We start from the raw sequence: 57,671 nt of genomic DNA, 5'->3' as shown, positions 1-57,671 counted from the left end.
GGCGGCTTCATCCCGCCCGCACTGCCCAGCTATACCATCAACATCTACAATCCGATCGATCTGGCCTTCGGGTCCGTTCCCACGATCGGCCTTCCCCGCTCGGCTTCGCAGCCCCTCTTCGCGCAGCTCTCCGCGCGCAGCGTGGCGGTGGCCGACACCCTCTCGTTCTTCGGTGACGACCGATTCCTGCTGACGCTCGGCGGGCGCTACCAAGAGATCGACCAGCAGAGCTTCGCCACCCGGCCGGGGCCGACGCAGGGGCAGGTGACGGCGAGCTATCAGGAGGGACGGTTCAGCCCGGCCATCACCATGGTGATCCGGCCGTTCGAGAACCTCTCGTTCTACGGAAACTACATCGAGGCGCTCGAAGTCGGGCCGACCGCGCCAACCCTGGCGGTCAATGCCGGCGAGATCTTCGCCCCCACTGTCAACCGGCAGAAGGAGATCGGCGCCAAGTACGATTTCGGCACCTTCGCGCTCACCACCTCGCTGTTCGAGATCGAGCAGCCGAATGGCTTCACCGATCCGGCCACGAACCGCTTCGCCGTCAACGGCCTTCAGCGCAACCGCGGTATCGAGTTCAACGTGTTCGGCGAGCCGATCCCCGGCGTGCGGCTGCTCGGCGGCGTCACCTTGATCGATGCGAAACTTGTCAGCACGGCCGGAGGACAGTTCGACGGCCGGGCCGCCCCCGGCGTGCCCGACACGGCATTCAACCTCTATGGCGAGTACGATCTTCCGCCGTGGCTGGCGCCAGGCCTGACCCTGACGGGACGGGCGATCTACACCAGCAGCATGTTCTACAACCAAGCCAACACCCAGTCGGTCCCGGACTGGACCCGCTTCGATGCCGGCCTGCGCTACACGACCGAGGGCGTGAACGGGAAACCGGTCGTGATCCGGGCCGTGGTCGAGAACCTGCTCGACGACTCGTACTGGGCGTCCGCGGCCCGCGGCTTCCTCGCCGTCGGCGCGCCGCGCACCTTCATCGTCTCCGCATCCGTCGATTTCTGAGACACCGACGCATCGGTCCTTGCCCGGCCCGCCGACCACCCTGTGACAGGCGGGGCGGTCGGCGGGCTGTTTGCATTGGCCGGCACGTCTCGCCCGCGATCTGCCGTTAAAATGAGCAGGCTCCTGCGGTGAGCGGCCAGTCGCCCCCTCAACGCTTCGGCCACCCGGCAGCTATTCCCGCCAAGCTGACCGGTCTGTGTGTTTTGTGGCTTCTGGCACGGGTCCTGCAATGTGGTTTTTGACCACTTTGATGGATGCGTGGAAACGCGGGAGCCTCAGCATGGCCGGTACGATGGACCGCAGACGGTTTCTGCAGGGAGTATTACAGGGCAGCGTCGCTGCTGTGGGTTTTGCCCAGATCAATCCCGACTTCCTGATCTCCTCGGCCTTCGCGCAGGCGGGCAAGCCGCTGGTCTTCCTCTCGGCCGAGAACATCACCGGCAACTGGGACCCGACCGCCCACACCACGCTCTCGCAGAAGAACATCGAGGGCTTCGTGATGGGCTTCCTCACCCGCACGCCGATGACCCTCGATGACCCCGGCAAGGTCGTCTACGAACTCGCCACCGACATCAAACTCCTCGATCCGCACCGCCTGCAGATCAAGCTGCGCAAGGGCGTGCACTTCCACGACGGCAAGCCGTTCGGGCCCGAGGACGTCAAGGCGACCTTCGAATACGGTTCGGGCAAGGACCGGCCGGCGCAGTGGTATCCCGGCCCGACCGAGACGCTGACGATCACCACGCCCGACGACGAGACCGTGATCGTCGATACCTCGAAGGGCGGCTACCCCGCCCACCTCTTCATCTTCCTGGCCTCGTTCCTCCCCATCCTCTCGGCCAAGGACATCGCCGAGGGGCCGGGCGGCGCCCTCACCCGGCGCCTGAACGGCACCGGCCCGTTCCGCTTCGTCGAGCAGCGCGGCAACGACACCGTGCTCAAGGCCCATGACGGCTATTTCCGCGGCAAGCCCGGCATTCCCGGCATCAACTTCACCTTCACCGGCGATTCGACCACGCGGATGCTGTCGCTGATGAACGGTCAGGCCTCGATCGTCGAGCGTCTCGAACCCGAGCAGGTCGAGACGGTGAAGAACAACCCGAAGATCGCGATCAACGAGGTCGTCTCGGTCGAGAACAAGTATCTCTGGTTCCGCTGTTCCAAGCCGCCCTTCGACGACGTGCGGGTGCGCATGGCCGCCTGCCACTCGATCGACCGGGCGATGCTGCTGGAGATCCTCGGCGCGGCGGGCCACGCCTGCGCCAACTTCATCTCGCCGGTGAAGTTCGGCTACGTCGATCTGAAGAACTACCCGGCCTACGACCCGGCCAAGGCGCAGGCACTGCTGGCCGAGGCCGGTTACCCCAAGGGCAAGGGGCTGCCGCCGCTCGAATACATCACCTCGGTCGGCTTCTACCCGAAGACCAAGGAGTACGGCGAAGTCATCACCGCGATGCTCAACGAGCAGGGCTTTCCGGTGAGCCTCACGGTGCTGGAGCCGGCGGCCTGGAACGAGCGGCTCTACCACCGCCCTGGCGGCGGGCCGGGCCACATGGTCGATTGCGGCTGGTCCACCGCCTCGCCCGAGCCGGATCTGGTGCTGCGCACCCACTTCCACTCCTCCTCTCACCGCATCACCGGCATCGCGGATGCTGAGATCGACGCGAGCTTGGATCGTGAGCGGTCGGCGCCGACGCTGGAGGAGCGCAAGGCCATCCTCCAGAACGAGACCATGCCGCTGCTGGCCGCCAAGATGCCGGCGCTGTCGCTGTTCACCTCGGTGATGATCCACGCGATGCAGCGGGAGCTGAAGGGCCTCTATATCTACCCGGACGGCTCGATCGACGCCTCCAAAACCGCCTGACCGGCAAGACCGCCTGACCGGACTGCCCGCGCCCGGCGCGTGACCCGGCCCGCCTTCGCGGGCGGCCGGGCCCCGCCCTGCCGATTCCGTCACCGGACCTGTAGCCCTCGATGTTCGTTCTCAGCTTCCTCGCCCGGCGCCTCGCGCAGGGTGCGGTCATCATCTTCCTCGTCTCGCTGCTGATCTTCACCCTGCTGCGGGTGATGTCGGGCAACCCCGTGCGCCAGATGGTGGGCGGAATGGCGCCCGATTCCCTGGTGGAGCAGATCGCCACGACGATGGGCCTGCGCGATCCGATCATCGTGCAATTCGGGCGCTACGCGGCAGGGGTCGTCCAGGGCGATCTCGGCCGCAGCTTCGTGCGGCCGGCCAATGGCGCGGCGACGGGCGGCGCGAACTTCGACGACCTGACCCGCGGCGCGCGGGCCGGCGTCGGCGACCTCATCCTCGACACCCTGCCGATGACCCTGCAGCTCGCCGCCCTGGCCCTCGCCATCGCTCTGGTCTTCTCGGCCCTGCTCGGGATCGCCGCGGGCCTGCGCCCCGGCGGGTTCTTCGACCGGCTCGCCTTCGCGGTCTCCTCGGTCTTCATCTCGATCCCGAACTTCTGGCTCGGCATCGTGCTCGCCCTGCTCCTGTCGGTGAAGCTCGGCTGGCTGCCGGCGATCGGCTATGGCGGCTTCTCCTACACGGTGCTGCCGGCCCTGGTGCTCGCCGTCGAATTGTCGCCGGTGCTGATCCGGACGCTGTCGAGCGCGGTGGCGGCGCAGATGGGCGAACCTTACGTCGCCGTCGGCCATGTCCGCGGCCTGTCGCGCCCACGCATCGTCGCCGCGCATGCTCTGCGTAACGCCTCGGTGCCGCTGCTCAATCTGCTCGGTGTGCAGTTCTCCTCGCTGCTCGGGGGCGTGATCATCGTCGAGTACATCTTCGACTATCCCGGCCTCGGGCTGCTCACCATCAACGCCGTGCTCCAGCGCGACTTCCCCCTGATCCAGGGCATCGCGATCGTCACCAGCGCGATCTTCGTCCTCATCAACATCCTCGTCGATCTCGCGGCGACCACCATCGATCCGAGGCTCGAATACTGATGGATGCCGTGGATTCTTCCCTGGCGCTCGTGCCGCCGCGCGTCGACGTCACGGCGTCGCGCTCCATCGGCCGGCGCATCCTCGGGCGCGCCGCCCGCTCCGGGGGCTTTCGCGTCGGCTTCGCCGTGCTCGTCCTCCTCGTGCTCGCCGCCGCCCTCTACCCTGAACTGAGCGGCATCGACCCGGCGATGCGCGACATCCGCGCCCGCCTGCTGCCGCCGCTGTTCCTCGGCGACAAGGCGAGCTGGGCCCACCCGCTCGGCACCGACCAGATCGGCCGCGACATGCTGGTGCGCTGCCTCGTCGGCCTGCGCTATTCACTGCTGATCGGCGTCGCGTCCGTCGCCGTCACCGTGGTCATCGGCTGCGCCCTCGGCACGGTCGCGGGCTATTTCGGCGGGCGCACCGACACGGTGATCATGCGGATCACCGACGCGCAGCTCTCGATCCCGATGATCATCCTGGCCATCGCCGTGCTCGGCGCCGACCGCCCGACGATCCCCGCGATCATCCTCGTCCTCGGCCTGTCGAACTGGCCGGTCTATGCCCGCGTGATGCGCTCGGTGGTGATGGCCGAGCGCGGGCGCGAATACGTGCGCGCCGCGCAAGTCTCGGGCGCCACGCATCCGCGCATCATTCTCACCCTCCTCGTACCGCTGCTGGTGCCGCCGCTGCTCTTCACCTCGGTGCTCGACGTGGCGCGGATGATGATCTTCGAATCGACGCTCGGCTTCCTCGGGCTGGGCGTGCAGCCGCCGACGCCGACCTTCGGCTCCATCATCGCCGACGGGCGCAAATACCTGCTCAACGCGTGGTGGATCGCCACCATGCCCGGCGTGTTCCTGTGCCTCACGCTCACCGGCATCAACCTGATCGGCGCCGCCTTCGAGCGCGCCCGCAACACGATCCACGGGGGCGCCTGATGGACCCGGTGCTCTGCGTCCGCGACCTCTCCGTCGCCCTCACCCTTCCGGGCCGTGAGCGGACCATCCTCGACGGGATCGGCTTCGACGTCGCCCCCCGCGAGATCGTCGGCGTGGTCGGCGCCTCGGGCGCGGGCAAGACCGTGCTGTCGCGCGCCGTGGTCAACTGGATCACCCCTCCGCTCGCCATCCGCTCCGGCACGGTGTCCTTCCGCGGACAGGATCTCCTCGGACTGCCGCCGCGGGCGATGCGGGGATTGCGCCGCGACATCGCCTATGTCGGCGCCGACCCGATGGGCGCCCTCGACCCGACTCTGCCGGTCGGGCGCCAGATCGTCGAGAAGCTGCGCGCGGTGATGCCGGAGGTGAGCCGGAAAGAGGCGCAGGCGCGCGTGATCGCCCTGCTCGATGCCGTGCGCATCCCCTCGGCCACCGCGCGCTTCCACGATTACCCCTCGCAATTCTCCGGCGGCATGATGCAGCGGGCGCTCATCGTCGATGCCATGGTCTCGAACCCGGCCCTGCTGGTGGCCGACAACGTGACCCAGCCCCTCGACGTGACGGTGGCCGCCCAGGTGATCCGCCTGATGCGCGAACTCACCGAGCGTTTCGAGACGGCGATCCTGTTCGTCTCGTCCTCGCTCCCCGTGGCCCGCGAGGCGGCGAGCCGCACCCTGGTGATCGATGCGGGGAGGCTGGTCGAGGAGCAGCCGACCGAGGCGCTGATCGCTGCGCCACGCCACGCCTATACCCGCGATCTCGTCGCGCAGATCCCGGTGATCTGGGGCGAGCGTCCCAGTCTGCCCGCGATGCCGAAGGCCCCCGGCGCGCGGCCGCCCCAGGCGATCATCAGCCTGCGGGACGTGTCGCAGACCTACCGGGTGAAGCGGCGCGGGAGCTTTGCCGGCACCAGCGCCTTGCGGGCGGTCCGCAACGTCACCTTCGACATCGCTCAGGGCGACAGCTTCGCCGTCGTCGGCGAATCCGGTTGTGGCAAGTCCACCCTGATGCGGCTGCTGAGCCGTCTCGAGCGCCCGAGCGGCGGCAGCGTGCTGTGCGAGGGCCGCGACATCGCCGGTTTGTCGGGGGCCGAACTCCTCGGCTTCCGCCGCAAGCTGCAACTGGTGCTCCAAGACCCGTTCAACTCGCTGCCGCCGCGCACCGGCATCGGCGCCATGCTGGAGGCGCCCCTTCGCACCCATGGCTGGCGCGACCCGCGAAAGATCCGCGAACGGGTGCGCGCGGTGATGGACGATGTCGGCCTGCCCGTCGCGCTCTACGACGACCTGCCGCTCGGGCTCTCGGCCGGGCAGCGCCAACGGATCAACGTCGCCCGCGCCATGGTGCTGGAGCCTCAGATCCTGCTCATGGACGAGACGCTCTCCGCCCTCGACCAGACCGAGCAGTTCAAGTTGCTGGCCCTGTTCGAGAAACTCCAGCGCACGCACGGGCTGACCTACATCTACATCAGCCACGACCTCGCGATGGTGCGCAAAGCCTGCAATCGCATCGCGGTGATGTATCTCGGCGAGGTCGTGGAACTCGCCGACAACGAGCGCCTGTTCTTCGATCCCGGCCATCCCTACACCCGCGCCCTGCTCTCTGCGATGCCGGCCCTGGAGGCACGGCGCTATCGGCCGGAGGATTGCCTGATGGAGGGCGAGCCGCCGAGCCCGATCGACCTGCCGCAGGGCTGCGCCTTCCGCTCACGCTGCCCGCAGGCGTTCGAGGCCTGCGCGACGCATCCCCCGTTCCTCACCGTGCGCGGCGCGCACGACTTCGCCGCCTGCCACCGCGTGCCGGGCGCCGCCGCCCTGCTCGCGGGCGCCGCCTGATGCCGCCCTTCCTCGAGACATCGATGAGATCCATGCCCGATATGCCGGCCGATAGGACGGATCTGCGCCCCGTGCGGATCGACCCCGCCCGCCTCCAGGCAATGATGGAGGCGGTCTCGGCCTTCGGCGCCGGGCCGGACGGCGCGCTGACCCGCCTGACCCTGTCGCCGGAGGACGGGCAAGCGCGCGACTGGCTCGCCGCGTGGTTTTCCGCGCACGGCTTTACGCCGAAGGTCGACGCGATCGGCAACCAGTTCGGCGTTCTTGAACTCGCGGGGCCCGGCGCGCCGATGGTGATGGTCGGCTCGCATCTCGACAGCCAGCCCAATGGCGGGCGCTTCGACGGCACGCTCGGCGTGCTCGCTGCCTGCGAAGCCATCCTGTCCGTGCGCGAAGCGCTCGAAGCGGCGGGCGTGGCGCCGGCCTGCAACGTCACGGTCGCCAACTGGACCAACGAGGAGGGCGCCCGCTTCCAGCCGAGCCTGCTCGGCAGCAGCGTCTTCACCGGTGCGGCCCGTCTCGACTGGGCGCTGGCCCGCAGCGACGGCGACGGCGTCACCGTCGGCGAGGCCCTGTCGCGGATCGGCTATGCCGGGAGCGACGCCGTGCCGGTGCCGGACGCCTTCATCGAATTGCATATCGAGGGCGGGCCGATCCTCGAGCGCGAGGGCCTGCACTTTGGCGCCTTCACCCGCTACTGGGGCGCCACCAAGTACCGCCTCGCCTTCCTCGGGCGCCAAGCCCATACCGGCCCGACGCCGATGGCCGAGCGGCGCGACGCGCTTCTCGGCGCCGCCTACCTGATCGCCGACCTCAAGGCCATGACGGCCGATTACGGCCTCGACCTGCACAGCTCCGTCGGCCGGCTCGAAGTGCGGCCGAACTCGCCCAACACCGTCCCGAGCGAGGCGGTTCTGTTCATCGAGCTGCGCTCCGGCTCGCCCGCGATCCTGGAGGAGGCCGAACTCCGGCTCAAGGCGGCCATCGAGCTGGCCGCCGCCCGCGCGGAGGTGGATCACGAGGTGCGCGCCATCGACCGGCGCGCCGCCGGCCCGATGGCGCCGGGCCTCGTGCGGCTCGCCGAGCGCGCGGGCACGGCCAACGGCACGACGACCCGCCACCTCGACACGATCGGCGGCCACGACGCCGTCAGCCTCAGCGCGGTCTGCCCGTCCGTCGTCCTGGCGGTGCCCTGCCGCGGCGGCGTGATGCACCACCCGACCGAGTTCGCGAGCCCGGAGGACCAGGCCTTCGGCACGCAGGTGCTCGCCGACATGCTGATGATCCTGGCGGTCGAGGGTATGGCCGCGATCGAGACCGCGGGAGAGGGGCGATGAAGGCGCTGGGGGTTCCCGAGGACGCGCCCGAGCGGCTGGCCGAGGCCGCCCTGGCGCAGGCCTTTTCCGCGCTGCCGGCGTTGCACGGAAAGGAGCCGCATTACGCCGTGGCGGTGCCGGGCCTCGCCTCGCCCTCCTATCACGGGGTCGAATCCACGACCTTCTACGTCGCGCAAGCCCAGGGCGTCGCGCCGAGCCTGTTCCTCAAGGTCTCCGAGCCCTGCGCCGCCGCGCTGCTCGATCCCATCGCCGCCTTCCGCGCGGCCCAACAGATCGCGGCGCTGGGCCTCGCGCCGGAACCGCTGCATGTCGCGGCGGAGCAGGGCGCGATCCTGTTCCGGTGCCTCGGCCCGGACTGGCGCCCGGCCACCCTCGACACGCTTCAGCAACCGGACAGCATGGCCACGGTGATCGAGGCCTTCCGCCGGATCGGCGCGGGCGAACCCTTCGGCCGGCCCTGGAGTGTGTTCGACGCGATCCGTGACCTTCGCGCCCTGCTCGTGCCGGGCGCCGACGCCCTGCCGCCCGATGCGTGGTTCCTGTTCGACTGGGCCGAGGCGATCGAGGCGGCGCTGACGGCTGCCGGCACCGATCTCCGCCCGGCGCATGCCGACCCGCACGCCTCGAACCTCATGTTCGGCCCCGGAGGCGCCCTGCAACTCGTCGATTTCGACATGGCCTGCGACACCGACCCCCATTACCAGCTCGGCGCCTTCCTCAACGAGGCCTGCCCCTTCGAGACACCGATGCAGGCCGGCATCGAGATGGCGGAGGGCGCGTTCCGGCCGGACGTGTTCAACCGCGCCCGCGCCTATGCCGCCGCCGACGATCTGCATTGGGCCTTGCGCGCGCTCGTCATGGACCGGCTCTCGCCGCGCCGCGGGCTCGAATTTCGCAAGTACGCCGCGTGGCGCTTCCTGCGCTGCCGGATGCGCGTCGGCCGTCCGGGCTTCGAGGAAACCCTGAGAGCCTTGTGAGGAGACGACCATGATCGCTCTGGGCCATGCCGCAACGGAAGCCGAGCACGCCTTCGAGGCCGCCCTGCGCGCCGTCCCGCGCTGGCAGGGACGCCCGACGCGCTACCGCCCGGTGCTCGGCGGGATCAGCAACGTCAACTGGCGCGTCGAGATCGAGGGCGAGCCGCATCCCTACTTCGTCAAGATGCCGGGCCGCGGCACCGAGATGTTCATCGACCGCGCCGCCGCCCGCGCCGCCAGCCGGCAGGCGGAGGTGATCGGCCTCGGCCCCCGCACCTTCGACGATCTCGACGCGCACGGCATCGAGATCGCCGAGTTCGTGGACGGGCGCCGCCCCTCGACCAACCGCGACTTCGCCGAGCCGGCCCTGCGGGCGGAGGCGATGCGCGTCTACCGCCGCTTCCACGCGGCCCCGCTCCTGCCGCTGACCAAGACCGTGTTCGACATGATCGACGAGCATGATCGCCAAGCCGCCGAACTCGGCGCGCTCCTGCCGCCCGACCAAGCCTGGCTGACCCGCCAGACCCGGCTGGCACGGGCGGCGCTCGAAGCCTCCGGCCTCGACCTCGTGCCCTGCTTCAACGATCCGATGCCGGGCAACTTCCTCCTCGGCGAGGACGGCTCGATCCTCCTGATCGACTTCGAGTACGCCTCCAACAACGACCGGCTCTACGACATCGCGATCTGGAGCGGGGAGATGTTCTTCCCCGAGAGCGTCGATCGTGAACTGATCGAGCAGTATTTCGGCCGCTACGACGAAGCGTTGTTCGCGCGCCTGATGGTGCACAAGGCGCTCGCCGACGTGAAATGGTCGACCTGGGCGATGGTGCAGAACCGCATCTCCACCCTCGACTTCGATTTCTACAAATACGGGATCTGGAAGCACATGCGCGCCCGCTCGATCATGAACGACCCACGCTGGCCGCTCTTCCTGAAGGCGCTCTGAGCGATGACCACGTCCGAAACCTTCGCGCCCGACGATATCCTCGCCTTCGCGGCCGAACTGGCCGCGGCCGCGCGCCCGATCGCGCTGGCCTATTTCCGCACCCCGCTCGACATCGTGACGAAGGCCGACGAGAGCCCGGTGACGCTGGCCGACCGCGCCATCGAGGTGCGCCTGCGCAGCTTGATCGAGGCGCGGTTTCCCGATCACGGCATCTTCGGCGAGGAGATGGGGGTGAAGCCCGGGGCCACGCCCGGCGACGGCCCGGTCTGGGTGATCGACCCGATCGACGGCACCAAGAGCTTCGTCACCGGCCTGCCGCTGTTCGGCACCCTGATCGCCTTCCTCGACGGAGGGGCGCCGGTCGTCGGGCTGATCGACATGCCCGCACTCGGCGAGCGCTGGACCGGCGTACCGGGGGAGGCCCGCTTCGGGGCCGAGCCCGCGCGGACCAGCACCTGCCGGAGCCTGTCGGCGGCGCGCTTCTTCACCACTTCGCCCGAGGGTTTCACCGGGGCGGACGAGGCCTCTTATCGACGCCTGATCGCAAAAACGGCCCTGCGCCGCTTCGGCGGCGACTGCTACGCCTATGGCCTGCTGGCCTCCGGCCATTGTGACCTGATCGCCGAGACCGGCCTTCAGCCCTACGATCACATGGCCCTGGTGCCGGTGATCCGGGCGGCGGGCGGGGTTATCACCGACTGGAGCGGCGAGGACCTCTCCCTCGCCTCCGACGGGCGGGTGCTCGCGGCGGCGACGCCTGAACTGCACGCCGAGGCGCTGGCTGTCCTGCGGGCGTAGGGCGACTTGAAGCCGCCGATTTCCCCGCGTCGCGGTTTGCCAAGGGGATGTCGCTGATATGGAAGCGACGCGGACCTCGCCGAACAATAATTCCCGAAAGCCAGATACGGCTCGGGAGGTCCCCATGCTCGATGTGACGCCGACCCCGCTTCAGCGCCTGCTGCGCGAGCGCCGCCCCGGCTACACCCTCGCGGCTCCGTTCTACCTCAGCCCCGAGGTGTTCGAGGCTGATATGGAGATCATCTTCGGCCGCCACTGGATCTATGTCGGCGTCGAGCCCGACGTGCCGGAGGCCGGCGACGTCATGGTCGTCGATATCGGCAAGACCTCGGTCGCGATCGTGCGCGACGACGACAACGAGATCCGCGCCTTCCACAATGTCTGCCGCCACCGCGGCGCCCGGCTCGTCCACGACGAGAAGTCCACGGTCGGCAACCTCGTCTGCCGTTACCATTCCTGGACCTACGACCTCACCGGTAACCTGATCCACGCCGAGCATATGGGCCCGGACTTCAAGAAGGGCTGCCACGGCCTCAAGCCGGTCCATGTCCGTTCGCTCGCCGGCCTGCTCTTCATCTGCCTCGCCAACGAGCCCCCGGCCGATTTCGACGACATGGCCGCCCGCCTCGGCCCCTATATCGAGCCGCACAACGTGCGCGAGACCAAGGTCGCCTTCCAGAAGGACATCATCGAGCCCGGCAACTGGAAGCTCACGATGGAAAACAACCGCGAGTGCTACCATTGCGGGGCCAACCATCCCGAACTAACCGTGCCGCTCTTCGCCTACGGCTTCGGCTTCGCGCCGGAGGAGATGGACGAGCACGACCGCGCCAACGCCGAGCGCTACGGCTGCCTGCTCAACACCCGCCACGGCGAGTGGGAGGCGGAGGGCCTGCCGTCGAAGGAGATCGACGAGCTCGACACCATGATCACGGGCTTCCGCACCGAGCGGCTGCCGCTCGACGGTGAGGGCGAGTCCCACACCCTCGACACCAAGGCCGCCTGCAAGAAGCTTCTGGGCAACCTCACCAGCGCCAAGGCCGGCGGCCTGTCGGTCTGGACGCAGCCGAATTCCTGGCACCACTTCCTCGGCGACCACATCGTCACCTTCTCGGTGCTGCCGCTCGATGCCGAGCGCTCGCTGCTGCGCACCAAGTGGCTCGTGCACAAGGATGCGGTCGAGGGCGTCGATTACGATCTCGCCAACCTCACCGGCGTCTGGGAAGCCACCAACGATCAGGACAGCGAACTCGTCGGCATCTGCCAGCAGGGTGTCGCGAGCCCGGCCTACGAGCCCGGCCCCTACTCGCCGCACACCGAGATGCTCGTCGAGAAATTCTGCAACTGGTATGTCGGCCGCATGGCCGCGCATCTGGGGCGCTGAGCATGACGTCGGCTCCCCTCCCGGCCCCCGCCTCGGCCGAGCCGGCCGCCGCGCGGCTCGCGGCCTCCGCGCCCTGGGATGCGGAGGCCGACGACAGGCTGGTCTGCCTCGCGGTGCGCGACGAGACGCACGACGTGAAGACCTTCGTGCTCGCCCCGAAAGAACCCCGGCGCTTTGCCTACGCGCCGGGCCAGTTCCTGACCTTCTCCTTCGAGGTCGGCGGCGAGACCATCCACCGCTGCTACACGGTCTCCTCGGCGCCGACGCGGCCGAACGCGGTCTCGTTCACCGTCAAGCGGGTGGCCGGCGGCCCGGTCTCGAACTGGCTGCACGACAACCTGAAGCCCGGCGACACCGTGCGCGCGCTCGGGCCGATGGGCGAGTTCTCCTGCTTCACCCATCCGGCCAAGAAGTACCTGCTCCTGTCCGGCGGCAGCGGCGTCACGCCGATGATGTCGATGGCGCGCACCTTCCACGATCTGGGCGAGGCCCGCGACGTGGCCTTCGTCCACTCCGCCCGCTCGCCCGCCGACATCGTGTTCCGGGGCGAGCTTGAGACGATCGCCCGGCTCGATCCCGCCTTCCGCTTCCACGCGGTCTGCGAGACCGATTCCCCGAGCGAGACTTGGGCGGGTCCGAAGGGCCGGCTGTCGCTCGACATCCTGCGCGCGGCGGTGCCGGACTTTGCCGAGCGCGAAGTCTTCGTCTGCGGCCCCAAGCCCTACATGGACGCGGTGCGGGCCATGCTGAAAGATGCCGGCTTCGACATGGCCCGGCACCATCAGGAGAGCTTCGACTTCGGCGAACTGCCGGAGGCCGAGCAGGAAGCCGCGGCCGAGGCGGGCAAGGAGCTCGATGCCGAGGCCGCGCCCGCGGGCGGCGTGCGCACCTTCCGGGTGCAGTTCGCCAAGACCCGCCGCGTGCTCGAATGCCCGGAGAACGAGACGGTGCTCGACGCCGCCCGCAAGGCCGGCATCCGCCTGCCCTCCTCCTGCGCCAAGGGCCTGTGCGGCACCTGCAAGTCGAAGCTCACCTCGGGCACCGTCGCCATGACTCATGCCGGCGGCATCCGCCAGCGCGAGATCGACGCCGGCATGGCGCTGCTGTGCTGCTCCAAGCCGACCAGCGACCTCGTCGTCGAACGCTGAATGATCCCGGCCGCCGGGCCGGCACTCTTCGCGTCCCCAAGCTTTCCCCATGTCTTCGGGAGTCGTCCCGTGATCGCCAATGCCGACGCGCTGCTGAAGCCGCTCACCATCAAGGGCCTCACCATCCGAAACCGGGTGATGTCCACGAGCCACGCCCCCGGCTACGGCCGGGACGGCAAGCCGCAGGAGCGCTACCAACTCTACCACGCCGAGAAGGCCAAGGGCGGCATCGGGCTCACCATGTTCGGCGGCTCGTCCTCGGTCGCCGTCGACAGCCCCGCCGCGCCCTGGAACCAGATCTCCGTCGCCGACGACTCGGTGATCCCATTCTTCCAGCAATTCTCCGACCGGGTGCACGCGCACGGCGGCAAGCTGATGATTCAGCTCACCCATATGGGCCGGCGCACCAAGTGGGACACCGAGCACTGGCTCCCCACCGTCTCGCCCTCCCCCCGGCGCGAGCCCGCCTCCCGCACCATCCCGAAGGAGATGGAGGCGGAGGACATCGCCCGCATCGTCAAGAGCTTCGCCCAGGCCGCGCGCCGCTGCAAGGAAGGCGGGCTCGACGGTTGCGAGGTCTCGGCCGCCCACGGCCACCTGATCGACCAGTTCTGGTCGCCGTCCGTCAACCAGCGCACCGACCAATACGGCGGCAGCCTGGAGAACCGGATGCGCTTCGGCATCGAGGTGCTGGAGGCGATGCGTGAGGCGGCCGGCGACGACTACGTCATCGGCATCCGCATGTCCGGCGACGAGATGATCGCCGACGGCCTGAGCCAAGAGGATTGCCTGACGATCGCCGCTGAATACGCCAAGCGCGGCCTCGTGGACTTCCTCAACATCCTCGGCGGTCAGGCGCGCGACCACATCGCCCACGCGATCTCGCTGCCGAACATGTCGTTCCCGGTCGCCCCGTTCCTGTTCCTGCCGAGCGCGATCAAGCGCGAGGTGGACGTCCCGGTGTTCCACGCCCAGCGCGTCACCGATCTCGCCACCGCGGCCCGCGCGGTCGCGGAAGGCCATGTCGACATGGTGGCGATGACGCGCGCTCACATCGCCGACCCGCACCTCGTGAAGAAGCTCTCCGAGGGCCGGGCCGACGACATCCGCCAATGCGTCGGCGCCGGCTACTGTATCGACCGGATCTATGTCGGCGGCGACGCGCTCTGCATCCAGAACGCCGCCACCGGCCGCGAGGCGACGATGCCGCACGAGATCCGCAAGGCGGATGTGCGCCGCCGCGTCGTGGTGGTCGGCGCCGGCCCCGGCGGCCTGGAGGCGGCCCGCGTCTGCGCCGAGCGCGGCCATGCGGTGGTGCTGTTCGAGAAGAATGCGGTTGCCGGCGGCCAGATCGGCATCGCGGCGAAAGCCGGCTGGCGCGAGGCGATGTCGGGCATCACCCGCTGGCTGGTGGCGCAGGTGACCAAGCTCGGCGTCGATCTGCGCCTCAACACCGAGGCGACCGAGGAGGCGATCCGCGCCGAGAAGCCCGACGTGGTCATTGTCGCGACCGGCGGCACGCCCTTCCGCGGTCACGCCAAGGGCGCCGAGCAGCACGCGGTGACCACCACCGAGGTGCTGACCGGCGCGGTCGAGCCCACCGGCTCGGTGCTGCTCTACGACGAGATGGGCCAGCACAACGCGGCTTCGGTGGCCGAGCAACTGGCCAAGCGCGGCTGCCTCGTGGAGATCGCCACCCACGACCGCATGGTCGCGGAAGAGGTCGGCACCACCAACCAGCCGATCCATCTGCGCGAATTGTACAAGCTCGGCGTGGTGATGACGCCGAACATGGAGCTGATCGAGATCTACCCCGAGGGCAACCGCTTCGTCGCGGCTTTGCGCAACACCATGACCGACGCCGAGGAGGAGCGCCTCGTCGACCGCATCGTCGTCGATCACGGCACGCTGCCCGTGGACGGGCTCTACCGTTCGCTGAAGGGTGCTGCGGTCAATCACGGCCAGACCGACCAAGAAGCGATGATCCGCGGCGAGCCGCAGCCCTACGACCTGTCGAAGGGCTACGCCCTCTACCGCATCGGCGACGCGGTGGCCGGCCGCAACATCCACGCGGCGATCTACGACGCTCTGCGGCTGTGCAAGGATCTTTGATCCTGTTCATCGCGGTGCGAACGGGCCCGCCGTGGCTCCCCCCCTCTCCCCGCACGCGGGGAGAGGCCTGCAGGCACCCTGTCGTGCCTGCGGGAAGTGGAGGCGAAGCCGGAGCGGCGGTGAGGGGGCGTGGCCGCGAGAGGCTCGCCCTGAACCGCCCCCTCACCTTCGGCTGCCGCCTCGCCGCGTCGACGACGGGGTCGTCGCGGCCCTCTCCCCGCAAGCGGGGAGAGGGGATGCATGGCCTTCGAACGCTTCATCCGGGGGCGATGAAGTGCACACCACAGTCCGGCCCTTGAGACCACCGTCATGACCAGCGTCATCCCCCTGACCACGGTGTTTCCCGGCCTCGTCTGGCTGATGGCGGCGCTCGCTCTCGTTCAGGTCTCGCGCCGCGCCGCCCTCTGGCGCGTCGGCGCCGCCGCGCCGGTGGCGTGGCTCGACGGGCTGGCCAAGCTGCCCCGGCGCTATCTCGTCGATGTCCACCACGTCGTGGCGCGCGATCCTTATGCCTCGCGCATGCACGCGGTCGTGGCCGGCGGCCTGCTCGCGGCCTCGATCCTGACGGCGCTGGCGATCCTGCCGCCGCTGGCCGATTTCCGGCCCTACTGGTTCCTCGTGGCGCTCGCCTTCGGGGTGACGGCGGTCGGCTCCCTGCTCGTCGGCGCCCGGCGCTATCCGGCCAAGCAGAAGCGCCTCTCCGCCGGCCACTTCCAGATCCTGCCTTTCCTGCTCCTTGCCTACGCCATCGGCGGCACGCTCACCGCGCTGCTGCTCGCCTTCGGCGCCGGCGGCGTGTTCGGCTCCGTCGCCCTGGCGCTTGCGGCGGCGGGCGGGCTCGGCCTCGCCTACGAGGTGCGCCACGGCCCGATGCGCCACGCGGCGGCCGGCGCGCTTCACCTCGTCGCCCATCCCCGGCCCGGTCGGTTCGAGGGCCGCCCCGACACCGCGCTCCAGCCCCTCGACCTCGACGCGCCCCGGCTCGGCTCGGAGATGCCGGCCGACTTCACCTGGAACCGGCTCCTGTCCTACGACGCTTGCGTGAGCTGCGGGCGCTGCGAGACCGCCTGCCCGGCATACGCCGCCGGCCAGCCGCTGAACCCCAAGAAGCTGATTCAGGATCTCGTCGCTGGCCTCTCGCCCGCGGAGCCCGCTTACGCCGGCAACCCCTATCCCGGCGGCCGGGCGGCCGAGGGCGAGCGCGGGGCTTTGGCCCGGCTGATCGGGCCCGACGCGCGCATCCACCCCGACACGCTGTGGTCCTGCACCACCTGCCGCGCCTGCGTCGAGGAATGCCCGATGATGATCGAGCACGTCGATGCGGTGGTGTCGTTACGCCGTCACGAGACGCTTGAGCGCGGGGCTCTCCCTGAGAAGGCCGTCGTCCCGGTGACGGAGCTGCGCCAGTCCGGCGATCCCGGCGGGCGCCCGCTTGGCTCCCGCACCGATTTCGCCGCCGGGCTCGACCTGCCGCGGATCGGAGAGCGTGAGCCTGTCGATGTCCTGCTCTGGCTCGGCGAGGGCGCCTACGACCTGCGCTACGGCCGCTCGCTCCGCGCCCTCGTGCAGCTGCTGCGCGAGGCGCAAGTCGATTTCGCGGTGCTGGGCGCGGAGGAGCGCGACACCGGCGACCTCGCCCGCCGGCTCGGCGACGAGGCGACCTTCCAGGCGCTGGCGCGGGAGAACATCGCGACGCTGGGCAAATACCGCTTCACGCGGATCGTCACCGCCGACCCGCACGCGCTGCATGCGCTGCGCAACGAGTATCCGGCGCTCGGCGGGCGCTACACGGTCGTGCACCACACCGCCCTCCTGCTGGAGCTGATCCGGGCGGGCAAGCTCAATCCGGGCCGCCTGCCGGACCTTTCGGTGACCTATCACGACCCCTGCTACCTCGCCCGCTACAACGGGGAGACCGAGGCACCGCGCGCGGTGCTCGACGCCATCGGCGTGACCCGCAGCGAGATGACCCGCTCCGGGCGCCGGGCGATGTGCTGCGGCGGCGGCGGTGGCGCGCCGGTGAGCGACGTGCCGGGCGAGCGCCGCATCCCCGACATCCGCATGGCCCAGGCCGCCGAGACGGGTGCGGGCATCGTCGCCGTCGCCTGCCCCTCCTGCACGGCGATGCTGGAGGGCGTGACCGACCGCAAGGCGGAGATTCGCGACGTGGCCGAATTGCTGCTCCAGGCGGTGGAGGCGGGCCGATGAGTCGCCCCCGCCGCGACCCGCGCGCCGAGTGGGCCGCCCACTTCCTCGCCGGCGAGGGACTCCGCCCCCGCTACGACCGCACCCGCCGTGCCACCGGTTCCGGCCGCCCCCGCCGCGATCCGCGGGCCGAGCGCGAGGCGCAGCGCATCGGGGGCTTTGCGCGGTTGCGCTACGACCTCAGCCAGATCAGCCGCGCGATCGGGGAGGCCGTCACCGCCGCACCCCGGACCGCGTCGGTGGCCGAGGCACCGAAGACGATCATCGTCGAGACGCCCGCCTTCCTCGTCGCGGTGGTGCCGGACGCCCCCGGCGGCCGCCTCTCGGGCCATGACCGGCAGCTGATCGGCGCGGCGCGCGCGCTGGCCGGGCGCGAGGGCGCCGTCGCGGTGATCGTGGAAGGCGAGTGCGAGGGGCTGGGTGCGGCGGGCGCCGACCGGGTGCTCCGGCTCGACGGCGCGGAGGGCTACGATCCGGCGGCTCGGGCCGCCCGCGTCGAGGCCGCGCTCGCAGACCTCGGGGCGCGCCACGTCCTGTTCCCGGAATCGCTCGATGGCGGCGACCTTGCCCGCCGCGTCGCGGTGGGCCTTGGTGAGGCCCTGTTCACCAACGCCGAAGTGGTCGCCGCCAAGGGGCTGGTCCGCCCGGCCAGGGGCCGCCGGGTCGAGCAGAGCCTCGCCCCGCCCCGCCTCGCCACGGTGGCGCCGGACGCGGTCGCCGACTATGCCGGCGCGCCGCGGGAGGCTCGTGCCCTGCCCTTCGAGGGCTCGGCGCCGGATGTTGCCAAAAGCATCGTCTCCGCGACGCGCATCCCGGCCGACCCCGCGACCGTGCCGCTCGCGCTCGCCGAGTTCGTGGTGTCGGCGGGCAACGGCCTTTCCGATCTCGACACCTTCCGCGAGGTGGTGACGGCACTTCACGCGACGCCCGGCGCCAGCCGCGTGCTGTGCGATTCCGGGCTGATGCCGCGCCACACCCAGGTCGGCGCCTCGGGCACGGTGCTCGCGGCGACCTGCTACTTTGCGCTCGGCATCTCCGGCGCGCCGCAGCACCTCCAGGGTGTGGCCGGCTGCGAGCACGTGGTGGCGGTCAACACCGATCTCCACGCGGCGATGATCGAGCGGGCGGGCCTCGCCGTGGTGCTGGACGCCCAGGCCGTGATGCCGGCCCTGCTGCGGCTGCTCGCGGAAGAGGCCGCCGGAGAGGGGAAGGCGTCATGAGAATCGCGGTCCTCCTCTCCGCCGGGCTCCATCCGGTCTCCGGGGCACCCGTGCTGCCGCGGCTCGAGGCACAGGCGATCCGGATGGCCGCCGGGCTCGGCCGGAGCGCCAAGATCGTCGGCCTGCATGCCGGGCCGGACGCCGCCGCGGTGGCCGAGGCGCTGGGCCAGGGGCTCGACCGCATCGAGCACGTCGCGGTCGGGGAAGGCGACGATCCGGTGCCGGCGCTCGCCGCGCGGCTCGCCGCGATCGCCCCCGACGTCGTCCTGGCCGGGCGGCGCAGCCAGGGCGGCGACGAGAGCGGCCTCGTACCCTACGCCCTGGCCAGCAGCCTCTCGATGCCCCTGGTGCCCGATGTGGTCGCGGCGGCGCTCGAAGCAGAGGGGGCCTTACGCCTCGATCAGAGCCTCGGGCGCGGCGCCCTGCGCCGGGTGGTGGTGCGGGGGCCGGTCGTCGTCACCTGCCACCCGGACGCCCCCGCCCCCCTCGCCTACGCCTATGGCCGGGCGCGCCGCGGGCGCGTCGAGGCGCTGGCCGTCGCGCCCGCCGCCCTCCCGGCTGCGGCCTTGGCGGTGGAGGAGCGGCCCTATCGCCGCCGGCCGAAGATCGTGAAGGGCGCGCCGGCCGGCGGTTCGGCGGCGGAGCGGCTCAAGGCGGCCACCGGCGAGGGCGGCTCGGCCGCGAGCGGCCGGCTCCTGATCCAGCCCGATCCCGAAGACGCCGCCCGCGAGATCCTCGCCTATCTCCGGCAGATCGGCGTGGTCGCGCCGCCGGCGGAACCGAAGACTTGAGGATGACGCAACAATGCCCCTGAGCCCGGACGACCTGCTGACGCGGCTGCGCGAGCGCGGCATCGCCTACAAGCTCTACGAGCACGAAGCCGTCCTCACCGTCGAGGCGATGATGGCGGTCTGCGGCGACATCGCCGGTGCCCACACCAAGAACCTGTTCCTGCGCGATGGGAAGAAGACCTACTTCCTCCTCACGCTCCGGCATGACGCTCAGGTCGATCTGAAGGCGTTCCGCGCCGTGCTCGGCGCACGCGGCGGCCTGTCCTTCGCGAGCTCTGACGCCTTGCACGAACAGCTCGGGGTCGAGAGCGGGGCCGTCTCGCCGCTGGCCGCACTCAACGCTGCGCCGGGCAGCGTACGGGTATTCCTTCAGGATAGCCTGCTGGAGGAGACGCGGGTCAACATCCACCCGCTCGTCAGCACCCGCACGCTCTCGCTCGTTCCGGCCGACCTCGTGGAAGCCCTTCGGGCCGAGGGGCACGAGCCCACGCCGTTCGCGCTCCCGGAGAGTGCGGCGGCCTGAAGGGGCTCGTCCGCGCCTCGTGCCGCGGGCGCTCTCCAACCTAGAGCGCATTCCGACGAAGTGGAAACCGGTTCGTCGAAAGAATGCGCGTCAAAACAAGGATCTAGAGACGCCGGCCTGATGCAATCAGGTCGGATACGGCTCTAGCCGGCGACCCTGTACACACAGCAGCGGCCCCGAAGACCCTCCCAGAGCGCTCACACGGCGACTGAGAAAGGGCGTTCGGGGCCGCTGCTGTGTCCGGGGAACCTCGAAGACCGGGCCGGGTCCGAGATCGGGTTCCAAGGCGGGGCCGCCCTCTGCCGGCCCGTTACGACCCTTCGCACGCGCCGTCGAGCCGGCGCTCAGATGGCCTCACCGAGCTTTCGAACGCCGAGCGCTTCCGCCCTGGCGCGACGTGCGGCGGACGTTTCGCGAGCGAGGCTCAGGCGCCCTGCAGCGCGGTCGGGAAGGCGAGGGCCGCGAAGAGCGGCGTGATCGCCATCGCTTCCGGACGTGCCGGCTCGGAGCCGGTCAGCAACTCAGAGACCGCGCCGCGGGTCAGGCCGATATCGTCCAGAGCTGCATCGCTCAGGTTCATCAGCGCTTCTTCGTCGGCCCGGGCGCGGAAGTGGGTACGAACACTTTCAAGAAATTTGGAAAACATGTGACGAGCCTCGATCGCACCGTCGTTGATCAAGACGAGGACGGTTCGCGTTGCGATTTCATATGAGGCTTCCTCCGTCTTCGGAGGAGCGCGGAAGCTTGGGAGCAGCTCTGCTTGATGCGCATGCAATGAGCAGGAAAGTCCGACTTTTAGCAGTTTGCTTACCTATCGTGCATGGGCGCTGCCGTGCAGACGATCGCTATACTTGAGCCGGGGCGGACAGCCGGGTCGCCGGAGCATCGCTCTTCGACCGCCGAGAGCCGTCCTTCGAACGCCGCCCTCAACGCGAAAACCCCTCTCCCGGTGGCGGAAGAGGGGTTGCGGGATCGGTCAACAGCCGAACTGATCGGGAGGGGCCCGGCCGATGTCCGATCGGTCGCATCGCAGGGCGGAAACCCAGTTCCGCCCGAGTGGCGGGCTAGCAGGCGGCGACGTTGACGGCCAGCCCGCCGAGCGAGGTTTCCTTGTATTTGGCCTGCATGTCGTGGCCGGTCTGGCGCATGGTCTCGATCACTTCGTCGAGGCTCACCCGGTGCTGGCCGTCGCCGCGTAGCGACAGCGAGGCGGCCACCACGGCCTTGTTGGCGCCAAAGGCGTTGCGCTCGATGCAGGGCACCTGGACAAGGCCGGCGATCGGATCGCAGGTCATGCCGAGATGGTGCTCCATGGCGATCTCGGCGGCGTTCTCGATCTGGAAGGCCGAGCCGCCGAGCGCTGCGGTGAGCCCCGCCGCCGCCATCGCCGCGGCCGAGCCGACCTCGCCCTGGCAGCCGACCTCCGCCCCCGAGATCGAGGCGCGGGCCTTGATCAGCCCGCCGATGGCGGCGGCGGTGAGCAGGAAGTCGCGTCCGCGCTCGTCGCTCCAGTCGGGGCAGAAGTCGCGGGTGTAGCGCAGCACCGCCGGGACGATGCCGGCCGCACCATTGGTCGGCGCCGTCACCACCCGGCCGCCTGAGGCGTTCTCCTCGTTGACGGCCAGCGCGTAGAGGCTGATCCAATCCATGATCTCGTGGGCCGGGCGGCTGTTGGAGAGCTTCGTCGCCTCCAGCGACTCGTAGAGCCGCTTGGCGCGCCGCCGCACCCGCAGGCCGCCGGGCAATTCGCCGTCCATGCGCAGGCCGCGCTCGATGCAGGCGAACATCGCGTCGCGGATCGCGTCGAGGCCGGCATCGATGGCTTCGCGCGGGCGCAGGGTCAACTCGTTGGCGAGCTGGATCTGCGGGATCGTCAGGCCGGTGCGCAGGGTCAGGTCGAGGAGTTCGCGCCCGCTGCCGAAGGCGAGCGGCGGCGGTTCCTGCCCTGCATCTCCGGCGGAGGCGGCTTCCGCCTCGGCGGAGGTGACGACGAAGCCGCCGCCGACCGAGTAGAAGATCTGATCCTCGATCAGCGCCCCCCCGGCATCGTAGGCGCGAAAGCGCATGCCGTTGGTGTGCAGCGGCAGGATGTCCTTGAAGTTGAAGACGAGATCGCGCTCAGTCTCGAAGACGACACCCGGAAGGCCAAGGTCGCCGGTACGGCGCAGTTCGTCGGCGAGCGGCGCGGTCCGGTCCGGGTCGATGGTCGAGGGCGCGTGGCCCATGAGCCCGAGCAGGATCGCCACATCGGTGCCGTGGCCGCGTCCGGTCCAGGCGAGCGAGCCGTAGATCTCGGCGCTCACCCGGGCGACGCCGCCGCGGGCGAGCACGGTTTCGCGGAACCGGCGCCCGGCGATCATCGGCCCGACGGTGTGGGAACTCGACGGACCGATCCCGATCTTGAACAGATCGAAGGTGCTGATCATCGAGTCCGTCGCTCTCTAAAAAAAGGTGCCTCGCCCGCAAGCAGATGCAAGTTCGGGGGAAGGCGCGCATCACGACAGGATGCCGGCGCGGGGGGACATAGCCAGGAGATGGGCTCGCCGCCAGCCTGCATCAATGCGCGGCGGATCCTTCGACCCCGAAGACGGCCTCATTGAGGAGGCCGTGAACGTAGGTCGAGAACGAGCGCCAGCACTCGACGCGGTAGAGCGGGGCGGCGCTCGCGCGGATCAGCACGATCTCGGACTTGCCGAGCAGGGTGCGGGTGGCGCTGCCCGGCGGGAAGGCAGCCTCGGACAGATCGAGCGGGCAGCCGGCATTGAGCACCGCCGCGGCCTGCCGGCCCGACACGTCGATGCCGACATTGCGGTGCGAGACGTCGACCAGGGAGTGGGGCAGCCCGGCGAGCGCCTCGTGGAAGCGGCCCTGCAGCAGGTCGGCATCGGCCTCGGGGCCGCCGACGAGCCACTCGTCGGGCCCGAGGCGGGCGAGCCAGACCTCGCCGTCGGTGCCGACCGTGTTGATCGGCGCGTCGAGCGCGAGCCCGGCGAGCTTCGGCGCGGCGCCCTCGGCGAGCCGTGCCCGCAGGGAGAAGCGCGCCTCGGCGCCCGCGGGGCGGACCGACACGCCCGAACCGGCGGAGGCCGTGCGGGTCTGAGCGCCGAGCGGCAGGGCGCGGGCGGCGCGGTAGCGGGTCTCAAGCATTGATACGCTCCCCCTGGACGTCGAAGAAGACCGGTTCGCAGACGGTGACACGGGTGAAGCCGTCCGGCGTGGTGACGAAGAGATGGCCGTTCATCCGCTCGCGTCCGCCCTCGACCAGGGCCAGCGCGATGGAGCGCCCGCAATTGGCGCTCCAGTAGCTCGACGTGACGTGGCCGAGCATGCGCATCGGGATCGGCTGGTTGGTGTCGGCGACGATCTGCGCGCCCTCGTCGAGGACGAACTTCGGATCGTCGGTCATGAGGCCGACGAGCTGCTTGCGGCCGGTGGCGACCACGTCGGGACGTGCCAGGGAACGCTTGCCGACGAAATCCCCCTTGGCCTTCGGGATCATGCCGGCCATGCCGACATCGTCCGGGGTCACCGTGCCGTCGGTCTCCTGGCCGACGATGATGTAGCCCTTCTCGGCGCGCAGCACGTGCATCGTCTCGGTGCCGTAGGGCGTGATGCCGTGGGCCTGGCCCGACTCGAACACCGCTTCCCAGACCGCGCGGGCGTGGTCGGCGGGCACGTTGATCTCGAAGCCGAGTTCACCGGTGAACGACACGCGGAACAGCCGGGTCGGCACGCCGCAGATCGTGCCCGTGCGCATCGCCATGTGCGGGAAGGCGTCCGGCGACAGGTCGATGCCGTCCACGAGCGGGGCGATCACGGCGCGGGCCTTCGGGCCCTGGAGCGCGATCACCGCCCATTGCTCGGTGGTCGAGGTCAGGAACACTTCGAGGTCCGGCCACTCGGTCTGGAGGTAGTCCTCCATGTGGCCGAGCACGCGGGCGGCACCGCCGGTGGTGGTGGTGACGTGGAAGCACTCGTCCGAGACGCGGGCGACGACGCCGTCATCGAGGATGTAGCCGTCCTCCTTCAGCATCAGCCCGTAGCGGCAGCGGCCCGGTGCGAGCTTGGTCCAGGGGTTGATGTAGAGGCGGTTCATGAACTCGGCCGCATCCCGGCCGACGATCTCGATCTTGCCCAGCGTCGAGGCGTCGAAGATGCCCACACCCTCGCGCACCGCCTTGCACTCGCGGGCGACCGCGGCGTGCAGATCCTCGCCGTTCTTCGGGAAGTACCAAGCGCGCCGCCACAGGGCGACGTTCTCGAACAGGGCGCCGTGGGCCTCGGCCCATTCGTGGATCGGCGTGGTGCGGATCGGGTCGAACAGGGCGTGGCGGGCGGGGCCCACCAGCGCACCGAAGGTCACCGGGGTGTAGGGCGGCCGGAAGGTCGTGGTGCCGACGGCGGGCAGGGCCTTGTCGAGCTGCCCGGCGACGATGCCGAGCGCATTCATGTTCGAGGTCTTGCCCTGGTCGGTCGCCATGCCGGTCGTGGTGTAGCGCTTGACGTGCTCGATCGACTGGAAGCCCTCGCGGACCGCGAGCTTGATGTCCTTGGCGGTGACGTCGTTCTGGTAGTCGACGAAGGCGCGGACCTTGGTCGGGTTGGCGTCCGTCGGCATGATCCGCACCGGCTGGAAGCCGGTCAGCGTCTCCGAGGCCTGGAAGTCCTGCCGTGCGTCGGAGCCTGCGGCGGCGCCGCCGGCGGCAAAGCCGTCCACGAGGCAGGCGGCGAGGTCGTAGGTGCCGCGGGCGGCACCCGCCGAGCGCTCGGCCTGGGCCGAGAGACTCGGCACGAAGGCGTCGATGGCGTCGTCGTAGCGGAGCTTGCCGCGGGACTGCGAGAACAGGTGGACGGCGGGCGTCCAGCCGCCGGACATGCCGACGCAGTCGCATGGGAGAATGCGACGGCCGCCGCACCGGCCGTCGCTCCCGACAGGCGCCACGATGAGACCCGTGACGCGCTTCCGGCCCTTCGACCCGACCACGGTGTGGCCGGTCAATACTTCGGCCCCGACCGCGCGCAACTGCGCCAGCTCCGGACCGCAATCCGCTTCAAGGCGCAGATCGACGAGGGTGACATCGAGGCCCGCAGCGCGCGCGTCGATCGCGGCTTGGTAGGCGGAGGCGCCGCTCGTGGCGAAGACGAGCTTGCGGCCCGGCGCGACGCCGTAGCGGTTGAGGAAGACCCGCACGCTCTCGGCGAGCAGGATGCCCGGCCGGTCGTTATCGGCGAAGACGAGGGGACGCTCGTGGGAACCGCCGGCGAGCACGACCTCGCCCGCCCGCACCTGCCACAGGCGCTCGCGCGGCGCTTGGCCGGCGGCGGAGGTCAGGTGGTCGGTGACGCGCTCGGTCATCGCCACGTGGTTGTGGTTGTAGTAGCCGAAGGCGGTGGTGCGGGAGAGCAGGATCACGTTCTCGCGGCCGTCGAGTTCGGCCAGCGTCTCGGCGAGCCAGGTCGCCGCCGGGTGTCCGTCGATCTGCGAGGTCGTGTCGTGCAGGAGCGAGCCGCCGGGCTCCGCGCCCTCGTCGGCGAGGATGACCCGCTTGCCGGTGCGCGCCGCAGCGAGGGCGGCGGCGAGACCCGCCGGGCCGGCGCCGACGACGAGCACGTCGCAATGGGCGTGGCGGTTGGCGTAGCGGTCGGGATCGGCCACCGTCGGCGCCTTGCCGAGACCCGCGGCGGCGCGGATGAACGGCTCATAGACCCGGTCCCAGAACTTCCGGGGCCACATGAAGGTCTTGTAGTAGAAGCCCGCCACGAAGACCGGCGAGAGCAGGTCGTTGACCGCGCCGACATCGAACTCGAGCGATGGCCAGTGGTTCTGCGAGGTCGTGCGCAGCCCCGAACGCGCTTCGACCACGGAGGCGCGGTTGTTCGGGTCGATCCGGCCGGGCCCGCGATCGACCGAGAGCAGCGCGCTCGGCTCGTCGGGGCCATGGCTCAGGATGCCGCGGGGGCGGTGATACTTGAACGAGCGTCCGACGAGGTGGATGCCGTTGGCCAAGAGCGCCGAGGCGACGGTGTCGCCGGCGTATCCGTGGACCGGCTTTCCGTTGAACTCGAAGACGATGGGGCGGGTGCGGTCGACGCGTCCGCCGCGGGACAATCTGAACGGCTGTGCCATCTCACGCCCTCGTCTCGCTCTGGGTGGCCGGATTGGGTCCGAGAATCGTTCCGGGCTTCACGCCGGATTTCGACTGCTCCCCGATCGGGTAGGTCTCGATGAAGCGGTCGCTGATCGTGTCGCGCAGGGCATTGAACCAGCGCCCGCAGCCGTGGACGTGGCACCAGCGCTCGGCATGCACGCCCTTGGGATTGGCGCGCACGAACAGGTGCTCGCTCCAGCCGCCGTCATCGACGCTCATCGGGTCGGCCGGGCGGGCGATATGGGCTTGGCCGCCGCACCGGAACTCGGTCTCGGGCCGTTGGCCGCAATGGGGACAGGCGATCAGCAGCATGGTTCGGACTCCCGACGGATGCGGATCAGTGCGCGACGGCCGCGGCGGCGGCTTCGTCGATGAGGCGCCCGGTGCGGAACCGGTCGAGGGTGAAGGGCGCGTTGATCTTGTGCGGGGCGCCGGTCGCGAGCGTGTGGGCGAAGACGTGGCCCGAGCCCGGGGTCGCCTTGAAGCCGCCGGTGCCCCAGCCGCAATTGACGAACAGGTTCTCAACCGGGGTCTTGCCGATGATCGGCGAACGGTCCGGCGTCACGTCGACGATGCCGCCCCAGGAGCGCAGCATCCGCATCCGGGTGAATTGCGGGAACAGCTCGCAGATCGCGTCGAGCGTGTGGGTGGTGATGTGGAGGCCGCCCTGCTGGCTGTAGGAGGTGTACTGGTCGGTGCCCGCACCGATCACCAACTCGCCCTTGTCGGATTGCGACAGGTAGGCGTGGACCGCGTTCGACATCACCACGCAGGGGAAGCATGGCTTGACCGGCTCGGAGACCAGCGCCTGGAGCGGGTAGCTCTCCAGCGGCATCGACACGCCGGCCATCGACATCAGGGTCGAGGTGTGGCCGGCGGCGACCACGCCGATCCGGCCGGCGCCGATGAAGCCGCGGGTCGTCTCGACGCCCACCGCCGCACCGGAGGCGTCGCGGCGGATGCCGGTGACTTCGCAGTTCTGGATGATGTCGACGCCGCGATCATCGGCGCCGCGGGCATAGCCCCAGGCCACCGCGTCGTGGCGGGCGGTGCCGGCCCGGCGCTGGAGCGCGCCGCCGAGCACGGGGTAGCGCAAGGAGCCCGAGATATCGAGCGGCGGGCAGAATTCCTTGCACTCTTCCTTCGAGAGCCACTCGTTGTCGATGCCGTTGAGGCGGTTGGAATAGACGTGGCGCTTGAAGCTTTGAACGTCATGGATGTTGTGCGCGAGCATCAGCACGCCGCGCTGGGAGAACATGATGTTGTAGTTCAGCTCCTGGGAGAGCCCCTCCCAGAGCTTGAGCGCGTGCTCGTACATCGCCGCGCTCTCGTCGTAGAGATAGTTGGAGCGGATGATCGTGGTGTTGCGGCCGGTGTTGCCGCCGCCGATCCAGCCCTTCTCCAGCACCGCCACGTTGGTGATGCCGTGCTGGCTCGCGAGATAATAGGCCGTCGCCAGGCCGTGTCCGCCGCCGCCGACGATGACGACGTCGTAAGCCGGCTTGGGCTCGGGGGCGCGCCATTGGCGGCCCCAGCCCGTGTGGCCCCGCATGGATTCGGAGAGTAGCGACGTGAGGGAGAAGCGGCGCATCGGTCGACCTCGCGGTGTTGACGGATCATGGTCCGCGCGCCGCGGCGGGGCTTGATCGACGGCGACCGCGAGTTTGGGATTCCCGACTTCGATCGATTTCCCGGCATGTCCCGCCGAAATGCCGCCGCGCGGCAGCAACCGGCCCTGTTCGGCCGCCTGTTTCGCGCCGCCGTTTGACTGACAAACCGGACGGCTTGTCCGATCACGCGGCCGTGAGCCAAGGAGCGAACAAGAATTATTCTATTGCGTTCGGCGGTCGATCGGAGATTAAGTTCCACTGTGGGCGCCGCCTCGGCGGACGTGCCGTGTCCGATCGACCGTGCCGAATACAACCGGAGCGACCCCGAATCGCTCCTGCGTCGGCGCAAGCATCGGCGCGGCACGTGAATTGCCCACCAAGCCGCGGCACAGGCCGACAAACGGTGGTCGGGATGGAAATGACGATTGCGGCCGGGGCGACATGCCCGGCAAGTGTAGTTGCGGCGAGCGAGGCCGTTACCGGGAGAGCCATCTCCGTCGGTTTCATGCTGGTCGATCGCTTCTCGATGATTGCCTTCTCCTCGGCGATCGAGCCCCTGCGGCTCGCCAACCGCGCGGTCGGCCGCGATCTCTACCGTTTCTCGCTGTGGTCGGAAGACGGCACCAAGTGCACCGCCTCGAACGGGATCGAGGTCAAGGTCGCGGGCCGCTTCTGCGAGGCGCAGGACTTCGACATGCTGGTCGTGTGCGGCGGCATCGACATCCAGCACCCGGATCACCGCGCCCTCCATTCGGCCCTGCGCCGGTGCAGCGCCCGCGGGGCGGCGATCGGTGCGGTGTGCACGGGCACCTATGTGCTGGCCAAGGCCGGCCTCCTCGACGGATACCGGGCGACGATCCATTGGGAGAACCTGCCGGGCCTCGTCTCGGAGCATGACGGGCTGGAGATCGGCTCGGACCTGTTCGAGATCGACCGCAACCGCTTCACCTGCGCGGGCGGCACCGCGGCGGCCGACATGATGCTGTCGCTGATCGTGCGCGACCATGGCCCGAGCGTGGCCTCGGAGGTCGCCGACCAGCTCATCCACCACCGCATCCGCGAATCCGGCGAGCGCCAGCGGATGGACCTGCGCATGCGCCTCGGAGTGTCGCATCCCAAGCTGCTGCGGGTGGTGGGGCTGATGGAAACCTCGCTCGCCGAGCCGCTCGGCAGCCAGGAACTCGCCGACGCGGTGCAACTCTCGACCCGCCAGCTCGAACGGCTGTTCCTGAAGTATCTCGGCCGCTCACCCGCCAAGCACTACCTGCGCATCCGCCTGGAACACGCCCGCAACCTGATCCGCCAGACGGCGATGCCGCTGCTTTCGGTGGCGTTCGAGTGCGGCTTCACCTCGGCCTCGCACTTCTCGAAGGCCTATCTCGACTGCTTCGGCCAGCCGCCGAGCGCGGAGCGCAAGCTGGTGCAGGCGCAAGGCGGCCTGCGCGCCTAGAGCATTGTCCTGGATCTCGGATCCAGGACAATGCTCTAAGCTTCTGTCCTTGCATCATCTTTTTCTGAAAGCCGGCGGCACCTTTCGGGACGATGCTCTAGCCGTGGCGGCCGGCCGTTCAGAAATGACCAGTCTCCCATCACTCTGATGAATGCTTGAGCGGGGCGCCGGATGATCCGGCGCCCCGCTCTGCTTTCGTGGCTGTGTGCCGATGCAGATTTCGTCGCGATCGGACCTTGGCGGGCCCGGCGAGCCTGAAAAAGAAAACGCCGGCTTCCCAGGAAGCCGGCGCGCCGCTCACGAAACCATCGATTCTAGAAATAGTAGCCGATATTCATGATGAACCGCGACTTGAAGCGGTTCTCGCCGCCCTGGGCGAGGCCGTTGTTGAACTCTCCGACGCCGACATAGGGATCGTTCCGGCCGATGGCGGCCTCGGTGTAGATGATCAGGTTCGGGTCGGCCGTCAGGGTCCAGGCTCCGCCGAGCGTGAAGCGCTCGCTGGCCTGGAAATTCGCCTTGTCCTTGTAGAAGGCGCTGAAGCCGGCGAAGGGCACGACGGTGAACGGGCCGATCGGATCGGGCACCTTGTAGGTCACCTCCGCCGAAACGAAGTTGCCGCGCGCGGCGAGGTTGTACGAGAAGTCGAAGCCGCCGACCGTGACGAGGTCGTTGCGGAAGGGGTTGCGCGGGTCGATGTCCTGGCGGACGTAGATCGCCTTGAAGCCCCAGGGGCCGTAGGTGCCGAGGGCGTGCAGGCCTTCGAGCTGCTTGGTGCCGGTCTGGCGCGTGTCGAAATTGTAGATGTCCGAGTGCCAGATCGAGGCGCCGAAGGCGAGCGAGGCGGTGTCGTTCTTGAGGACGAAGTACTCCGCCCGGCCGATGAACATGTTCTGTTCGGCGTTGTTGGTTCCGAACGTGACGTAGGGGTCGGCCCGGACGATCGCGGTGGAGTAGCGCGCGCTGTCCGGGCTCAGGCCGAAGGCGTTGGGCGAGGAACCCGGATAGAACCCGACCTGATAGTTGAAGTCCGGCTCGACGTGAGAGAATTTGACGCCGAGATTGTACACTTCCTCCAGGCCCATGGTGAAGCCGAGGGTTTCGAGGAAGCTCGTCCCGAAATACGGGGTCAGGCCGAAGGGAGCCTGGTTGATGCCGGCGGTAAGGCTGTCTTCCGGCGTGAACTTGTAGCCGACATAGGCCCACATCGGGAAGCTCACCTCGCCCGGATAGCCTTGATAGCCGCTGCGGGGGCCGTAGATCGAGCTGCCGCCGTAGAACCGGTACTGCGCCGAGCCGAAGATCGTGTCGGAATCGTAGGTGGCCTTGAGCGCGAGGGTATCGAAGTCGAAATTCTCCCGCGCCTTGCGGACACCGCCACGGCTGGCATCGTCGAAGCGCCAGTCGTAGCGGGCGCGGATGGCGCCGCCGAAGGTGAAGGTGCCCGAGTCGGTCTTGCCCTTCGGCGGCCCCAGATCGAAGTTGCTGCGGGATTCGGGGCTGAAGCGCGGATCGGCGACGGCAACCGGCTGCTCGCTGTTGGCCTGACTGGGCTCGGCATTGACCTCGACCGGGCCCTGCGACTGCGCCGCGGCCGTCGATGGGCACAGCATGAAACCTGCGGCGCATGCCACGAGGGCCGCCGCCAAACCGTTCGCCGTCATATCCCCCAACCCCCTCGAATGAAGACCCAGATCGCCTTCCGAGCTGTTTCCCGTCGTTTTTCTTAAGTCTTGGACGGGACGATCACTTCAGCCAGCCATCGACCGTCGCGCGATTCGCCGCGATCCACTTCGCGGCGGTCGCCTCGGGCTTGGCGCCCTTTTCCTCGTTCTCCGCCATCACGGCTTCTTCGTCCTTGATGGTGAGCTTGAACTTCTGGAGGATCGCGTAGACCTCGGGCATGTCCTCTTTCAGCCCCTTGCGGGCCAGCGTGTTCACGCTCTCCGCCTCACCGAAGCTTTTCTTGGGATCGGCGAGGTATTTCAGGTCGTAGCGGGCGAACATCCAGTGCGGGGTCCAGGCCGTGACGACCACGTCCTTCTTCTGCCGCACCGCATCCTTCAGCGCGCTGGTCATCGTGGCGTCGCTGCCGTCGAGCAGCTTGACTTTGAGGCCGTACGCCTTGATGGCCGCCTCGGAGCTCTTCATCACGCCGGCGCCGGGATCGATGCCGATCACCTTGCCATCGACTTTGGAGGCCTTGGTCGCCAGATCCTCGATCGAGTTGAGGGACGATGTGGCGGGCACCGCCCAGCCGATCTTGGCCCCCGTGACGTTCGGGCCGATCAGGTCGATGCGGTTCTTGAGTTTTTCGTAATAGGCGCCCTGTGTGACGGGGAGCCAAGCCGCGACGCTCGCATCCGCGTCACCGGTCGCAACGGATTGCCACATGGCCGCCGCCGCGAGCGGGATCGTCTTCACTTGGTAGCCTTTTTCCTCAAGGGCGAGCTTGAGGATGTTGGTGGCGACCACGGCGTCGGCCCATTCCACGTAGGCGAGCCGAACCTGCTTGCCCGCCGCCTCGGCCGGCGTCTGGGCCAGCGCGAGGCAGGCGATCACACCAAGTATCGGTGCACGCATGGATTGAACCTTTCAGAGGGGGTTGAGGATCGTGCCGATCTGGATCTGAGGTCTGATTTCTTCTGAAGCCTGCCTCGCGCGGGGGAGGCTGAGGCTCATCAGAGGAAATACTTAAATGATGATCTATGTTATTTGGTTGGTTGGAAAAAGCAAGGAGAAGTTGCTTCTCTGGTCGAAGATGTAGCCTTCAGGCCACACCGTGCGGACGAGCCCGGGCGGCGAGGGCCTGCGTCACGCGGTCGAGGATCACCGCCACGATCACGATGCCGATGCCCGCCTCGAAGCCGGCGCCCGCCTCGAGCCGCTGGATCGACTGCCAGACCGCGCGGCCCAATCCGCCGGCACCGATCATCGCCGCGATCACGACCATGGAGAGGGCCAGCATCATGGTCTGGTTGACGCCGGCCATGATGGTCGGGAGTGCCAGCGGCAACTGCACCTTGAACAGCTTCTGGGTCGCCGAACTGCCGAAGGCGTCGGAGGCCTCGACGAGTTCGCCCGGCACGTTGCGGATGCCGAGCGCCGTCAGCCGGATCACCGGGGGCACCGAGAAGACGATCGTCGCGAAGCAGGCCGAGACCGCGCCGAGGCCGAAGAAGGGGAGCGCCGGGATCAGATAGACGAAACTCGGCAGCGTCTGCATCATGTCGAGGATCGGCGAGAAGGTCCGCCAGGCCCGCCGGCTGAGCGCGAACCAGATCCCCACGGGAACGCCGATCACCAGGGCCGCAGCGGTGGCGATGGTGACGAGGACCAAGGTCTCGACCGTCGCCTGCCAGAGCCGCAGGTTCCACAGGAACAGCAGGCCGACGAGGGTCAGGAGCCCGATCTTGCGGCCCCCGACCCGGTACGCCGCGAAGGCCGCGACCGCGATGCAGAGCCACGGCGGGATCGCGACGAGGGCGGTGGTCAGCGTTTCGATCCAGTCGGAGACGGTGCGGCTGACGGCTCGGGTCAGCCAACTGCCATGCTCGGTGAGCCAGTCGAGGCCGTTGTCGCTGAGCGTGTCGAGGGGGAATTTGGGGACGTTCCACTCCATGTCGGGGCTCCTGACGGCTTTGAGAGGATCTGGGCACCGGCATGCGGCTGATCGTGCGTGCCTGGCCGCGCGGCGAGCGCCTGCACGACGTCGCGGCTCGTGATGGCGCCGATCAGGCGTCCGTTCCGGCCCACGACGGCGACCGCTTCCTCGGCGGCGACGGTCGCGAGAATGGTGTCCAGCCGGCTTTCCGCCTCGACGACGGACTGCCCGAGATCGAGCAGGCTGGAGATGGTCTCGGCCGGCCGGGCGGAGGCGAGCCGCTCGGCGAAGATGCGGCCGACCAGGCGCCCGTCCCCGTCGGCGACGAGCCAAACGCCGCGGCTCGCCCCGCCCCCTGCTCCGCCGAGCGCGGTCCGCGCCTCGGCCACCGTCTGCGTGGGGGCGAGCACGGGGGCGGAGCGATCCGCGACCTGATCGGCGCGCAGCACGGCGGCCAGATCGATGTGCTCGACGAAGCGCTCGACATACTCGGTCGCGGGGCGGGCCACGATGTCCTCGGGCTGGCCGATCTGCACCACTTCGCCGTCCTTCATCAGGACGATGCGGCCGCCGAGCGCGATGGCCTCGTCGAGGTCGTGCGAGACGAAGACGATGGTCTTCTTGAGCTTGCGTTGGAGGTCGCGCAGCTCCGCCTGCATGTCGCGGCGGATCAAGGGGTCGAGCGCGCTGAAGGCTTCGTCCATGAGCAGGATGTCGGCATCCGCCGCGAGCGCCCGCGCGAGGCCCGCCCGCTGCTGCATGCCGCCCGACAATTCGTTGGGATACTTCGTCTCCCAGCCCTTCAGACCGACGAGTTCGATGGCCTGCATCGACCGCTCGATCCGCTCCTTGGCCGAGACCTGCTTGATCTCGAGGCCGAACCCGACATTTCCGAGGATGGTGCGGTTGGGCAGCAGCGCGAAGTGCTGGAAGACCATGCCGAAGGTCTTCTGGCGGAAGGCGAGCAATTCCTTGCGGCCGAGCCGGGTCACGTCCACCCCGTCCACGGCGATCCGGCCGCAGGACGGCTCCACGAGGCGGTTCATGCACCGCAGGAGCGTCGACTTGCCGGAGCCGGACAGGCCCATCAGGACGAGGATCTCGCCCTCTTCGATATCGAACGAGATGTCGCGCAACCCGACCACCGCGCCGCAGGCGGCGGCGATGTCGCTCTTGCTTTTCCCCTGGGCGATCAGATCGAGCGCCTTGGAGGAGTTCGAGCCGAATATCTTGCTGATACCCTCAAGATTGATCCGGCCCATGGGATAAACCTTTCGATATAAGTCGGTGTTGCTTGCGGCGGAATTTTTTGACAAATTTATTTAGGACAATGTAAGACTATTCTCCGACTTACTAGGGGGCTTGTCGTATTGCGACGCTTTATTGGCATCGGACGACGTTCTGGAATTTTAGCGCTTCAGCGCCGAACCTGTGTTGGCCCATGCCGCGATTCCGGGCAGATGTGTTCAAAAAATTTGCAAGATATGTACAAGGCCTGGGCATGAAGCCTGTCGGTCTCGGCTGGCCGATACGCGGCCCGGGCAGCGTCATGCTCCGTGTCGAGGGCCGCGTCTCGAAAGCTGTCGTGGGCCCTTGGTAAAAGACGCCACAGCGGCAAAGGCCTGGAGCATCGTCCCGCCGTTGTGCCGGGCGTGGGCGCGGGACGTCGAAGACCGCGCCGCCCGCTGGCGCCGAATGCGAATTCCGGCTGCAGCGCGCTCAAAACGTAAGCACGAAAGATAAAAACTTGCGCAGCCCCAGATTGCTCTTCGCTTGACCAAGAAAAACGCTGGGCCTAGAAAGATCGTCGAGTTGATCGCTAGGGTTCCAGCATCTCTTTAGATGTGTTCGGTCCGAGAGCGGTTGCCGCGGCGGGAGACATCCGCCCGGAGGCACGGCGGGATAAAAGCCCGGGAGACCTCACTGGCCAGAGATTGGCAAGGGAAGGTCTTGTACAATCTCTTTCTATACTGGAAGGGACGTATGCCCGGCAGAGCCTCCAAGACAACCTTTTCGACGCTTTCGGCCGATGCACGCCTGCGTGCCGTCCGACCCGCGCCGCCGACCGGCTCCGGCCTTCGGCCTGCCTCGGCCGCGCTCGGCGAAGGCTTCCCCAGCGTCATCCCGTAGGTGGCGCGCCGGCGGTCTTCGCGACCCGCGCCCTCTTCCCGGTTCCCTTACTGGTTCCCTGGCCCGGCGCTCCTGCTCCGGGTCCTCGACGATGGGCTCTTCCGCCTGCCGCCGCCTCTCCGCGCGCTCGAAATCCTTGGGCGCCCGACAGCCGAACCGAACAGCGCACGCTGTGTCCGGCCATTCGACCATCCCAGGAGACGAGACATGCGCATCCCGAGTCTGATCAATCCCCGTCTGATCACCGATGGTCTCACGGGCGTCCGTCGAAGCCTGTCCGCCCTCACGCTTGCCGTCGGCCTCCTCGCCGCGCCGATGGCGCAGGCCGCCGAGCCGCTGCGCATCGGCTACAGCGACTGGCCGGGCTGGGTGGCGTGGCAGGTCGCCATCGAGAAGGGCTGGCTCAAAGAGGCCGGCATCGACGCGAAGTTCGAGTGGTTCGATTACTCCGCCTCGATGGACGCGTTCTCGGCGGGCAAGCTCGACGCGGTGACCTGCACCAACGGCGACGCCCTCGTGATGAGCGGCAACGGCGCCCGGAACGTCATGATCCTGCTCACCGACTACTCGAACGGCAACGACATCATCGTCGGCAAGCCGGGGGTGAAGTCGCTGGCGGACCTCAAGGGCAAGAAGGTCGGGCTCGAAGTCGGCCTCGTCGAACATCTCCTCCTGATCGACGGCCTGCAGAAGGCCGGGATCAAGGAGGGCGACGTCACCCTCGTCAACGCCAAGACCAACGAGACGCCGCAGATCCTCGCCTCCGGCGACGTCGTGGCCATCGGCGCGTGGCAGCCGATCGCCGGCCAGGCGATGCGGGGCGCCGCCGGGGCCCGCCCGCTCTACAGCTCCGCCGACCGGCCCGGCCTGATCTACGACGTGGTGACGGTGACGCCCGCGAGCCTCGCTTCGCGGCGGGCCGAGTGGATCAAGCTCGTCGGCCTGTGGGACCGGGTCGTCGGCTACATCACGGACCCGAAGACCCAAGGCGACGCCGTCGCCATCATGGCGGCCAAGGTCGGCGTGGAGCCGGCCGTCTTCACCCGCTTCCTCAAGGGCACGAAGCTTCTCACGCTTACCGAGGGCCGCGCGGTGATGAAGGATGCCGACGGGTTCGGCTCGCTCTACGGCTCGAGCCGGCACGCCGATGCCTTCAACGTCAAGTTCGAGGTCTACAAGACCCCGCAGGACGTGAAGGCCGCCATCGATCCCGCCCTCACCGACGGCAAGTGAGGGGGTGAGGATGCGCGCGCCGCTGCCTCAGCCCCATCCCGAAAGGGGCGCCGTTCCGGCGGTCGCGGTTGCCCCGCTCCCGCCGGTGGCGGGCGCCGCCCCGGTCGTCGGGCGGGCGCGGCTCTCCTGGGTCGGCGCGCCGCGCCCGCTGACCTCGCGTCGGCGCGCTGCGCTCACCCTGCTCTCCTTCCTGCTGCCGCTCGGCTTGTGGGCCGCGGTCTCCTACCTGCCCTTCCTCTGGCACCCGCTGGTCGAGGTCACGAATCCCGGCGACGTCACCTGGATGGAGTCCGGCATGCGGGTGCCGCGGGCGGCCTTTTCCGAGGAAGTCGCGGCGGCCCGAGGGGGCGGCACGGCCATGCCCGAGGGCCGGCCCGCCAACCCGGTCTACCTGCCGGCGCCGCATCAGGTGGCCGTCGCCTTCTGGACCGCGCTGACCGCACCGCCGCCCCAGCGCGACGCGATCTGGCTGCCCGCGAGCCTGTGGCACTCGATCCAGATCATTTTTTGGGGTTTTACCCTCTCCTCCCTGGTCGGCGTGCCGCTGGGCATCCTGTGCGGAGCGCAACCGACGATCGCCCGGCTGACCGAGCCCGTGATCGAGTTCGTGCGCTACCTGCCCGCCCCCGCCTTCGGCGCGCTGATGGTCGCGATCCTCGGGATCTACGACGGGCCGAAGATCGCCATCATCGTCATCGGCACCTTCTTCCAGCAGGTGCTCGTCATCGCCAACACCACGCGCCGGGTCGATCCGCTGCTGATCGAGGCGGCGCTCACCATGGGTTCGCGCAACCTTCGCCTGATCCGCCGGGTGATCGTGCCGGCGGTGCTGCCGCAGATCTACCGCGATCAGCGCATCCTCCTCGGCTGGGCCTGGACCTACCTCATCGTCGCCGAGCTGATCGGCACCTCGTCCGGCATCACCTTCTTCATCACGCAGCAGGCCCGCTACCAGCACTTCGACAACGTCTACGCGGCGATCCTCGTGATCGGCCTCATCGGCATCGCCACCGACATCGCCCTGGCGCTGATCGGCCGCCGCCTGTTCCCCTATGCGAGGGCCGAGGCATGAGCCGCGCGCCCATCCCGCTGACCGCGGAGCCCTGCGACTACCGCACCCAGTGCGAGCCCGTCCGCGCCCGCTTCGACCGTCTGAAGGCCCGTGACGTCGCCCTGCGGGTCGAGGGCCTCGGCAAGGTGTTTCGCAACGCGGACGGCGCCGAGACCGTGGCGCTCCGCGGCATCGACCTCGTCACCCACCGCCGCGAGTTCCTCTGCGTGGTCGGGCCGTCGGGCTGCGGCAAGTCCACCTTCGTGCGCATTCTCGCCGGACTCGAGACCAAGAGTTCGGGCAGTGTGAGCGTCGAGGGCCGTCCGGTCGCCGGTCCCGGCGCCGACCGGGGCATGGTGTTCCAGGGCTACACCCTGTTCCCCTGGCTCACGGTCAAGCGCAACGTCGCCTTCGGGCTCGAAGAGAATGGTGAATCGCGTCACGTCGCCGAGCGCGAGGCGGCGCAATGGCTGGCGCTGATCGGGCTGGAGCGCTTCGCCGACGCCTACCCGCACCAGCTCTCCGGCGGCATGAAGCAGCGCGTGGCCATTGCCCGTGCGCTCGCCATGCGCCCGCGCATCCTGCTGATGGACGAGCCGTTCTCGGCGCTCGACACCCAGTCGCGGGCCCGGATGCAGGCCTACCTCATCGAGATCTGGCGCAAGATCGACATCACCATCGTCTTCATCACCCACGATCTCGACGAGGCGGTGCATCTCGCCGACCGCATCCTCGTCCTGAAGGCCCATCCCGGCGAGGTCGAGGAACTGATCGAGGTGCCGGTGCCGAGGCCGCGCCATCCCGGCCAGAGCCTGACGCCGGAATTCCGCGCCACCCGCGCCCGGCTCGACGCGCTGATCCATCCCAGTGAGGCGGAGGTCGACGGCCCGGCCGATCTGGCTGGCCTCGACATGGTCACCCGGATGGCGAGTGTGGGGGACGAGGTCGAATGAGCGCCCTCCCCAATCTCCCCTTGCTCTGGTCCGACCGCACCTGGGAGGAGATCCCCGGTGACCTCGCGGGCGCCGCGGGGGCCGCGCTCCTGCCCATCGGTGCCACCGAGCAGCACGGGCCGCATCTCGGCTGCGGCATGGATTTCGTGCTGGCGGATGCCGTCTGCCGCGAGGTTTCGGCGCGCACCCGCGTGCCCATGCTGCCGGCCCTGCCCTATGGCTGCTCGCTCGGGCATTCCCGGCGCTGGCCCGGCACCATCGCTCTCGACCCTGTGGTGATGACCGAGATCATCCGGCAGATCGGGGCCCAGGCCTATCACTCGGGCGTGCGCCGCCTGTTCCTCGTCAACGCCCACGTCACCAACGCCGCGCCGCTACGATGCGCTCTGGAACTGCTGCGGGCGGCCCACGACGACCTGATGGTGGCGCTGGTCAACACCGCCACCGTCAGCGAGCGGGTGCGCGCGGCCCACTTCCTCGACGCCGAGGACTGGCACGCCAACCGCGCCGAGACTGCGCTGATGCAGGCCGTGGCCCCGGCCCTGGTACGCGAGAACCGCATTGCGGAAGCCGACGACGCGGACCGCACCCAAGGTCTCGTCTTCGCCCATCCGGTCAACCGCACCAGCCGAAACGGCGTCACCGGCTCCCCCTCGCAGGCGAGTGCGGCGGAGGGCGCCGAACTGTTCGCCTGGATGGTCGAGGACCTGACCGCCCTCGTCCGGCGCGGGCTCGCCGAGACCCCGCCCCTCCCCCATTCCTACGACGGCCCGGCCGTCGTCACCGAAGGAGCCTGACACCCATGGGCCACGCGAACGAGGTCGATCCTCAGATCCGCGCCGTGCAGGAGGATCTGCGGGGCAAGGGCGTGAAATACGTCATCGGCGCCTATGTCGACATCCACGGTGCGCAGAAGGCCAAGGTGGTGCCGATCGACCACCTGCCGCAGATGGCGGCGGGCTCCGAGCGCTATACCGGCTACGCCCTCGATGGCCTCGGCCAAGCGCCGAACGAGGACGAACTCGCCTCGGTCCCGGATTTCTCGCAGGTCATCCAACTCCCCTGGGAGAGCAAGCTCGCCTGGGCGCCGGCCGACCTGACCTTCCAGGGCAAGCCCTACCCGCTCTCGACCCGCGTCGCCCTCAAGACCGTGCTGGCGCAGGCCGAGGCGATGGGCTTCGGCTTCAACCTCGGCATCGAGTGCGAGATCTTCCTGCTGCGCCAGGCCGAAGACGGCTCGCTGCACACGCCGGTGGCCGACGATAAGCTGGTGAAGCCCTGCTACGACGTGCGCGGCTTCATCGACAACTTCTCCTGGCTCGACAAGGTCGCGACCACGATCAACGATCTCGGCTGGGACCTGTACTCGTTCGACCATGAGGATGCGAACGGACAGTTCGAGTTCGACTTCCAGTACGCCGACGCGCTGACCATGTGCGACCGGCTGACCTTCTTCCGCATGATGACCAAGCATTACGCGAAGGAGGAAGGGCTCATCGCCACGATGATGCCCAAGCCCTTCGCCGACCGCACCGGCAACGGCGCGCATTTCAACATGTCGCTCTCCGACGCCAAGACCGGCCGCAATCTCTTCGCCTGCGCGCCCGGTGAGGATCCGCGGGGCCTCGGCCTCACCGAGACCGGCTACCACTTCATCGGCGGCGTGCTGCGCCATGGCCGGGCGCTCTGCGCGGCCTTCGCGCCGACGGTGAACAGCTACAAGCGCCTCGTGCGCCAGGGTGCGATGGCGGGCTTCTCCTGGGCGCCGGTGTTCAACTCCTACGGCTCGAACAACCGCACCAACTCGGTGCGCGTGCCGTCCGGCGGCGGACGCTGCGAGAGCCGCAACGCCGACGGCGCGGTCAACCCCTACCTCGCCGCCGCCCTGGTGCTCGCGGCCGGGCTGGAGGGCGTGCGCGAGCGGATCGACCCCGGCCAACCCAACGAGGACAACCTCTACGCCCTGAGCGACGGCGAGCGCCGGGCGCGCGGCATCGCCTTTCTGCCCCAGACCCTGCAGGAGGCGGTCGATGCCTTCGCCGCCGACCCCCTTGTCGAGGCCACACTCGGCGCGGGCCTGCGCGAAGAGTTCATCCGCACCAAGCGCGAGGAGTGGAACGCCTACCATCTCACGGTGAGCCCGTGGGAGATCGAGCGCTACAGCCACCTGTTCTAGAGCATCGTCCTGGATATCGGATCCAGGACGATGCTCTAACTTTTTGCCTTTGCATCGTCTTTCTTCCGAAAGCCGGAAACCACCTTTCGGGACGATGCTCTAGGGAGCTTGCGATGAAGACCGTTATCAGCTTCGCGAAGTCTTCCGCCGAGCCCTCGACCTATAGGCCGGCGCCCGCGCGCATCCTGGCCGGCGATCCCGTTCAGACCGCGACGCTTCACTTCACCAGCGCGGACGGGCGCTTCACCGCCGGCACCTGGGCGGCGGAGCGGGGCACGTGGCGGGTCGTCTTCACCGAGAGCGAGTTCTGCCACCTGCTCGAAGGGGTGATCGTCGTGACCGACGAGGCCGGGACGCAGACCACCTTCCGGGCCGGCGACGCCTTCGTCTCGCCCGCCGGCTTCACCGGCACCTGGGAGATCGTCGAGCCGGCCCGGAAGCTCTTCGCCTTCTACGAGGTGCCATCCGCGCCCGACCACCCGTGACTCTCCCGCCCTCATCCTGAGGTGCGCAGCGAAGCGAAGCCTCGAAGGAGGGCTCCAGCCAGCCGCGCGATCCTTGGGAAGCCCTCCTTCGAGGCCGCTGACGCGGCACCTCAGGATGAGGGGAGAGGGTGGAACGCAAGCATCGAAACCCAAAGACATCTGGCCTGCCGGGACGGCCCGGCCGCGACAGGGCTCTCCGGCCGGGACGACCCGGCCCCATCGGAGACACGACCATGTCGGACGAAGCGAGTGTGATTGCGGAAAACCGCCGCCGCTACGAGGAGCTGAAGCGGGCAGGCCAGGGCCACGCCCCGCGCGCCCTGCCCGGCCCGAGCCCACGCGGCGGCGTGCCGCTCGACGCTGGCGCGATCCTCCACCGCGAGACCATCCCCGGCGGCTGGTACTGGACCACCGCCCTGAAGGCCGGCGAGGCGCTCCGGCTCGGCCTCGACCACGGCCCGTCGAGCGTCGCCCTGGTGGCGTGGTCGGCCGCCGACACCAGCGAGCGGCTCAACTACGCCGACACCGTGAAGGTGCAGTGGACGGCCGCCCTCACCAAGGGCCGGGTGCTGTTCTCCGATATGGGCCGGGTGCTGTTCTCTCTGATCGAGGATTCCTGCGGGGCGCACGATGCGCTCGTCGGCGGCTCCAATGCGGCCTCGAACGCCGCGCGCTATGCCGGTGTTCCCCATCGCAACACCCGCGACAACCTCGTGCTCGCGGCACTCAAGAGCGGGCTGGAGCGGCGCGACATTCCTCCTTGCGTCTCGTTCTTCGCTCCCGTCGTGGTCGGGCCCGAGGGGCGCTTCGCCTGGAACGCCGCCGGCCGCGCTGCGGGCGACTTCGTCGATCTGCGCGCCGAGATGGACCTGATCGTCACCCTCTCGAACTGCCCCCATCCCCTCGATCCGGCACCCGACTACGCGCCGAACCCGGTGGAGGTGACCCGCTTCCGCGCCCCGCCCCCGGCGGCGGACGACCTCTGCCGCACCGCCACGATCGAGGCCGTGCGCGGCTTCGAGAACAACGCCGCCGCCGGCTTCTGAGGGGGACGACCGATGACCGACACCGTGACCACGCTCTTCGACCAAGTCGTTCTGGATCAAGTCGTGCCTGCCCAGGCGCCGTTCTCCACCCTCGTGCGCGCCGGCCAGACCCTCCGCATCGAGGACAGCCAGGGCTGCCAGGCCGTCGACACCCTGTTCTACCGCGCCGACGACCTGGGCGAGCGCTACTCGTCCCAGGATACGGTGCGCGCGCAGGGCGCGGCCTACGTCACCACCGGCACGCGGGTGATGTCGAACGAGGGCCGGGTGATGCTCACCGTCACCGCCGATTCCTGCGGGCGGCACGACACCTCGGCCGGGGCCTGCTCCTGCGAGAGCAACACCGTCCGGTTTGGCCACGCCACCCAATATCTCCACGCCTGCCGCGAGAATTTTGCGCTGGAGGTCGCGAAGTACGGCCTGTCGAAGCGCGACATCGTGCCGAACATCAACTTCTTCATGAACGTGCCGATCGAGCAGGATGGCGGGCTCGCCATCGTCGACGGCGTCTCGTCGCCCGGCGACTATGTCGAACTCAGGGCCGAGATGGACGTGATCTGCGTGATCTCGAACTGCCCGCAGATCAACAACCCCTGCAACGGCTTCAACCCCACGCCGATCCGCGTGACCGTCCGCGGCGAGGGCTGACGATGTTCGCCAAGGTTCTGGTCGCCAATCGCGGCGAGATCGCCGCCCGCGTCGTGCGCACGTTGCGGCGCATGGGCATCGCCTCGGTCGCCGTCTATTCCGACGCCGACCGCTTCACGCCCGGCGTGCTCGCCGCCGACGAGGCCGTGCGCCTCGGCCCCGCCCCGGCCGCGCAGAGCTATCTCGACGTCGAGGCGGTGATCGCCGCTTGCAAGGCAACAGGCGCCGAGGCCGTCCATCCCGGCTACGGCTTCCTGTCGGAGAATGTCGGCTTCGCCGAGCGGCTGGCGGCGGAGGGCATCCGCTTCATCGGCCCGCGCCCGGAGCACCTGCGCGCCTTCGGCCTCAAGCACACCGCCCGCGATCTGGCCAAGGCCAGCGGCGTCCCGCTCCTGCCCGGCACCGACCTGTTGCCGGATGTCGAGACGGCGCTGAGTGCGGCGGACGTTATCGGCTATCCGGTGATGCTCAAGAGCACTGCGGGCGGCGGCGGCATCGGCATGCAGCTCTGCCACTCCGCGCAAGAGTTGGCCGAGCGCTTCGCCGCGGTCGAGCGCACGGCGCGGGCGAGCTTCGGCGATGCCCGCGTTTATCTCGAACGCTTCGTGGCGCAGGCCCGCCATGTCGAGGTGCAGATCTTCGGCGACGGGCGCGGCCGCGTCGTCGCCCTGGGCGAGCGCGACTGCTCGCTCCAGCGCCGGAACCAGAAGGTGATCGAGGAGACCCCGGCCCCCGGCCTCTCCGACGCCGTGCGCGCCCGGCTCCACGCCGCGGCGGTGGCGTTGGGGGAGAGCGTCGCCTACGCCTCGGCCGGCACCGTCGAGTTCATCTACGATCCGAACCGCGAGGATTTCTCCTTCCTCGAAGTGAACACGCGTCTCCAGGTCGAGCATCCGGTGACGGAGGCGGTGTTCGGCATCGACCTCGTGGAATGGATGGTGCGCCAGGCCGCGGGCGAGGACCCGATCACCGAGGCCGGGCCGCTCGCGCCGCGGGGCGCGGCAATCGAGGCGCGGCTCTACGCCGAGATCCCGCACGCCAACTTCGCGCCGAGCGCCGGCCTGCTGACCGAGGTGCGCTTCCCCGAGAACGCCCGCATCGACGGCTGGATCGCCACCGGCACCGAGGTCACCCCGTTCTACGACCCGATGCTCGCCAAGATCATCGTCACCGGCGCCGACCGTCCGGCGGCACTGGCCGCGCTGCGGCAGGCGCTGGCGGATACCGCCGTCTCCGGTATCGAGACCAACCTCGATTACCTGCGCACCATCGCCGCCTCCGACCTGCTGGCGAGCGGGCGGGTCGCGACCACGGCCCTGCGCGACCTCGCCTATGCCCCCAGGAGCATCGAGGTGCTGCTGCCGGGCGCCCAGTCGAGCCTTCAGGAGCTGCCCGGCCGGCTCGGCCTGTGGGAGGTCGGCGTGCCGCCGAGCGGGCCGATGGATGCCCGCTCCTTCGCCCACGCCAACGCCCTCGTCGGCAACGGGCAGGACATCTGCGCCCTCGAACTCACGGTCTCGGGCCCGACGCTGCGCTTCCACACGGACGCTCTCGTGGCGCTCGCGGGCGCCGCGATGCGCCTCACCCTCGACGGGCAGGCGCGTCCGCACGGGCAGGCGTTCTCGGTCAGCGCAGGGCAGACGCTCGCCATCGGCGCGATCGAGGGGCCGGGCCAGCGCGCCTATCTGGCCCTGCGCGGCGGCCTCGCCGCGCCCGTGGTGCTCGGCTCACGCGCGACCTTCGCGCTCGGCGCCTTCGGCGGCCACGCCACCGGCGTCCTCAAGGCCGGCGACGTGCTCCATCTCGGCGATGCGCCGGAAGTCGCTGCCGCCCCGCCCGAGCCCGCGCCGCTGACGCAGGATTGGGAGATCGGCGTCGTCTACGGCCCGCACGGCGCGCCGGACTTCTTCCAAGAGGCCGACATCGCCGACCTGTTCTCGGAATCTTACGAGGTTCACTTCAACTCGGCCCGCACCGGCGTGCGCCTGATCGGCCCGACGCCGCGCTGGGCGCGGACCGACGGCGGCGAGGCGGGCCTGCACCCCTCGAACCTGCACGACAACGCCTACGCCGTCGGGGCCATCGACTTCACCGGCGACATGCCGATCCTGCTTGGCCCCGACGGTCCGAGTCTCGGCGGCTTCGTCTGCCCCGCCGTCATCGCCCGCGACGAACTCTGGAAGATGGGCCAACTCCGGCCCGGCGACACCGTGCGCTTCCAGCCCGTGGCCCGGCCGGAGGACGCGCTCGCCGCCCCGGCCCTGCTCGGCGGCACGGACGCGGGGCCCGGCTCGCCCGTCCTCGCCCGCGACGAGACCGGCCCGGTCCCCGTCGCCTATCGCCGCCAGGGCGACGACAACCTCCTCGTCGAGTACGGCCCGATGGCCCTCGACATCGGCCTGCGGCTGCGCGTCCACCTCCTCGCCGAGGCGGTGCGCGCCGCCCGGCTCCCCGGCCTCACCGACCTGACGCCGGGCATCCGCTCGCTTCAGATCCACTACGACGGCACGGCGCTGCCGCGCCACCGCCTGCTCGGCAGCTTGCGCGAGATCGAGGCCGGATTGCCGGCCGCGGAGGCGGTGAGCGTCCCGAGCCGGGTCGTCCACCTGCCGCTCTCGTGGAACGATCCGCAGGCGGAACTGGCCATGCGCAAGTACCAGGAGCTGGTGCGCCCCAACGCGCCCTGGTGCCCCTCGAACATCGAGTTCATCCGCCGCATCAACGGCCTGCCCGACGAGGCGGCGGTGCGGAACATCATCTTCGATGCCAGCTACCTCGTGATGGGGCTCGGCGACGTCTATCTCGGCGCGCCGGTCGCGACTCCGGTCGATCCGCGCCACCGCCTCGTCACCACCAAGTACAACCCGGCCCGCACCTGGACGCCGGAGAACGCGGTCGGCATCGGCGGCGCCTACATGTGCATCTACGGCATGGAGGGGCCGGGCGGGTACCAGCTGTTCGGGCGCACGATCCAGGTCTGGAACACGTGGCGGACCACCCGCGAATTCGTGCCCGGCCATCCGTGGCTGTTGCGGCCCTTCGACCGCATCCGCTTTTTCCCCGTCAGCCACGCCGAACTCACCGAGGCCCGCGCCGCCTTCCCGCACGGCGCCTATCCGATCCGGATCGAGCCCGGCACGTTCTCCTACGCCGAGTACCGGGCCATGCTCGCGGACAACGCCGCCGAGATCGAGCACGCGGGCGCGCGCCAGAGAGCGGCTTTCGCCGCTGAACGCGAGCGCTGGAAGGCGGAAGGGCTCGACAGCTTCGTCGCCGACGAGGCGGTGTCCACTGAGGCCGCCGAGATCCCGCCGGGCTGCGAGGGTGTGCCGACCACCGTGCCGGGCAATGTCTGGAAGGTTCTCGTCGGTGCGGGCGAGACCGTGGCCGCGGGCCAGACGGTGGCGATCCTCGAATCGATGAAGATGGAGGTGGCGGTCACCGCCCCCGTCGGCGGCCGGGTCCGCGAGATCCGGGCCGGGCCCGGCCGCACCCTGCGCGGCGGCGACCTCGTCGCCATCCTCGAGATCTGAGGCCGGGCCGGATCTTGCAGGGGCCCGCTACCGCCTGGGCGAACGCGCCCGGCGCACGCCTCGCCCACTGCACGGAGACGGCCGATGATGCAGCAGATCCACCGCGCCCTCACCGCGATCCTCGGCCTCGTCGTACTCGGCCTCCAGGCCAGGGCCGCCGGGCGGTTGCCGCAGGGCGACCGGGGCCGGGAGACGCCGCGATAGGCATTCCGGCCGCCGGGCCATCAGGCTCAGGGCCCCGGAGCCATTCCCCTTCGAATTTCGGGCCGCGTGCCACCCGCACGACGCCCTGCCACGGACGTGAGAGATCGATGCCGGTTCCCGCCTTCCCGAGCCTCAGCGCGCTCCACGCCGCCTATGCCGATGGGCTCTCGCCCGAGGCGGTTTTGGCCGAGATCGACCGCCGGATCGCTGCTGCCGACGATCCCGGCATCTTCCTCGCGCGGGTGCCGGCGGCGCAAATGCAGGCCGCCGCCCGCGCGCTCGGCCCCTTCGACGCCGTGAGCAAACCGCTCTGGGGCGTGCCCTTCGCGGTGAAGGACAACGTCGATGTGGCGGGCCTGCCCACCACCGCCGCCTGCCCGGACTTCGCCTATACGCCGCAGGCGACCGCTCCGGCGGTCGAGCGTCTGCTCGCGGCCGGCGCGATCCTCGTCGGCAAGACCAATCTCGACCAGTTCGCCACGGGGCTCGTCGGCGTGCGCACGCCCTATCCGGTGCCGAAGAACGCCATCGATCCGGCGATCGTGCCGGGCGGCTCCTCGTCCGGCTCGGCGGTGGCGGTGGCGCGCGGCTTCGTCACCTTCGCGCTGGGCACCGACACGGCGGGTTCGGGCCGGGTGCCGGCCGGCCTCAACAACATCGTCGGGCTCAAGCCCTCCCTCGGCAGCGTCTCGGGCCGCGGCGTGGTCCCGGCCTGCCGCACGCTGGACACCCTCTCCGTCTTCGCCGGTACCGTGACGGAGGCTGACGCGGTCTACCGGATCATGGCCGGATACGATCCGCAGGATCCGTATTCGCGCGCCCTGCCCGTTCCGCCCCGCCCCGGCCGCCTGCCACCGGGCTTGCGCGTCGGCGTGCCGGACGCGGCCGGTCGCATCTTTGCCGGTGACACGCTCTCGGCGGCGGCCTTCGACGGGGCGCTCGCCGACCTGCAATCGGTGATCGGCGGCGCGGTGAGGACGGTCGATCTGGCGCCCTTCTTCGCGGTCGCGGGGCTTCTCTATGCCGGCCCCTGGGTGGCCGAGCGCTATCAGGCGATCCGCGGGTTCATCGAGGAGCGCCCGGAGGCCCTGCACCCGACCACGCGGGCGATCATCGGCGCAGCCACCGGCCACTCGGCGGCGGATGCCTTCGCCGGCCTCTACCGCCTCGCCGAACTCCGCCGGGCGACCGAAGCCGTCTGGGGTGGGATCGACGTGCTCTTGGTGCCGACCTATCCGCGCCCGCGGCGCGTCGCCGACCTCGCCGCCGACCCGGTCGGCCCCAACAGCGAACTCGGCACCTACACCAACTTCGTCAACCTGCTCGATCTCTGCGCCCTCGCGGTACCGGGGCGCTTCCGTGCCGACGGCTTCCCGTCCGGCATCACGCTGATCGCGCCGCGCGGGGCCGACGGCCTCATCGCCGCACTCGGCGCCCGCCTCCACGCGGCGGCCGGCGGCACACTCGGGGCGAGCGGCGTGCCGATCCCGGCGGAGGCCGCCCCGCCCGGGGATCGCGCGCAAGCGGACGAGATCGAGATCGCGGTGGTCGGCGCGCACCTGTCCGGCCTGCCGCTCAACGGCGAGTTGACGGGGCGCGGCGCCCGCTTCCTGCGCGCCGTCCCCACGACGCCGGATTACCGCCTGCACGCGCTGCCCGGCGGACCGCCGGCCCGGCCCGGCCTGATCCGCGTCGCGCCCGGTTCGGGCCATGCGATCGAGACCGAGGTCTGGGCGCTGGCGCCGGACGCTTTCGGACGTTTCGTGGCGGGGATTCCCTCGCCGCTGGCGATCGGCACGCTGTCGCTGGCCGACGGCACGACATCGAAGGGATTCCTGGCGGAAGCGGCCGGGCTCACGGGCGCGCGCGACATCAGCGATCACGGCGGCTGGCGCGCCTACCTCGCCTCCGGGGCCATCGCGCCGTAGCGGCGGGACCGGCCCGATCGCATCGGGCCGGAGCCTCCTTGGCGAAACCTCTTAGGGGGATGAGCCCTTTCCTTGACGCAAGCCAAGGAGGTTCACGATGACAGACGCGAAGACGGAGCGGGAGGCGATCGGGACACAGCCGCCCGGTCGCCCGCTCGGTGAGCGCAGCAAGCCCGAAGCGGAGCCGGATCTCGGCCCGACGGGCCCGGCCTCGGCCGAGGCTGAAAAACCCGGTCCTCACTCCGGCGGCTACGATCAGCAATCGCCCGATCGTTCGACGGACAATGCGAAGGGCGGCTACGGCGCCGGCTGAACCATCCCGCGGGGCAGGCGAAGCGCGCCGCTTTCTGCCCCGCAGGCCCTCTCATCCCCAGGGCGCGGCGTGTTCAAAATTGGGTGTAAGTCCCTGAGACGGCGTGGCTCGCATTGCCCTTTTCCACCGCTTGTCCCCATATGGGAACGAAAGACGAACGAACGTCTTATCGGAGTCGGAACGAGGGGTTTGGCGCCAATGGCACGCTACCGCTTTCACGCGACGAACGGCTACGCATGCGTGTTCGACGCTCAGGGCAAGGACATCCGGGTCCCCGCGCGCCTCGTCCGGCGTGCCGACGAGGTGGCTCAGGGGGTGATGCGCAGCCTCGATGACCAGGAGGACTGGTCGCAGTGGCACGTCAGCGTGCATGACCTCAGCGGCCGACGCGTGCTGGTGAAACCGTTCGTATCGGGCTGACCGAGCCTCAGGCGGAACGCGGTCGCGGCGTTGGCCGCTGCCGCTCTACCAGCATACCCGCGGCAAGCGCCGCTTCCACCGCTCACCCAGGCGCAGCGTCTCGCTGCCGGGTCGGTCCGAGCGGCGCCGCCTAACGAGAGGGGCTGTCTCCGCCACGGGCCGAGGAAGCTCCGGGACCGCCGGTTCGACGACCTCAACGACATCCGGGACAGGCACCTTCCGCGGCCTGCCCCGGCGACGCGGGGCGCCCTCCGGCGTGGTGCCGGGCGGCGCAACCCGGCGAACGCGAGGAGGCGCCTCGGGCTCGACCGCGGGTTCCGCTTCGGGCTCCTGGACCTCCGCGACGAGGAGGCTCGGCAGGATGCGGCGATGCTCGGGGGCAGCCTCGTCGGAAGGCGTCCGAGGGCTGGACGTAGCGGCCTCCAGTGAGGGCCACAGGGCTTCTGCTTCTGCGTGTCCCGCTCGCTTTTGCGCCTCTCGTGGCAGCTTCGAGGGGATGGAGACGAAGCGGGTTTGGCCGTTCGACTTGGCTTCGACGGTGAACGGTCGCCGGCCGCGGTTGCGCAAGATACCGATCCTGATGCTGAGAGCTTGGGTCTCTGTTCGAAACACCTTGCGCCCGCACATGCCGTGCCACGAAGTGTTTGTCGAGGCCGGGGAACATCGAGCCTTCACGAGGCGGCGACTCGGCGATGGGCCGGTGGTCTCAACGTTCCGGTCGGGCAAGCTCCGATCGGCTGCAAGGGGCGAAACAGTCGGAGCCGCTCAGCCAAGTCATGGATATCAATGCCTTGATCCGGCCTGATGGCTCGGACGGTCGCGCTTCGCTGTCGTGTGCGGCGTCGCGCCGAGCGGGAGGGCCTTTCCGACGCCCTCCCCTTTTATCACATGCGCCGGTTACATCCGGTGGCGCATCGACCGGTGATGGTGCCGATGCATCATCCGCTTGCGCATCATGTGCCGGTGCATCATCCGCCGCTCGTGGTGGGACATGCGAGCCTGCGTGACGCTGCTTTCAGCTTGGATGCCGGCGGGTGCAATCGGAGCTGCCGATGCGGTGCCGGCGGCAAAGCCTCCCAGCAGGATTGCCAGCGCGAGCGTGGTCTTCTTCATCACCATCTCCTTGGGAGCTTACGGCCGTCCCAGGCAGGGTAGATAGGTGATTGTCCCAGGCCAAGGTTCCCAATGAGGAGGATTTATCTCGATCGGCACCTGCGGAGCAGCCTCTGCGTCACCGCTGAAACCTCACTCGCTCGTTGCCTAACGCTTCTTGCCCAGCTCAGCCGCGATGTCCTTGGTCATGCGGCCCACCTTCCGGTGCGCGGCGGTGAGTTGGTCCTGCGTGACGCCCCAGCGCTTCATCCAGAACTCGACCGCTTTGCGCTCGCTGAGGTCGAGACGGTCCTTGTCGATGAAACCGCGCTTGTCCTTGAGGCCGGCCATGAATGATCCCGTGAGGTCGTCGGAGGGCGTCGGGTTGTATGAGGTGGGCAAGACCGCCCGTATCGCAAGGCGCGCGGAGTTAGACCCGAGGTCAATCCACTTCGGCCCGCTGCACCCGCCGGGGATCACCTCACGCAACTCGGGGAGGCCCCAAGCGCGGAACGAGCAGGGGCCCGTTGGGGTAGAGAACGAGGCGGGCTTCAAGGCCCATTGGCGATGGTTACCTGTCGCACAGGTGCCTTCCAACCCTCTGATCGTCAACGCGTCTCGCCGGATCAGGCATTTGGAGGCGGTCTGGCGGAAGGGGTGTCCGACGCAGGGTGCTGACTTTATGGGTGTTTTTCCAGTCTTTGGGGCTACGCCCAAGCATTTGCCCAAGCGGACTGCTCTCGCTCTTTTCGTGCAGTTGGATAATTTGGTGGGTAGGAGAATGCCAGCTACGGCGGAGTGCCAGGATTCTCACCCAGTATGAACCCAGCAGAAGTCATCACCATGGTTATTGTGATTGCAAGCGCTTTATCTCCGTGTGCACACGCGGTCGGCCTGCCCGCACTCACGTGCTCCCAGTGCCCCGTGTCCCGGGTGGGCTCACCATAGCGCCGATCCGAAGATCAGCGGAACGCGACGGCACCGAGGGTCATCATGCCGGATAACGGTCAGGTCGAGCGAATGAACCGCACGATCAAGGACGCGACGGTCAAGCGCTACCACTACGACAGCCACGAGCAGCTGAGAGCCCACCTGCAACTCTTCGTGGATGCCTACAACCACGCCCGCCGACTCAAGACGCTGCGGGGTCTGACACCCTACGAGCTCATCTGCCAGATCTGGACGAAAGAGCCCGAGCGCTTTAGGCTCAATCCGTCACACCACATTCCGGGACCGTACACGATAGACCTGTTCGGGATGTCGTGATGGCTGAGGTCAAGTACGCCCACTGGTCGAGCATGCGCCCGGCGAACTCCGGTCCATTGTCCTCCCGCAGGCTCTTGAGCCGCCCTCGCAGCCGAACCAAGGCGACCAGGGCCTCGGTCACCTGGAAGGCGCGGAAGTTGGCTCTCGGTGCGAGCGAGAGCGCCTCTCGCGTATGACAATCGACCACTGTTAGGATACGGAACGGACGCCCGTCGAACAGCCGGCCCGCGTTTTCAGAGAAAGAACCGGGCCTGCTCCTGCCATCGGATACCATGAAGCTGGGCTAATTATGATCGGCCACGGCTTCTTCCGCCAGGCTCACCGGGTCATAGGCCATTGCCACGTGTTGCTAAAGCTGCTCGACAGTCCACTACGTTCTAGGCGCCCTGCCTTCTCCTCTCTCTTGGACTCTGCCAGCCAGCCTACGGTGGGGCTGCGGACTAAGGTCTCCACGACCGAGACAAAAGAACTGACGGTGCGCCGCTGCCGCTGGAGGGGGCGTTACCAATACACTCCATACGCCCAACCGCAGATACCGCTTGTTCGTCAGGTAGGCATTTTGTAACTATGAAGCAACGCACATCCGCATTTAGCCCATAGCCCACTCGCGCACCAAATGTAATTCGGAGCAAAAATGAGATATGAATCCATAAAACACCAACAAGACGTGCTTGACATGCTAGAATCTGATCTGATTACTATACAAGACTACATCAATATTTGCAGAATCAATAAATGGACTTTAATTGAAAAACATACTACCCAATACGATAATGCGCAAGACGATTACGCTGACCTAAATGTGATACGATTCGAAAAAATTCGTTCTAACAAATAAGTCTGGAGGTTTACTCGACTGATGCATAAATGTATCGGTACGCTGTTCGCTATTGAAGATGACCTGTTAGCATGTTTGATGCTGAGGAAACATGACCGCCGCCGGTTCTTCACCAAACCGCATCGCTAAGCTGCGCGAGGCACAAGGGCTTTCCCAGCGCGAGTTAGCGAAATTGGCCGACATGCATTGGTTGACTCTATCTCATTTAGAGACCGGCAAGTCAAAATTGACTGCAAAAAGAATCTCACAGCTGGCATCAGCTCTGAAGGTGAGTGTATCATATTTGTTAACAGAAGTAAAAACAGAAATACCTGAAGATGATAAGTCAATACACGGAAGACTGAGAATGGCCCGTATTGCAGCAGGATACGCGGCAGTGACTTTAGTGACACGAAAGTTCGAATGGAAAGAAGCTTACTACCGACAGCAGGAAAATGGTAAGCGGAATATTAGCTTAGAAGAACTGAAAGCCTATGCAGTAGCTTTTGAAGCCGATCCTGCTTGGATTGCATTTGGGGCTGGGATACACCCTGACGGAAAAAATGATATTTATCCTTCTAAGGGCGATATATTTCTAGTTGAATTGTCGAACTCGAAAACAGTTGGCTCGCGAATCGCCGCCTATCGCAGATATATGAACATTACCCAATCTAATCTTGCGAACAATCTGAAGGTTTCACAAACAACAATATCAAAGTGGGAGAATGAATTGTCGCCGCCCGCCGACTCGCTGCCTGAAATAGCAGCTGCACTCAATATTGGTGTATTGGATTTGCTAGGCCTTGGCACTGACCCAGAATCATCTCTGACTACCTGTCTAGGCCCAGCTCACACCGAAGCTTTTCAGCTGCTTCACGGCGGAACGGTCGAGATGATTGGTGCGGGAACGGTGGAGAGAGAGCGAGCCCGACACACTATTATAATTCTGGCAGAGCGGTTGAAATTGGAGGCGGCACGAGGCTTGTGCTAGCCTCATGATATTAATCGAAAAATTGGGAACTCGTTTTCTTGTAAGGCACGGTCATATCAGGCGTTAGGCGCGATTTTGAAGCGTCGCTAGCTTTCGCGCGGTACCGCGCTGCGCCCGCAGGCGCTTGCCGTAGCGAGCGAGCATCGATGGCGTCTTGAACTAACCCGCTTGCATGACTTCAAGCAGTTCGAACCCAGTCGCGAACATGTCCTACGTTGCACCGACTCTGGTTGATTGACCGGATGGCATACGAGCCAGCTTCAGCCCGGCGGCCGTGGCGAGATCGCGAAAAACCCGTGCCACCTCCGCCCCCCTAGGGCGTTCGGACCAGCCTGCCTGCCCTTGCTCAGCGGCCGGAACAAAGGCTCGCTTTCTAGTGCTCTTCTGGCTGATCAGCCCGAGCCGATCCTGCAGCCACGGCTCCATCGCCGCCAGGATCGGACGGCTGCGCGCCCGACGCACGGCGCAGCGCTCCTCGGCGGGGCGGCCGCGGATCTCGGCCTCAATCCGATAGAGGCCGGCAATGCGCGCCAGCACCTCTGCCGCGATCGGTCCGTCGAGGTCGTAGAAGTCCCGGCGCACATGGCTCCAGCAAAACGCGAGCTGCACCTCGCCCTGTCGGGCCAACGCGCCTTGTAGCCCGCATAGCCATCGACCTGCATCACGCCCTGGAACCCGGACAGATGCACCATCGGCTGCCGAGCCGTGCGGTCGGGCGCGTAAACATAGACCACGCCCGGCGGATCGGTCCCACTCTAGGGCCGGTCGTCGCGCGCATAGGCGAAGAGCTGGGCCGTCTTGGTGCGGCCCCGGCCGGGATCGAGCACCGGCCCGGTCGTCTCGTCGGCAAACAGCTTGCCCGATGCCTTCAACCGCTCCAGTAAGCGCGCGTGGACCGGCCGAAGCAGGAAGGCGGCGCGTCCGACCCAGTCGGCCAGCGTCGAGCGGTCGAGGCTGACGCCCTGGCGGGCGAAGATCTGTGCCTGCCGGTAGAGCGGCAGATCGTCGGCGTACTTGGACACAAGAACCTGGGCGACGCGGGCGTCGGTCCGCAACCCGCCCTCGATCAGCCGTGGCAGCGCAGGGGCCTGCACAACGACGTCCTCGCAGGCGCGGCAGGCATAGCGCGGGCGGCGCACGACGAGGATCCGCATCTGGGCCGGCGCGATATCGAGACGCTCGGACACGTCCTCGCCGATCTGGTGCAGGCCGCCCGAGCAGCACGGGCAGACGAGGCTCTCGATCTCGACCACATGCTTCACGCGCGGCAGATGGGCGGGCAACGCCCCGCGGTTGTAGCGCCGGCGCGCCGCCCGTTCCACCCTCACCGTTGCGACCACCTCCTCAGCGGCGTGGCCTGCGGCCTCGACCTGCTCGGCATCCTCCAGCCCGAGCAGAAGTTGGTCCTCGGGCAGGCTCTCGGCGCGGCGTCCGAAGCGGTGCCGCTGCAGCGCCTTAATAATCTAGCGCAGCCGCTCGTTCTCGGCGCGCAGCGTCTTGAGCGTTGCGAGATCGTCGAGGGAGGGCGAAGCAGGCGCGGCCACGGAACAGATAAGATCATATCCGTCAGCGGCTTGCTATCATAGACAAACCGTCGTGCCGCTCTTTTACGCTCAACCGCGGACATACGGAGCAAGACATGAGCTCCATCCCATGTCGATGTTAGAGCGTATGGCCATGTCGGAGCCGGTCCGGCGTCTGGAACTGTTCACCGGGGCTGGCCGGCGGCGGACGTGGTCGGCGGACGAGAAGGCCGCCATAGTCGCCGAGAGCGAGCGGCCCGGCGTCTCGGTCAGCGCGGTGGCGCGTCGGCATGGCCTGAGCGCCTCGCAGCTGTTCATATGGCGGCGTCTGGACCGCCATGCCGGACCGGACCGGACGGCGACGCGGGCGAACTGCGCTTCGTCCCGGCCGTGCTCGGGTCGGACCGGCAGGGGCAGCCTTCCGACGCGGATCGTGGCGCGGCGAGCGATACGCCGGGTCGCGGCTCCATCGCCCCCGGGATCGGGGTCGAACTGGCCGGCGCGACGGTTCGGATCGGCGCAAGGGCGAGCGCGGCTCAGATTGCGGCCGTGATCGTGGCGCTGAAGGCCTCGGCATGATCGGTCCGTCGGGCACGGTGCGGGTGATGCTGGCCTCGCGGCCCGTGGACTTCCGCAAGGGGATGGACGGGCTGGCCACGCTGGTGCACGAGGCGATGTGGGCGGAGCCGTTCTCCGGCACCGTCTAGGTATTCCACGCCAAATGGTCGGACGGGGTCAAGTTCCTGTTCTGAGAAGGCAGCAGTATGGTTCTCGTGGCCAAGAGGCTGGAGGTTGGCGAGTTCTGCTGGCCGAAGCGGACGGATGGCATCGTGCATCTCACCGCGGCACAGCTCTCGGCGCTCATGGAAGAGCTGAACTGAAAGCGTGTGCATCCGACACGCGCCGTCACGGCCCCGGCGTCCCTCCGGCCGCCCCAAATGAAAGGTGCCCGCCAGACGACGCTTACGATCCATCGGCAGCCTTCTGCAAATTTTTTAAATATATATATAGAGAGAGACGAGTTCCGAGCGGCGCAGCAGCGTGTCGAAGGCGACCGCGACCAGTGCCGCGTTGCGCAGCGCAATCAGCGGCGTCTCGCGCTTGGCTTCTGGGACGCGCCGGTGCAGGCGCTCGGGCGCCTTAACGTCCAGCATGCGCTCAATGCTGGTGCAGTTGAGCGGCTCGGCCTGTTTCTGGTGCAGGCCCTCGGCCCAATTCATCCGTTTCACTGCCAGCCGGACAATTTCGTCGGCACAAGGGTTCTGCAGGCCGGCCGCTCGGTGCAGTACGGCGATCGAGGTGCGATAGCGCTCGGCCGTAGCGCGTGCATTCGTCTCTGCCTGCGCATCGATGAATGCCGCGACCGTCTCTGAGTAGCTGACAACATCGCCCTCCCCGCCTCCCAGCACCAAAGATGCGGCTGTCGGCAGCGAACGCCCGGACCGTAGAATATAACGACCCCATATCTTATCATTTGTTGATTTGCAATTCGATCGAATTGGCTAAGAAGGATGCGCAGCTTCCAGTTATATGTGCAATCATTTATTTCGAGGTCTGAAGAAGTCAATGCAAATACCTGTCCCTAAGATTTACAACCGTGAAAATTTGATAATTGCTTCTCAATGCTTGAAATCTTTATCAGCATTTGTCTTCGGTGGAACTCTATTAGGGCTTGCTAGGGATGGCGATATAATCGATAATGATGACGACGTGGACTTATATGTAGATGTAGTGCACTTTGATAGCGTTGTTTCACTGCTTCGATCGGCAGGATTTGATATAAGGCTAGGCACGCCTCCTAATGCAACTCCTTATTTCGTGCAGGCAACGAGAAATATAGAAAATATAAAAACTTATTTGGATATATATTTGTACGAAAATGATCCAAATCAGGACTGGATCGTTGATTTATGGAATTTTTCTGGCACCCCAAATAAGCAAGGGACTCATCTCTTTATAGATAAAAGCTTGGTTTTTCCGCTAAAAAAACAAAGGTTTTTTGACTGCGATATGTTGTTGCCGGCTAAGCCAGAGGAAATATGTGAATATATATATGGTAATAACTGGAGAAAACCAGTATCTAAATCAAATGGTGACTATATACATAGGATAATTGCAAATCGCCCAGTTTTCATTGAAAGGACTGACCTTGCATATACGATTGCGAAGCAATTGTATGCAGAAGAGCATGAAATGGCTGTTTTATTGGAACGCCTAAAGATAGCGGATTATGATCGAAGCAATCTAAGGTCTCAGATTCTTGCAATTTTGGATGAAAAAAATGGTCCCCTTTCGACTGTTGAGCGGAAGGTCAACGATATAATTATGATCAGATTTAAAAATAGTACCGCTATGGATGTGGTATTATCTGAGTTTGACAGTGATTTCTACAATGCGGCGCATCCTGATGTAGCCACTGCAAAAATTGATCCGTTAGACCATTATTTCGAGTTTGGCCGAAACGAGAAAAGAGAAATACGATTGTCTACGTTTCGTGATAAAAAATTGAAACACGACTGAATAAATTGGTCGATACAGATTTGCTGAAAATACCGTCAATATTATAGTTCTGCGCAGCATTGCAAGGACAATTTAGGCGAAGCAGTATTTTTAATGCTGCGGCGATGGCTGCGTGAAACTCTGATGGATAAAAGTTCGTTTGACATTGGCCTGCCCCCATTCAGTGGTCCAGGTGTGAAGTTAGTGCATTGTCGGTCTGAGGGTCCCCCGGATCTTGGTCCGGCCGAAAGGTGAGCTTCCGGATCTCATTCGGCGGCCTGCAGGGCCGCCGCCAAGGCGAACTCCTGGGGCGTTCGCCACCCCAGGGCGGTGTGAGGACGGCTCTCGTTGTAGTGCCGCCGCCACGTCTCGATCTTGCTCC

The 57,671-nt window shown here is 67.9% G+C and carries 47 protein-coding genes, 5 pseudogenes and 1 riboswitch (1 of these 53 running past the window's edge); of the genes and pseudogenes, 36 read left to right on the top strand and 16 right to left on the bottom strand.

Features of this window, described 5'->3' with window-relative positions; translation table 11 throughout:
- From MKK50_RS04005 to MKK50_RS03930, 16 genes are all read left to right on the top strand, one after another.
- Window positions 1-1,014, top strand: the end of a protein-coding gene (locus MKK50_RS04005; protein WP_499020571.1) for a TonB-dependent siderophore receptor. 1,506 nt of this gene lie to the left of the window's left edge; 1,014 of the gene's 2,520 nt are visible here — the last part of the coding sequence; its start codon lies off the left edge, out of view; its stop codon occupies window positions 1,012-1,014.
- 280 nt (window positions 1,015-1,294) lie between these two features.
- Window positions 1,295-2,878: an ABC transporter substrate-binding protein gene (locus tag MKK50_RS04000; protein ID WP_499020547.1), complete on the top strand. Its 1,584-nt coding sequence runs from the start codon at window positions 1,295-1,297 to the stop codon at window positions 2,876-2,878.
- 110 nt (window positions 2,879-2,988) lie between these two features.
- Window positions 2,989-3,969 carry an ABC transporter permease gene (locus MKK50_RS03995; protein WP_499020545.1) on the top strand — a complete coding sequence of 327 codons (981 nt, stop codon included), beginning with the start codon at window positions 2,989-2,991 and terminating at the stop codon, window positions 3,967-3,969.
- Entirely contained in the window at window positions 3,969-4,892 is a 924-nt protein-coding gene (locus MKK50_RS03990; RefSeq protein WP_499020543.1) for an ABC transporter permease, read from the top strand. Before MKK50_RS03995 ends, MKK50_RS03990 begins: the two co-directional genes overlap by 1 nt.
- Complete coding sequence (locus tag MKK50_RS03985) at window positions 4,892-6,727, top strand: dipeptide ABC transporter ATP-binding protein (RefSeq protein WP_499020541.1); 1,836 nt, start codon at window positions 4,892-4,894, stop codon at window positions 6,725-6,727. Before MKK50_RS03990 ends, MKK50_RS03985 begins: the two co-directional genes overlap by 1 nt.
- Window positions 6,728-6,759: 32 nt before the next feature.
- On the top strand, window positions 6,760-8,064 hold the full coding sequence (locus MKK50_RS03980; protein WP_499020569.1) for a Zn-dependent hydrolase: 1,305 nt from the start codon (window positions 6,760-6,762) through the stop codon (window positions 8,062-8,064).
- Window positions 8,061-9,041 (top strand): phosphotransferase, encoded by a 981-nt coding sequence (locus MKK50_RS03975; protein ID WP_499020539.1) that lies wholly within the window; start codon window positions 8,061-8,063, stop codon window positions 9,039-9,041. Before MKK50_RS03980 ends, MKK50_RS03975 begins: the two co-directional genes overlap by 4 nt.
- 10 nt (window positions 9,042-9,051) lie before the next feature.
- Complete coding sequence (locus tag MKK50_RS03970) at window positions 9,052-9,987, top strand: phosphotransferase (RefSeq protein ID WP_499020538.1); 936 nt, start codon at window positions 9,052-9,054, stop codon at window positions 9,985-9,987.
- A 3-nt stretch (window positions 9,988-9,990) separates the two neighbouring features.
- On the top strand, window positions 9,991-10,785 hold the full coding sequence (hisN, locus tag MKK50_RS03965; protein WP_499020537.1) for a histidinol-phosphatase: 795 nt from the start codon (window positions 9,991-9,993) through the stop codon (window positions 10,783-10,785).
- A 124-nt stretch (window positions 10,786-10,909) separates the two neighbouring features.
- The gene (locus MKK50_RS03960; RefSeq protein WP_499020535.1) at window positions 10,910-12,169 is read left to right on the top strand and encodes an aromatic ring-hydroxylating oxygenase subunit alpha; all 1,260 of its coding nucleotides are present in this window, start codon (window positions 10,910-10,912) and stop codon (window positions 12,167-12,169) included.
- A gap of 2 nt (window positions 12,170-12,171) precedes the next feature.
- Entirely contained in the window at window positions 12,172-13,317 is a 1,146-nt protein-coding gene (locus tag MKK50_RS03955) for an FAD-binding oxidoreductase (RefSeq protein ID WP_499020533.1), read from the top strand.
- A 69-nt stretch (window positions 13,318-13,386) separates the two neighbouring features.
- A complete protein-coding gene (locus MKK50_RS03950; RefSeq protein WP_499020531.1) occupies window positions 13,387-15,429 on the top strand; it encodes an oxidoreductase in 2,043 nt (680 codons plus the stop codon).
- 309 nt (window positions 15,430-15,738) lie between these two features.
- Window positions 15,739-17,637 (top strand): (Fe-S)-binding protein, encoded by a 1,899-nt coding sequence (locus tag MKK50_RS03945; protein ID WP_499020530.1) that lies wholly within the window; start codon window positions 15,739-15,741, stop codon window positions 17,635-17,637.
- Window positions 17,634-18,854 (top strand): electron transfer flavoprotein subunit alpha/FixB family protein, encoded by a 1,221-nt coding sequence (locus tag MKK50_RS03940; RefSeq protein ID WP_499020528.1) that lies wholly within the window; start codon window positions 17,634-17,636, stop codon window positions 18,852-18,854. The genes MKK50_RS03945 and MKK50_RS03940 overlap by 4 nt, the downstream gene beginning before the upstream one ends.
- Window positions 18,851-19,645: an adenine nucleotide alpha hydrolase family protein gene (locus tag MKK50_RS03935; RefSeq protein WP_499020527.1), complete on the top strand. Its 795-nt coding sequence runs from the start codon at window positions 18,851-18,853 to the stop codon at window positions 19,643-19,645. Before MKK50_RS03940 ends, MKK50_RS03935 begins: the two co-directional genes overlap by 4 nt.
- A gap of 13 nt (window positions 19,646-19,658) precedes the next feature.
- Window positions 19,659-20,168 carry a prolyl-tRNA synthetase associated domain-containing protein gene (locus tag MKK50_RS03930; RefSeq protein WP_499020525.1) on the top strand — a complete coding sequence of 170 codons (510 nt, stop codon included), beginning with the start codon at window positions 19,659-19,661 and terminating at the stop codon, window positions 20,166-20,168.
- 424 nt (window positions 20,169-20,592) lie between these two features.
- Here the strand turns inward: MKK50_RS03930 and MKK50_RS03925 are convergent, their stop codons facing one another.
- The 6 genes from MKK50_RS03925 to MKK50_RS03900 form a co-directional block, all read right to left on the bottom strand.
- A complete protein-coding gene (locus MKK50_RS03925; RefSeq protein ID WP_499020523.1) occupies window positions 20,593-20,847 on the bottom strand; it encodes a DUF1127 domain-containing protein in 255 nt (84 codons plus the stop codon).
- Between the two features lie 385 nt (window positions 20,848-21,232).
- A complete protein-coding gene (locus tag MKK50_RS03920) occupies window positions 21,233-22,594 on the bottom strand; it encodes an L-serine ammonia-lyase (protein WP_499020521.1) in 1,362 nt (453 codons plus the stop codon).
- 130 nt (window positions 22,595-22,724) lie between these two features.
- Entirely contained in the window at window positions 22,725-23,315 is a 591-nt protein-coding gene (locus MKK50_RS03915; protein ID WP_499020520.1) for a sarcosine oxidase subunit gamma, read from the bottom strand.
- Window positions 23,308-26,295 (bottom strand): sarcosine oxidase subunit alpha family protein, encoded by a 2,988-nt coding sequence (locus MKK50_RS03910; RefSeq protein WP_499020518.1) that lies wholly within the window; start codon window positions 26,293-26,295, stop codon window positions 23,308-23,310. Before MKK50_RS03910 ends, MKK50_RS03915 begins: the two co-directional genes overlap by 8 nt.
- A gap of 1 nt (window position 26,296) precedes the next feature.
- Window positions 26,297-26,629, bottom strand: coding sequence for a sarcosine oxidase subunit delta (locus tag MKK50_RS03905; protein ID WP_253370345.1), 333 nt, complete (start codon window positions 26,627-26,629; stop codon window positions 26,297-26,299).
- A gap of 25 nt (window positions 26,630-26,654) precedes the next feature.
- Complete coding sequence (locus MKK50_RS03900; protein WP_253370347.1) at window positions 26,655-27,908, bottom strand: sarcosine oxidase subunit beta family protein; 1,254 nt, start codon at window positions 27,906-27,908, stop codon at window positions 26,655-26,657.
- A 51-nt stretch (window positions 27,909-27,959) separates the two neighbouring features.
- On the opposite strand from MKK50_RS03900, the gene MKK50_RS03895 reads away from it, so the two are divergent.
- Both MKK50_RS03895 and MKK50_RS03890 read left to right on the top strand, forming a co-directional pair.
- Window positions 27,960-28,085, top strand: coding sequence for a hypothetical protein (locus MKK50_RS03895; protein WP_499020517.1), 126 nt, complete (start codon window positions 27,960-27,962; stop codon window positions 28,083-28,085).
- 260 nt (window positions 28,086-28,345) lie between these two features.
- A complete protein-coding gene (locus tag MKK50_RS03890) occupies window positions 28,346-29,377 on the top strand; it encodes a GlxA family transcriptional regulator (RefSeq protein ID WP_253374014.1) in 1,032 nt (343 codons plus the stop codon).
- A 314-nt stretch (window positions 29,378-29,691) separates the two neighbouring features.
- On the opposite strand, the gene MKK50_RS03885 is transcribed toward MKK50_RS03890, so the two are convergent.
- The 4 genes from MKK50_RS03885 to MKK50_RS03870 all read right to left on the bottom strand — a co-directional run bounded on the left by MKK50_RS03885 (window position 29,692) and on the right by MKK50_RS03870 (window position 34,243).
- The gene (locus MKK50_RS03885) at window positions 29,692-31,041 is read right to left on the bottom strand and encodes a putative porin (protein ID WP_499020515.1); all 1,350 of its coding nucleotides are present in this window, start codon (window positions 31,039-31,041) and stop codon (window positions 29,692-29,694) included.
- An 82-nt stretch (window positions 31,042-31,123) separates the two neighbouring features.
- Entirely contained in the window at window positions 31,124-31,960 is an 837-nt protein-coding gene (locus tag MKK50_RS03880) for a glycine betaine ABC transporter substrate-binding protein (protein WP_499020513.1), read from the bottom strand.
- Between the two features lie 187 nt (window positions 31,961-32,147).
- Window positions 32,148-32,999, bottom strand: a complete 852-nt coding sequence (locus MKK50_RS03875) for an ABC transporter permease (protein ID WP_253370355.1) — start codon at window positions 32,997-32,999, stop codon at window positions 32,148-32,150.
- Entirely contained in the window at window positions 32,915-34,243 is a 1,329-nt protein-coding gene (locus MKK50_RS03870) for a quaternary amine ABC transporter ATP-binding protein (RefSeq protein ID WP_499020511.1), read from the bottom strand. Before MKK50_RS03870 ends, MKK50_RS03875 begins: the two co-directional genes overlap by 85 nt.
- Before the next feature lie 546 nt (window positions 34,244-34,789).
- Window positions 34,790-34,900: riboswitch (guanidine-I (ykkC/yxkD leader) on the top strand.
- 418 nt (window positions 34,901-35,318) lie between these two features.
- On the opposite strand from MKK50_RS03870, the gene MKK50_RS03865 reads away from it, so the two are divergent.
- The 12 genes from MKK50_RS03865 (at window position 35,319) to MKK50_RS03810 (ending at window position 49,101) form a co-directional block, all read left to right on the top strand.
- Window positions 35,319-36,344, top strand: a complete 1,026-nt coding sequence (locus MKK50_RS03865; protein ID WP_499020510.1) for an ABC transporter substrate-binding protein — start codon at window positions 35,319-35,321, stop codon at window positions 36,342-36,344.
- Window positions 36,345-36,354: 10 nt separating this feature from the next.
- Window positions 36,355-37,416: an ABC transporter permease gene (locus MKK50_RS03860; RefSeq protein WP_499020508.1), complete on the top strand. Its 1,062-nt coding sequence runs from the start codon at window positions 36,355-36,357 to the stop codon at window positions 37,414-37,416.
- Window positions 37,413-38,348 (top strand): ABC transporter ATP-binding protein, encoded by a 936-nt coding sequence (locus MKK50_RS03855; protein WP_499020506.1) that lies wholly within the window; start codon window positions 37,413-37,415, stop codon window positions 38,346-38,348. Before MKK50_RS03860 ends, MKK50_RS03855 begins: the two co-directional genes overlap by 4 nt.
- Window positions 38,345-39,145, top strand: a complete 801-nt coding sequence (locus tag MKK50_RS03850; protein WP_499020505.1) for a creatininase family protein — start codon at window positions 38,345-38,347, stop codon at window positions 39,143-39,145. The genes MKK50_RS03855 and MKK50_RS03850 overlap by 4 nt, the downstream gene beginning before the upstream one ends.
- A gap of 5 nt (window positions 39,146-39,150) precedes the next feature.
- Window positions 39,151-40,524 (top strand): type III glutamate--ammonia ligase, encoded by a 1,374-nt coding sequence (gene glnT, locus MKK50_RS03845; protein WP_253370365.1) that lies wholly within the window; start codon window positions 39,151-39,153, stop codon window positions 40,522-40,524.
- Between the two features lie 113 nt (window positions 40,525-40,637).
- A complete protein-coding gene (locus MKK50_RS03840; protein WP_253370367.1) occupies window positions 40,638-41,009 on the top strand; it encodes a cupin domain-containing protein in 372 nt (123 codons plus the stop codon).
- A 233-nt stretch (window positions 41,010-41,242) separates the two neighbouring features.
- Window positions 41,243-42,055 (top strand): urea amidolyase associated protein UAAP1, encoded by an 813-nt coding sequence (locus MKK50_RS03835; RefSeq protein ID WP_499020502.1) that lies wholly within the window; start codon window positions 41,243-41,245, stop codon window positions 42,053-42,055.
- 12 nt (window positions 42,056-42,067) lie between these two features.
- Window positions 42,068-42,703 (top strand): urea amidolyase associated protein UAAP2, encoded by a 636-nt coding sequence (locus MKK50_RS03830; RefSeq protein ID WP_499020500.1) that lies wholly within the window; start codon window positions 42,068-42,070, stop codon window positions 42,701-42,703.
- Between the two features lie 2 nt (window positions 42,704-42,705).
- Complete coding sequence (uca, locus tag MKK50_RS03825; protein ID WP_499020499.1) at window positions 42,706-46,236, top strand: urea carboxylase; 3,531 nt, start codon at window positions 42,706-42,708, stop codon at window positions 46,234-46,236.
- Window positions 46,237-46,547: 311 nt separating this feature from the next.
- Window positions 46,548-48,368, top strand: coding sequence for an allophanate hydrolase (gene atzF / locus MKK50_RS03820; RefSeq protein ID WP_499020496.1), 1,821 nt, complete (start codon window positions 46,548-46,550; stop codon window positions 48,366-48,368).
- Window positions 48,369-48,465: 97 nt separating this feature from the next.
- Window positions 48,466-48,681, top strand: coding sequence for a hypothetical protein (locus tag MKK50_RS03815; protein WP_253370402.1), 216 nt, complete (start codon window positions 48,466-48,468; stop codon window positions 48,679-48,681).
- Window positions 48,682-48,879: 198 nt separating this feature from the next.
- Window positions 48,880-49,101 carry a DUF6894 family protein gene (locus MKK50_RS03810; protein WP_253370403.1) on the top strand — a complete coding sequence of 74 codons (222 nt, stop codon included), beginning with the start codon at window positions 48,880-48,882 and terminating at the stop codon, window positions 49,099-49,101.
- A gap of 897 nt (window positions 49,102-49,998) precedes the next feature.
- Here the strand turns inward: MKK50_RS03810 and MKK50_RS03805 are convergent.
- On the bottom strand, window positions 49,999-50,214 hold the full coding sequence (locus MKK50_RS03805; RefSeq protein WP_056202053.1) for a hypothetical protein: 216 nt from the start codon (window positions 50,212-50,214) through the stop codon (window positions 49,999-50,001).
- Window positions 50,215-50,361: 147 nt separating this feature from the next.
- Entirely contained in the window at window positions 50,362-50,544 is a 183-nt protein-coding gene (locus MKK50_RS03800; RefSeq protein ID WP_003600567.1) for a DUF3606 domain-containing protein, read from the bottom strand.
- A gap of 651 nt (window positions 50,545-51,195) precedes the next feature.
- Here MKK50_RS03800 and MKK50_RS03795 point away from each other — a divergent pair.
- Window positions 51,196-51,459, top strand: a pseudogene (locus MKK50_RS03795) (integrase core domain-containing protein); the annotation flags it as partial.
- Here MKK50_RS03795 and MKK50_RS03790 read toward each other — a convergent pair.
- Window positions 51,440-51,682: pseudogene (locus MKK50_RS03790) on the bottom strand (IS3 family transposase); the annotation flags it as partial. The pseudogenes MKK50_RS03795 and MKK50_RS03790 overlap by 20 nt on opposite strands.
- Before the next feature lie 706 nt (window positions 51,683-52,388).
- Here MKK50_RS03790 and MKK50_RS03785 point away from each other — a divergent pair.
- Window positions 52,389-53,267, top strand: a complete 879-nt coding sequence (locus MKK50_RS03785; protein WP_499020494.1) for a helix-turn-helix domain-containing protein — start codon at window positions 52,389-52,391, stop codon at window positions 53,265-53,267.
- Window positions 53,268-53,645: 378 nt separating this feature from the next.
- Here MKK50_RS03785 and tnpC read toward each other — a convergent pair.
- A pseudogene (gene tnpC / locus MKK50_RS03780) lies at window positions 53,646-54,811 on the bottom strand (IS66 family transposase); the annotation flags it as partial.
- Between the two features lie 109 nt (window positions 54,812-54,920).
- On the opposite strand from tnpC, the pseudogene MKK50_RS03775 reads away from it, so the two are divergent.
- The 3 genes and pseudogenes from MKK50_RS03775 to tnpB all read left to right on the top strand — a co-directional run.
- Window positions 54,921-55,088 (top strand): annotated as a pseudogene (locus tag MKK50_RS03775) (transposase); the annotation flags it as partial.
- A gap of 20 nt (window positions 55,089-55,108) precedes the next feature.
- On the top strand, window positions 55,109-55,369 hold the full coding sequence (locus tag MKK50_RS03770; RefSeq protein ID WP_499020577.1) for a hypothetical protein: 261 nt from the start codon (window positions 55,109-55,111) through the stop codon (window positions 55,367-55,369).
- A pseudogene (gene tnpB / locus MKK50_RS03765) lies at window positions 55,366-55,671 on the top strand (IS66 family insertion sequence element accessory protein TnpB). Before MKK50_RS03770 ends, tnpB begins: the two are co-directional and overlap by 4 nt.
- A gap of 114 nt (window positions 55,672-55,785) precedes the next feature.
- On the opposite strand, the gene MKK50_RS03760 reads toward tnpB, so the two are convergent.
- Window positions 55,786-56,202: a hypothetical protein gene (locus MKK50_RS03760; protein WP_499020492.1), complete on the bottom strand. Its 417-nt coding sequence runs from the start codon at window positions 56,200-56,202 to the stop codon at window positions 55,786-55,788.
- Between the two features lie 154 nt (window positions 56,203-56,356).
- Between MKK50_RS03760 and MKK50_RS03755 the strand changes: the two genes are divergently transcribed.
- On the top strand, window positions 56,357-57,310 hold the full coding sequence (locus MKK50_RS03755; protein ID WP_499020490.1) for a LicD family protein: 954 nt from the start codon (window positions 56,357-56,359) through the stop codon (window positions 57,308-57,310).
- Between the two features lie 245 nt (window positions 57,311-57,555).
- On the opposite strand, the gene MKK50_RS03750 is transcribed toward MKK50_RS03755, so the two are convergent.
- Window positions 57,556-57,671 (bottom strand): integrase core domain-containing protein (locus MKK50_RS03750; protein WP_499020567.1); only part of this gene is annotated, 116 nt, incomplete at its 5' end.

This window comes from Methylobacterium sp. J-043, assembly GCF_022829505.1.
Taxonomy (GTDB): domain Bacteria; phylum Pseudomonadota; class Alphaproteobacteria; order Rhizobiales; family Beijerinckiaceae; genus Methylobacterium; species Methylobacterium extorquens_A.
This window is presented reverse-complemented; position numbering and strand designations above follow the sequence as displayed.

Bases quoted from the DNA above. Each gene is read 5' to 3' on its own strand.
- MKK50_RS03905 (WP_253370345.1), bottom strand. From the start codon at position 26,629: ATGCTGCTGATCGCCTGTCCCCATTGCGGCCAACGGCCCGAGACCGAG.
- MKK50_RS04000 (WP_499020547.1), top strand. From the start codon at position 1,295: ATGGCCGGTACGATGGACCGCAGACGGTTTCTGCAGGGAGTATTACAG.
- glnT (WP_253370365.1), top strand. From the start codon at position 39,151: ATGGGCCACGCGAACGAGGTCGATCCTCAGATCCGCGCCGTGCAGGAG.
- uca (WP_499020499.1), top strand. From the start codon at position 42,706: ATGTTCGCCAAGGTTCTGGTCGCCAATCGCGGCGAGATCGCCGCCCGC.
- hisN (WP_499020537.1), top strand. From the start codon at position 9,991: ATGACCACGTCCGAAACCTTCGCGCCCGACGATATCCTCGCCTTCGCG.
- MKK50_RS03855 (WP_499020506.1), top strand. From the start codon at position 37,413: ATGAGCCGCGCGCCCATCCCGCTGACCGCGGAGCCCTGCGACTACCGC.
- MKK50_RS03960 (WP_499020535.1), top strand. From the start codon at position 10,910: ATGCTCGATGTGACGCCGACCCCGCTTCAGCGCCTGCTGCGCGAGCGC.
- MKK50_RS03910 (WP_499020518.1), bottom strand. From the start codon at position 26,295: ATGGCACAGCCGTTCAGATTGTCCCGCGGCGGACGCGTCGACCGCACC.
- MKK50_RS03935 (WP_499020527.1), top strand. From the start codon at position 18,851: ATGAGAATCGCGGTCCTCCTCTCCGCCGGGCTCCATCCGGTCTCCGGG.
- MKK50_RS03955 (WP_499020533.1), top strand. From the start codon at position 12,172: ATGACGTCGGCTCCCCTCCCGGCCCCCGCCTCGGCCGAGCCGGCCGCC.
- MKK50_RS03885 (WP_499020515.1), bottom strand. From the start codon at position 31,041: ATGACGGCGAACGGTTTGGCGGCGGCCCTCGTGGCATGCGCCGCAGGT.
- MKK50_RS03755 (WP_499020490.1), top strand. From the start codon at position 56,357: ATGCAAATACCTGTCCCTAAGATTTACAACCGTGAAAATTTGATAATT.
- MKK50_RS03985 (WP_499020541.1), top strand. From the start codon at position 4,892: ATGGACCCGGTGCTCTGCGTCCGCGACCTCTCCGTCGCCCTCACCCTT.
- MKK50_RS03920 (WP_499020521.1), bottom strand. From the start codon at position 22,594: ATGATCAGCACCTTCGATCTGTTCAAGATCGGGATCGGTCCGTCGAGT.
- atzF (WP_499020496.1), top strand. From the start codon at position 46,548: ATGCCGGTTCCCGCCTTCCCGAGCCTCAGCGCGCTCCACGCCGCCTAT.
- MKK50_RS03860 (WP_499020508.1), top strand. From the start codon at position 36,355: ATGCGCGCGCCGCTGCCTCAGCCCCATCCCGAAAGGGGCGCCGTTCCG.
- MKK50_RS03805 (WP_056202053.1), bottom strand. From the start codon at position 50,214: ATGAAGAAGACCACGCTCGCGCTGGCAATCCTGCTGGGAGGCTTTGCC.
- MKK50_RS03810 (WP_253370403.1), top strand. From the start codon at position 48,880: ATGGCACGCTACCGCTTTCACGCGACGAACGGCTACGCATGCGTGTTC.
- MKK50_RS03865 (WP_499020510.1), top strand. From the start codon at position 35,319: ATGCGCATCCCGAGTCTGATCAATCCCCGTCTGATCACCGATGGTCTC.
- MKK50_RS03850 (WP_499020505.1), top strand. From the start codon at position 38,345: ATGAGCGCCCTCCCCAATCTCCCCTTGCTCTGGTCCGACCGCACCTGG.
- MKK50_RS03830 (WP_499020500.1), top strand. From the start codon at position 42,068: ATGACCGACACCGTGACCACGCTCTTCGACCAAGTCGTTCTGGATCAA.
- MKK50_RS03815 (WP_253370402.1), top strand. From the start codon at position 48,466: ATGACAGACGCGAAGACGGAGCGGGAGGCGATCGGGACACAGCCGCCC.
- MKK50_RS03785 (WP_499020494.1), top strand. From the start codon at position 52,389: ATGACCGCCGCCGGTTCTTCACCAAACCGCATCGCTAAGCTGCGCGAG.
- MKK50_RS03870 (WP_499020511.1), bottom strand. From the start codon at position 34,243: ATGGGCCGGATCAATCTTGAGGGTATCAGCAAGATATTCGGCTCGAAC.
- MKK50_RS03940 (WP_499020528.1), top strand. From the start codon at position 17,634: ATGAGTCGCCCCCGCCGCGACCCGCGCGCCGAGTGGGCCGCCCACTTC.
- MKK50_RS03835 (WP_499020502.1), top strand. From the start codon at position 41,243: ATGTCGGACGAAGCGAGTGTGATTGCGGAAAACCGCCGCCGCTACGAG.
- MKK50_RS03945 (WP_499020530.1), top strand. From the start codon at position 15,739: ATGACCAGCGTCATCCCCCTGACCACGGTGTTTCCCGGCCTCGTCTGG.
- MKK50_RS03875 (WP_253370355.1), bottom strand. From the start codon at position 32,999: ATGGAGTGGAACGTCCCCAAATTCCCCCTCGACACGCTCAGCGACAAC.
- MKK50_RS03880 (WP_499020513.1), bottom strand. From the start codon at position 31,960: ATGCGTGCACCGATACTTGGTGTGATCGCCTGCCTCGCGCTGGCCCAG.
- MKK50_RS03990 (WP_499020543.1), top strand. From the start codon at position 3,969: ATGGATGCCGTGGATTCTTCCCTGGCGCTCGTGCCGCCGCGCGTCGAC.
- MKK50_RS03930 (WP_499020525.1), top strand. From the start codon at position 19,659: ATGCCCCTGAGCCCGGACGACCTGCTGACGCGGCTGCGCGAGCGCGGC.
- MKK50_RS03840 (WP_253370367.1), top strand. From the start codon at position 40,638: ATGAAGACCGTTATCAGCTTCGCGAAGTCTTCCGCCGAGCCCTCGACC.
- MKK50_RS03975 (WP_499020539.1), top strand. From the start codon at position 8,061: ATGAAGGCGCTGGGGGTTCCCGAGGACGCGCCCGAGCGGCTGGCCGAG.
- MKK50_RS03890 (WP_253374014.1), top strand. From the start codon at position 28,346: ATGACGATTGCGGCCGGGGCGACATGCCCGGCAAGTGTAGTTGCGGCG.
- MKK50_RS03970 (WP_499020538.1), top strand. From the start codon at position 9,052: ATGATCGCTCTGGGCCATGCCGCAACGGAAGCCGAGCACGCCTTCGAG.
- MKK50_RS03915 (WP_499020520.1), bottom strand. From the start codon at position 23,315: ATGCTTGAGACCCGCTACCGCGCCGCCCGCGCCCTGCCGCTCGGCGCT.
- MKK50_RS03980 (WP_499020569.1), top strand. From the start codon at position 6,760: ATGCCCGATATGCCGGCCGATAGGACGGATCTGCGCCCCGTGCGGATC.
- MKK50_RS03995 (WP_499020545.1), top strand. From the start codon at position 2,989: ATGTTCGTTCTCAGCTTCCTCGCCCGGCGCCTCGCGCAGGGTGCGGTC.
- MKK50_RS03770 (WP_499020577.1), top strand. From the start codon at position 55,109: ATGGCGGCGTCTGGACCGCCATGCCGGACCGGACCGGACGGCGACGCG.
- MKK50_RS03900 (WP_253370347.1), bottom strand. From the start codon at position 27,908: ATGCGCCGCTTCTCCCTCACGTCGCTACTCTCCGAATCCATGCGGGGC.
- MKK50_RS03800 (WP_003600567.1), bottom strand. From the start codon at position 50,544: ATGGCCGGCCTCAAGGACAAGCGCGGTTTCATCGACAAGGACCGTCTC.